This window comes from Streptomyces sp. NPDC002573 (genome assembly GCF_042889625.1).
Taxonomy (GTDB): Bacteria; Actinomycetota; Actinomycetes; order Streptomycetales; family Streptomycetaceae; genus Streptomyces; species Streptomyces gibsoniae.
Map to the genome: position 1 here is coordinate 1 of NZ_JBIARC010000026.1, position 55,161 is coordinate 55,161.

The 55,161-nt window shown below is 71.3% G+C and carries 55 protein-coding genes and 1 riboswitch (1 of these 56 only partly in view); of the genes, 27 read left to right on the forward strand and 28 right to left on the reverse strand.

The window, feature by feature from the left end:
• Positions 1-485: 485 nt before the first annotated feature.
• Positions 486-1,127, reverse strand: coding sequence for a DNA-3-methyladenine glycosylase (locus ACFYX0_RS23735; protein ID WP_355903165.1), 642 nt, complete (start codon positions 1,125-1,127; stop codon positions 486-488).
• 177 nt (positions 1,128-1,304) lie between these two features.
• Between ACFYX0_RS23735 and ACFYX0_RS23740 the strand changes: the two genes are divergently transcribed.
• From ACFYX0_RS23740 to ACFYX0_RS23750, 3 genes are all read left to right on the forward strand, one after another.
• The gene (locus ACFYX0_RS23740; protein ID WP_388972917.1) at positions 1,305-2,090 is read left to right on the forward strand and encodes a sporulation protein; all 786 of its coding nucleotides are present in this window, start codon (positions 1,305-1,307) and stop codon (positions 2,088-2,090) included.
• Between the two features lie 48 nt (positions 2,091-2,138).
• Positions 2,139-2,678 (forward strand): YbhB/YbcL family Raf kinase inhibitor-like protein, encoded by a 540-nt coding sequence (locus tag ACFYX0_RS23745; RefSeq protein WP_388972919.1) that lies wholly within the window; start codon positions 2,139-2,141, stop codon positions 2,676-2,678.
• A 163-nt stretch (positions 2,679-2,841) separates the two neighbouring features.
• A complete protein-coding gene (locus ACFYX0_RS23750; protein WP_311698192.1) occupies positions 2,842-3,348 on the forward strand; it encodes an HNH endonuclease in 507 nt (168 codons plus the stop codon).
• Positions 3,349-3,462: 114 nt separating this feature from the next.
• Here the strand turns inward: ACFYX0_RS23750 and ACFYX0_RS23755 are convergent, their stop codons facing one another.
• From ACFYX0_RS23755 to ACFYX0_RS23765, 3 genes are all read right to left on the reverse strand, one after another.
• Positions 3,463-4,434: an SPFH domain-containing protein gene (locus ACFYX0_RS23755; protein ID WP_311698191.1), complete on the reverse strand. Its 972-nt coding sequence runs from the start codon at positions 4,432-4,434 to the stop codon at positions 3,463-3,465.
• Between the two features lie 131 nt (positions 4,435-4,565).
• The gene (locus ACFYX0_RS23760; protein ID WP_388972920.1) at positions 4,566-4,994 is read right to left on the reverse strand and encodes an NfeD family protein; all 429 of its coding nucleotides are present in this window, start codon (positions 4,992-4,994) and stop codon (positions 4,566-4,568) included.
• 80 nt (positions 4,995-5,074) lie between these two features.
• Positions 5,075-5,872: an ABC transporter ATP-binding protein gene (locus tag ACFYX0_RS23765; RefSeq protein WP_311698189.1), complete on the reverse strand. Its 798-nt coding sequence runs from the start codon at positions 5,870-5,872 to the stop codon at positions 5,075-5,077.
• Between the two features lie 151 nt (positions 5,873-6,023).
• On the opposite strand from ACFYX0_RS23765, the gene ACFYX0_RS23770 reads away from it, so the two are divergent.
• Entirely contained in the window at positions 6,024-6,806 is a 783-nt protein-coding gene (locus tag ACFYX0_RS23770) for a hypothetical protein (protein WP_388972922.1), read from the forward strand.
• A 75-nt stretch (positions 6,807-6,881) separates the two neighbouring features.
• Here ACFYX0_RS23770 and ACFYX0_RS23775 read toward each other — a convergent pair whose 3' ends face one another.
• From ACFYX0_RS23775 to ACFYX0_RS23785, 3 genes are all read right to left on the reverse strand, one after another.
• A complete protein-coding gene (locus tag ACFYX0_RS23775; protein WP_311698187.1) occupies positions 6,882-7,127 on the reverse strand; it encodes a chaplin in 246 nt (81 codons plus the stop codon).
• Between the two features lie 119 nt (positions 7,128-7,246).
• Entirely contained in the window at positions 7,247-7,888 is a 642-nt protein-coding gene (locus ACFYX0_RS23780; protein WP_355903185.1) for a response regulator transcription factor, read from the reverse strand.
• Positions 7,881-9,026 (reverse strand): GAF domain-containing sensor histidine kinase, encoded by a 1,146-nt coding sequence (locus ACFYX0_RS23785; protein WP_388972924.1) that lies wholly within the window; start codon positions 9,024-9,026, stop codon positions 7,881-7,883. Before ACFYX0_RS23785 ends, ACFYX0_RS23780 begins: the two co-directional genes overlap by 8 nt.
• A gap of 629 nt (positions 9,027-9,655) precedes the next feature.
• On the opposite strand from ACFYX0_RS23785, the gene ACFYX0_RS23790 reads away from it, so the two are divergent.
• Positions 9,656-10,381, forward strand: a complete 726-nt coding sequence (locus tag ACFYX0_RS23790) for a transglycosylase SLT domain-containing protein (RefSeq protein WP_388972925.1) — start codon at positions 9,656-9,658, stop codon at positions 10,379-10,381.
• Between the two features lie 86 nt (positions 10,382-10,467).
• On the opposite strand, the gene ACFYX0_RS23795 is transcribed toward ACFYX0_RS23790, so the two are convergent.
• Positions 10,468-12,999 carry an FHA domain-containing protein gene (locus ACFYX0_RS23795; protein ID WP_388972927.1) on the reverse strand — a complete coding sequence of 844 codons (2,532 nt, stop codon included), beginning with the start codon at positions 12,997-12,999 and terminating at the stop codon, positions 10,468-10,470.
• 240 nt (positions 13,000-13,239) lie between these two features.
• Between ACFYX0_RS23795 and ACFYX0_RS23800 the strand changes: the two genes are divergently transcribed.
• Both ACFYX0_RS23800 and serB read left to right on the forward strand, forming a co-directional pair.
• A complete protein-coding gene (locus tag ACFYX0_RS23800) occupies positions 13,240-15,021 on the forward strand; it encodes a streptophobe family protein (protein ID WP_388972929.1) in 1,782 nt (593 codons plus the stop codon).
• A gap of 180 nt (positions 15,022-15,201) precedes the next feature.
• Positions 15,202-16,413: a phosphoserine phosphatase SerB gene (gene serB, locus ACFYX0_RS23805; RefSeq protein WP_388972930.1), complete on the forward strand. Its 1,212-nt coding sequence runs from the start codon at positions 15,202-15,204 to the stop codon at positions 16,411-16,413.
• Positions 16,414-16,508: 95 nt separating this feature from the next.
• Here the strand turns inward: serB and ACFYX0_RS23810 are convergent, their stop codons facing one another.
• The 4 genes from ACFYX0_RS23810 to ACFYX0_RS23825 form a co-directional block, all read right to left on the reverse strand.
• A complete protein-coding gene (locus ACFYX0_RS23810; RefSeq protein WP_311698180.1) occupies positions 16,509-17,027 on the reverse strand; it encodes a histidine phosphatase family protein in 519 nt (172 codons plus the stop codon).
• A gap of 142 nt (positions 17,028-17,169) precedes the next feature.
• Complete coding sequence (locus ACFYX0_RS23815) at positions 17,170-17,388, reverse strand: hypothetical protein (RefSeq protein ID WP_388972931.1); 219 nt, start codon at positions 17,386-17,388, stop codon at positions 17,170-17,172.
• A 173-nt stretch (positions 17,389-17,561) separates the two neighbouring features.
• On the reverse strand, positions 17,562-17,678 hold the full coding sequence (locus tag ACFYX0_RS23820; protein ID WP_269658448.1) for an SGM_5486 family transporter-associated protein: 117 nt from the start codon (positions 17,676-17,678) through the stop codon (positions 17,562-17,564).
• Between the two features lie 137 nt (positions 17,679-17,815).
• On the reverse strand, positions 17,816-19,141 hold the full coding sequence (locus ACFYX0_RS23825) for a CynX/NimT family MFS transporter (RefSeq protein ID WP_388972933.1): 1,326 nt from the start codon (positions 19,139-19,141) through the stop codon (positions 17,816-17,818).
• A 100-nt stretch (positions 19,142-19,241) separates the two neighbouring features.
• Here ACFYX0_RS23825 and ACFYX0_RS23830 point away from each other — a divergent pair, with 100 nt between their 5' ends.
• Positions 19,242-19,931 carry a FadR/GntR family transcriptional regulator gene (locus ACFYX0_RS23830; protein ID WP_388972935.1) on the forward strand — a complete coding sequence of 230 codons (690 nt, stop codon included), beginning with the start codon at positions 19,242-19,244 and terminating at the stop codon, positions 19,929-19,931.
• A 102-nt stretch (positions 19,932-20,033) separates the two neighbouring features.
• Here ACFYX0_RS23830 and fabI read toward each other — a convergent pair whose 3' ends face one another.
• Together fabI and fabG are read right to left on the reverse strand one after the other, a co-directional pair.
• The gene (gene fabI, locus ACFYX0_RS23835) at positions 20,034-20,801 is read right to left on the reverse strand and encodes an enoyl-ACP reductase FabI (RefSeq protein WP_311698175.1); all 768 of its coding nucleotides are present in this window, start codon (positions 20,799-20,801) and stop codon (positions 20,034-20,036) included.
• Between the two features lie 5 nt (positions 20,802-20,806).
• Positions 20,807-21,511 (reverse strand): 3-oxoacyl-[acyl-carrier-protein] reductase, encoded by a 705-nt coding sequence (gene fabG / locus ACFYX0_RS23840; RefSeq protein ID WP_311698174.1) that lies wholly within the window; start codon positions 21,509-21,511, stop codon positions 20,807-20,809.
• Positions 21,512-21,781: 270 nt separating this feature from the next.
• Here fabG and ACFYX0_RS23845 point away from each other — a divergent pair, with 270 nt between their 5' ends.
• The 3 genes from ACFYX0_RS23845 to tyrS all read left to right on the forward strand — a co-directional run bounded on the left by ACFYX0_RS23845 (position 21,782) and on the right by tyrS (position 26,076).
• Entirely contained in the window at positions 21,782-23,338 is a 1,557-nt protein-coding gene (locus ACFYX0_RS23845) for a TldD/PmbA family protein (RefSeq protein WP_388972937.1), read from the forward strand.
• The gene (locus ACFYX0_RS23850; protein WP_388972938.1) at positions 23,335-24,729 is read left to right on the forward strand and encodes a metallopeptidase TldD-related protein; all 1,395 of its coding nucleotides are present in this window, start codon (positions 23,335-23,337) and stop codon (positions 24,727-24,729) included. Before ACFYX0_RS23845 ends, ACFYX0_RS23850 begins: the two co-directional genes overlap by 4 nt.
• 78 nt (positions 24,730-24,807) lie before the next feature.
• Positions 24,808-26,076: a tyrosine--tRNA ligase gene (gene tyrS, locus ACFYX0_RS23855; protein WP_311698171.1), complete on the forward strand. Its 1,269-nt coding sequence runs from the start codon at positions 24,808-24,810 to the stop codon at positions 26,074-26,076.
• A gap of 88 nt (positions 26,077-26,164) precedes the next feature.
• Here the strand turns inward: tyrS and ACFYX0_RS23860 are convergent, their stop codons facing one another.
• The gene (locus ACFYX0_RS23860; RefSeq protein WP_355903223.1) at positions 26,165-26,443 is read right to left on the reverse strand and encodes a GlsB/YeaQ/YmgE family stress response membrane protein; all 279 of its coding nucleotides are present in this window, start codon (positions 26,441-26,443) and stop codon (positions 26,165-26,167) included.
• A 243-nt stretch (positions 26,444-26,686) separates the two neighbouring features.
• Between ACFYX0_RS23860 and ACFYX0_RS23865 the strand changes: the two genes are divergently transcribed.
• Positions 26,687-27,082, forward strand: coding sequence for a DUF3099 domain-containing protein (locus ACFYX0_RS23865; protein ID WP_355903226.1), 396 nt, complete (start codon positions 26,687-26,689; stop codon positions 27,080-27,082).
• 259 nt (positions 27,083-27,341) lie between these two features.
• On the forward strand, positions 27,342-27,578 hold the full coding sequence (locus ACFYX0_RS23870) for a hypothetical protein (protein ID WP_388972940.1): 237 nt from the start codon (positions 27,342-27,344) through the stop codon (positions 27,576-27,578).
• A 23-nt stretch (positions 27,579-27,601) separates the two neighbouring features.
• On the opposite strand, the gene moaA is transcribed toward ACFYX0_RS23870, so the two are convergent.
• The 3 genes from moaA to ACFYX0_RS23885 form a co-directional block, all read right to left on the reverse strand.
• Positions 27,602-28,591 carry a GTP 3',8-cyclase MoaA gene (moaA, locus tag ACFYX0_RS23875; protein ID WP_355903229.1) on the reverse strand — a complete coding sequence of 330 codons (990 nt, stop codon included), beginning with the start codon at positions 28,589-28,591 and terminating at the stop codon, positions 27,602-27,604.
• Between the two features lie 146 nt (positions 28,592-28,737).
• On the reverse strand, positions 28,738-30,357 hold the full coding sequence (locus tag ACFYX0_RS23880) for a cation acetate symporter (RefSeq protein WP_388972942.1): 1,620 nt from the start codon (positions 30,355-30,357) through the stop codon (positions 28,738-28,740).
• Positions 30,354-30,710 (reverse strand): DUF485 domain-containing protein, encoded by a 357-nt coding sequence (locus tag ACFYX0_RS23885; protein ID WP_311698166.1) that lies wholly within the window; start codon positions 30,708-30,710, stop codon positions 30,354-30,356. Before ACFYX0_RS23885 ends, ACFYX0_RS23880 begins: the two co-directional genes overlap by 4 nt.
• Positions 30,711-31,008: 298 nt before the next feature.
• On the opposite strand from ACFYX0_RS23885, the gene ACFYX0_RS23890 reads away from it, so the two are divergent.
• Both ACFYX0_RS23890 and ACFYX0_RS23895 read left to right on the forward strand, forming a co-directional pair.
• Complete coding sequence (locus tag ACFYX0_RS23890) at positions 31,009-32,541, forward strand: S8 family serine peptidase (RefSeq protein ID WP_355903235.1); 1,533 nt, start codon at positions 31,009-31,011, stop codon at positions 32,539-32,541.
• Between the two features lie 133 nt (positions 32,542-32,674).
• Positions 32,675-34,096 carry a CoA transferase gene (locus tag ACFYX0_RS23895; RefSeq protein WP_388972944.1) on the forward strand — a complete coding sequence of 474 codons (1,422 nt, stop codon included), beginning with the start codon at positions 32,675-32,677 and terminating at the stop codon, positions 34,094-34,096.
• Positions 34,097-34,298: 202 nt separating this feature from the next.
• Here the strand turns inward: ACFYX0_RS23895 and ACFYX0_RS23900 are convergent, their stop codons facing one another.
• From ACFYX0_RS23900 to ACFYX0_RS23910, 3 genes are all read right to left on the reverse strand, one after another.
• Positions 34,299-34,436, reverse strand: a complete 138-nt coding sequence (locus tag ACFYX0_RS23900) for a hypothetical protein (protein WP_388972946.1) — start codon at positions 34,434-34,436, stop codon at positions 34,299-34,301.
• Between the two features lie 145 nt (positions 34,437-34,581).
• Complete coding sequence (locus tag ACFYX0_RS23905; RefSeq protein WP_388972948.1) at positions 34,582-35,628, reverse strand: zinc-dependent alcohol dehydrogenase family protein; 1,047 nt, start codon at positions 35,626-35,628, stop codon at positions 34,582-34,584.
• Positions 35,629-35,784: 156 nt separating this feature from the next.
• Complete coding sequence (locus ACFYX0_RS23910; protein WP_388973060.1) at positions 35,785-36,495, reverse strand: VIT family protein; 711 nt, start codon at positions 36,493-36,495, stop codon at positions 35,785-35,787.
• Positions 36,496-36,834: 339 nt separating this feature from the next.
• Here ACFYX0_RS23910 and ACFYX0_RS23915 point away from each other — a divergent pair, with 339 nt between their 5' ends.
• From ACFYX0_RS23915 to ACFYX0_RS23935, 5 genes are all read left to right on the forward strand, one after another.
• The gene (locus tag ACFYX0_RS23915; RefSeq protein ID WP_388972949.1) at positions 36,835-37,863 is read left to right on the forward strand and encodes a DEDDh family exonuclease; all 1,029 of its coding nucleotides are present in this window, start codon (positions 36,835-36,837) and stop codon (positions 37,861-37,863) included.
• Positions 37,864-37,956: 93 nt separating this feature from the next.
• Positions 37,957-38,190, forward strand: a complete 234-nt coding sequence (locus ACFYX0_RS23920; RefSeq protein ID WP_311698160.1) for a hypothetical protein — start codon at positions 37,957-37,959, stop codon at positions 38,188-38,190.
• Between the two features lie 48 nt (positions 38,191-38,238).
• On the forward strand, positions 38,239-39,027 hold the full coding sequence (locus ACFYX0_RS23925) for an SURF1 family protein (RefSeq protein WP_355903244.1): 789 nt from the start codon (positions 38,239-38,241) through the stop codon (positions 39,025-39,027).
• Positions 39,028-39,156: 129 nt separating this feature from the next.
• Positions 39,157-40,941, forward strand: a complete 1,785-nt coding sequence (locus ACFYX0_RS23930; RefSeq protein WP_388972951.1) for a glycoside hydrolase family 15 protein — start codon at positions 39,157-39,159, stop codon at positions 40,939-40,941.
• Positions 40,942-40,946: 5 nt separating this feature from the next.
• Positions 40,947-41,702 carry an SDR family oxidoreductase gene (locus ACFYX0_RS23935; RefSeq protein WP_355903250.1) on the forward strand — a complete coding sequence of 252 codons (756 nt, stop codon included), beginning with the start codon at positions 40,947-40,949 and terminating at the stop codon, positions 41,700-41,702.
• A gap of 124 nt (positions 41,703-41,826) precedes the next feature.
• Here the strand turns inward: ACFYX0_RS23935 and ACFYX0_RS23940 are convergent, their stop codons facing one another.
• The 3 genes from ACFYX0_RS23940 to ACFYX0_RS23950 form a co-directional block, all read right to left on the reverse strand.
• Positions 41,827-42,639, reverse strand: a complete 813-nt coding sequence (locus ACFYX0_RS23940) for an enoyl-CoA hydratase/isomerase family protein (protein WP_355903253.1) — start codon at positions 42,637-42,639, stop codon at positions 41,827-41,829.
• Between the two features lie 137 nt (positions 42,640-42,776).
• A complete protein-coding gene (locus ACFYX0_RS23945; protein ID WP_010987827.1) occupies positions 42,777-42,998 on the reverse strand; it encodes a helix-turn-helix domain-containing protein in 222 nt (73 codons plus the stop codon).
• Between the two features lie 367 nt (positions 42,999-43,365).
• Positions 43,366-44,964: an ABC-F family ATP-binding cassette domain-containing protein gene (locus ACFYX0_RS23950; RefSeq protein WP_388972953.1), complete on the reverse strand. Its 1,599-nt coding sequence runs from the start codon at positions 44,962-44,964 to the stop codon at positions 43,366-43,368.
• 324 nt (positions 44,965-45,288) lie between these two features.
• On the opposite strand from ACFYX0_RS23950, the gene ACFYX0_RS23955 reads away from it, so the two are divergent.
• Positions 45,289-45,717, forward strand: a complete 429-nt coding sequence (locus ACFYX0_RS23955; protein WP_388972955.1) for a VOC family protein — start codon at positions 45,289-45,291, stop codon at positions 45,715-45,717.
• A gap of 7 nt (positions 45,718-45,724) precedes the next feature.
• On the opposite strand, the gene ACFYX0_RS23960 is transcribed toward ACFYX0_RS23955, so the two are convergent.
• The 3 genes from ACFYX0_RS23960 to ACFYX0_RS23970 form a co-directional block, all read right to left on the reverse strand.
• Positions 45,725-47,188, reverse strand: coding sequence for a hypothetical protein (locus ACFYX0_RS23960; protein ID WP_388972956.1), 1,464 nt, complete (start codon positions 47,186-47,188; stop codon positions 45,725-45,727).
• A 257-nt stretch (positions 47,189-47,445) separates the two neighbouring features.
• Positions 47,446-48,573, reverse strand: a complete 1,128-nt coding sequence (locus tag ACFYX0_RS23965) for an alpha/beta hydrolase family protein (protein WP_388972958.1) — start codon at positions 48,571-48,573, stop codon at positions 47,446-47,448.
• A 111-nt stretch (positions 48,574-48,684) separates the two neighbouring features.
• Positions 48,685-49,422: a class II aldolase/adducin family protein gene (locus ACFYX0_RS23970; RefSeq protein ID WP_355903265.1), complete on the reverse strand. Its 738-nt coding sequence runs from the start codon at positions 49,420-49,422 to the stop codon at positions 48,685-48,687.
• A gap of 480 nt (positions 49,423-49,902) precedes the next feature.
• Here ACFYX0_RS23970 and ACFYX0_RS23975 point away from each other — a divergent pair, with 480 nt between their 5' ends.
• The 4 genes from ACFYX0_RS23975 to ACFYX0_RS23990 all read left to right on the forward strand — a co-directional run bounded on the left by ACFYX0_RS23975 (position 49,903) and on the right by ACFYX0_RS23990 (position 53,052).
• A complete protein-coding gene (locus ACFYX0_RS23975; RefSeq protein ID WP_388972959.1) occupies positions 49,903-51,186 on the forward strand; it encodes an anion permease in 1,284 nt (427 codons plus the stop codon).
• 15 nt (positions 51,187-51,201) lie between these two features.
• Complete coding sequence (locus ACFYX0_RS23980) at positions 51,202-51,414, forward strand: hypothetical protein (RefSeq protein ID WP_311698149.1); 213 nt, start codon at positions 51,202-51,204, stop codon at positions 51,412-51,414.
• A 249-nt stretch (positions 51,415-51,663) separates the two neighbouring features.
• Positions 51,664-52,521, forward strand: a complete 858-nt coding sequence (locus ACFYX0_RS23985) for a helix-turn-helix transcriptional regulator (RefSeq protein WP_355903271.1) — start codon at positions 51,664-51,666, stop codon at positions 52,519-52,521.
• Between the two features lie 45 nt (positions 52,522-52,566).
• Positions 52,567-53,052 (forward strand): hypothetical protein, encoded by a 486-nt coding sequence (locus ACFYX0_RS23990; protein ID WP_388972961.1) that lies wholly within the window; start codon positions 52,567-52,569, stop codon positions 53,050-53,052.
• A gap of 265 nt (positions 53,053-53,317) precedes the next feature.
• Here ACFYX0_RS23990 and ACFYX0_RS23995 read toward each other — a convergent pair whose 3' ends face one another.
• Complete coding sequence (locus ACFYX0_RS23995; protein ID WP_388972963.1) at positions 53,318-53,554, reverse strand: DUF397 domain-containing protein; 237 nt, start codon at positions 53,552-53,554, stop codon at positions 53,318-53,320.
• 347 nt (positions 53,555-53,901) lie between these two features.
• A riboswitch (cobalamin riboswitch) is annotated at positions 53,902-53,977 on the forward strand.
• 120 nt (positions 53,978-54,097) lie between these two features.
• Here ACFYX0_RS23995 and ACFYX0_RS24000 point away from each other — a divergent pair.
• On the forward strand, positions 54,098-55,066 hold the full coding sequence (locus ACFYX0_RS24000) for a cobalamin biosynthesis protein (protein WP_388972965.1): 969 nt from the start codon (positions 54,098-54,100) through the stop codon (positions 55,064-55,066).
• Positions 55,063-55,161, forward strand: the beginning of a protein-coding gene (locus tag ACFYX0_RS24005; protein ID WP_388972967.1) for a cobyric acid synthase. Its footprint extends 1,410 nt past the window's final position; only the first 99 of its 1,509 coding nucleotides appear in the window; its start codon is at positions 55,063-55,065; the stop codon falls past the right edge of the window. Before ACFYX0_RS24000 ends, ACFYX0_RS24005 begins: the two co-directional genes overlap by 4 nt.

The following is a 55,161-nucleotide window of genomic DNA, read 5'->3' on the forward strand; positions in this document are numbered from 1 at the left end:
CGGGGTATCAACATATCTGGCGTTGACTTTTGGCACGCTGTTGAGTTCTCAAGGAACGGACGCTTCCTTCGTACTCACCCGAGAGACTCTCTCAGACTTTCCTCCGGGCGCTTCCCTTCGGTGTTTCCGACTCTATCAGATCTCTTCTCGACCCGATTTCCTCGGCGCTTTCCAGGTTCCCGCTCCCGCGTTTCCCTTTCCGGCTTTCCCGACTCTATCAAACCTTTTCGGATCCGATTCCCGGTCGGCGGGGTTCGCCTTGGGTCCGGGCTTTCGGCCCGACCTTTCGACATTCACTACGTTAGCCGATTCCCGTCGCGACTCATAATCGAGTTCCGCGGGTTTGAATTCGGACGTGCGGGCACACCGAATTCACCCTCTGCGAGGGAGGACGTAAGTAGTGGGTTCGTCGCTTCCGGCTGCTGGCGAGACGCCGTACCCGGTTCAAGCGGCTTGGGCTACATTACGCATCTCCCAGGGCCGCGTCAACTTCGGCGCCGGCGGGGCGTGTGGGCCCGATAGGGGCTCACCGTCGGGTCGTTGGCGATCCAGAAGCGCCAGGGGTGGACCCCTCCGTCCCCGGCGACACCGGTGCGCGGACCGCTGCGTACCTGTTCGGAGGGCACCGGCGTGCCCGTCAGCATGCGCAACGGGGTCTCGCCGACCGCGCACGCGTCCGTGCCGTCGAGCGCGCGGTCCACATCCAGGGCCGTGGCCAGGCGCGCGGGGCCTTTGGCCAGTTCCTTGTCGTTGCGGGCCGAGAGCCGACGCTTCCGGGCCAGCTCCGCGCCTTCGGTGATCTCCCCGGCACGGAGCAGCACGGCGCTGGCCCTGCCCTCCGGGCCGCACACCAGGTTCATGCAGTGCCACATGCCGTAGGTGAAGTAGACGTACACATGGCCGGGCGGACCGAACATCACCTCGTTGCGGGGTGTGGGGCCGCGATAGGCGTGGGAGCCGGGGTCGTTCTGGCCGTCGTAGGCCTCGACCTCCGTCAGGCGCAGTTCGATCGGGCCGTCCGGCGTGGTGCGGACGAGGATGCGGCCCAGCAGGTCGGGGGCGACCTGCAGGACGGGGCGGTCGAAGAAGTCCCTGGGCAGGGGCGTACGGTCGAGGGTCGCGATCACGCCGTACGAGCGTAGTCCAGATGGCTGCGTACCAAAGGGTGGTCAAGGCTCCTCGCCCTTGTAAGGGTGTGGCACGGAACCGGTCCGGGGCCGGATCGCGTTTGTAGGGATCAAGGATCCACGTACGCGTGCACGAAGTGGGGCGGCGGATCTGACGTCGTCCGGGAGGGAAGATTCATGGGGTTCAAGCGGCTGCTCGCGAGCCTGGGTGCCGGCGGGGCGTCGGTCGAGACGGTGCTGACCGAGGTCAATGTCGTACCGGGTGGTGTGGTCCAGGGTGAGGTGCGGATCCAGGGCGGGTCCGTGAGCCAGTCGATCGAGGGCCTGAACGTGGGTCTCCAGGCCAAGGTCGAGGTCGAGGGACACGACGACACGGAGTACAAGCAGAACATCGAGTTCACCAAGGTGCGACTCGGTGGTGCCTTCGAGCTCCAGGCGGGCGCCGTGCACAACGTGCCGTTCGGGCTGGAGATCCCCTGGGAGACGCCGGTCACCATGATCGACGGGCAGGCGCTGCGCGGGATGCACATCGGGGTGACCACGGAGCTGGAGATCGCGCGTGCCGTGGACTCCGGGGATCTGGACCCGATCAATGTGCATCCGCTGCCGGCGCAGAAGGCGATCCTGGACGCGTTCATCCAGCTGGGCTTCCGCTTCAAGAGCGCGGACATGGAGCGCGGTGTCATCCGGGGCACGCGGCAGCGGCTGCCGTTCTACCAGGAGATCGAGTTCTTCCCGCCGTCGCAGTACCGCGGGCTGAACCAGGTCGAGCTGAGCTTCGTCGCGGACGAGCGGGAGATGGACGTCATCCTGGAGATGGACAAGAAGCCGGGCCTGTTCAGCGAGGGCAGCGACTCCTATCGGGCCTTCACGGTCGGTCTGCACGACTTCCACGGCACGGACTGGGCCGGCTACCTCCACCAGTGGCTGTCGGAGGTCGGCAGCAAGCGCAGCTGGTTCTAGGCTCTGCACTGGAACCGGATGATCCACTGATTTCTTGGAGGTGCCGAGGTGACCGACCTGAAGAGGCCGCCACTGCCGCACGACTTCCTTCCGCCCGTGCCGTCGTTCACGGTGACGAGTGAGGACGTCGAGCCGGGGGCCACACTCAAGGACGCTCAGGTCTACGCGGCTGGGAACACCTCGCCGCAGCTCCGCTGGGAGGGCTTCCCGGCCGGGACCAAGAGCTTCGCCGTGACCTGCTACGACCCGGACGCCCCGACCGGCAGCGGGTTCTGGCACTGGGTCCTGTTCGACATCCCGGTGTCGGTCACCGAGCTGCCGGCGGGCGCCGGTACCGGGAAGTTCGAGGGGCTGCCCTCGGGTGTGCACCATGCGCGCAACGACTACGGGTCGAAGGACTTCGGCGGTGCCGCGCCGCCGCCCGGGGACGGGCCGCACCGGTACGTCTTCACCGTGTACGCCGTCGACCAGGAGAAGCTCGGTCCGGACTCGGACGCCTCTCCCGCGGTGGTCGGCTTCAATCTGCGCTTCCACACGCTGGGGCGCGCCCACCTCATCGGTGAGTACGAGAACCCCGCTGAGGGCTGACACACCCGTCGAAGACTGACGTTCATTGAACGTTTGCCCGCCTCCGGTCTTGGAAGTGATCGGAGGCGGGCATTTTTTATTGCGTTGTCCATCTCGGCGCGCCCGTCCAGAGTTGATCCAAGCCCGCCTGGGAGTGGGCCGGTGCACACGGGAGGTGGGCTGGATGCGTGACACGCTGGTGCTGAACGCGAGCTTCGAGCCGCTGTCGACGGTGACGCTGAACCGAGCCGTCGTGCTGGTGCTGCAGGACAAGGCCGTCGTCGAGCAGGCCCACCCCGAACTGCGAATGCGGGGCGCCGATGTGGATATACCGGCGCCCCGCGTCATCAGGCTCTGCCGATATGTACGAGTGCCTTTCCGAAGACAAGCTCCATGGTCGAGGCGGGGTGTCCTGGTGCGGGACCGGCACAGGTGCGCGTACTGCGGACGGCGGGCGACGACCGTGGACCACGTGGTGCCGCGGTCGCACGGTGGCGGCGACACCTGGCTGAACACGGTGGCCTCCTGCGCCGAGGACAACCACCGCAAGGCGAACCGCACCCCGGAGCAGGCGGGGATGCCGCTGCTGCGGCAGCCCTTCGAGCCGACGCCCGCGGACGCGATGCTGCTGGCGCTCGGGCACGACGAGTTCGAGGCGCTGCCGGAGTGGCTGGGACAGCCTGCGGCCTAGTGCCCCACAGGCGGCCCCGTGGCGGCCGCTCGCGGGGCCGTGAGGCCAGGGGATGTGCAGCGGGGCCTGCCTCCTTCGGGAGGCGGGCCCCGGTGTCGTAGGACCGCTGTCGGGTCAGTCGATGGACGGGCGCTCGCGGCGCTCGGTCGCGGTGCTCGAACCGCCGTTGCCGGACCCTCCGGAGGAGCCGCCGCTTCCCGAACCGCCGCCCAGGGGGCCGAAGTTGCCCATGGCGCCGGAGAGTCCCTTCAGGGCGTCGCCGATCTCGCTGGGCACGATCCAGAGCTTGTTGGCGTCGCCTTCGGCGATCTTCGGGAGCATCTGGAGGTACTGGTAGGAGAGCAGCTTCTGGTCCGGGTCGCCGGCGTGGATCGCCTCGAAGACCGTACGGACGGCCTGCGCCTCACCCTCGGCGCGCAGGGCGGCGGCCTTGGCCTCACCTTCGGCGCGCAGGATCTGGGACTGCTTCTCACCTTCGGCGGTGAGGATGGCGGCCTGTCGCGTACCTTCCGCGGTGAGGATCGCGGCGCGCTTGTCACGGTCGGCGCGCATCTGCTTCTCCATCGAGTCCTGGATGGAGGTCGGGGGCTCGATCGCCTTCAGCTCCACGCGGTTGACGCGGATGCCCCACTTGCCGGTGGCCTCGTCGAGGACGCCGCGCAGGGCCGCGTTGATCTCCTCACGGGAGGTCAGGGTGCGCTCCAGGTCCATGCCGCCGATGATGTTGCGGAGGGTGGTGACGGTGAGCTGCTCGATGGCCTGGATGTAGCTGGCGACCTCGTAGGTCGCGGCCCGGGCGTCGGTCACCTGGTAGTAGATGACGGTGTCGATGTTGACGACCAGGTTGTCCTGGGTGATCACCGGCTGCGGCGGGAACGGCACGACCTGTTCGCGCAGGTCGATGCGGTTGCGGATCGAGTCTATGAACGGGACCACGATGTTCAGGCCCGCGTTCAGGGTGCGTGTGTAGCGGCCGAAGCGCTCGACGATGGCGGCGCTCGCCTGTGGGATGACCTGGATCGTCTTGATCAGGGCGATGAAGACCAACACCACCAGAATGATCAGGACGATGATGATCGGTTCCATCGTGATTCCCCGTACCCTTCTCCGCCTCGGCGCCTGTGGAAGATCTTATGGTTGTTGAAGATCTTGCTGGTCGAGTCTGACAGACCGTCGCGTACCTCGTGGCCTGTTCGGTCGAGTTAAGTCCTACGAGGTCACATCACAATCGCCGTGGCTCCGTCGATGTCCACGACGTCCACTTCCTGGCCGACCTCGAAGGCGAGTTCGGCGTCGAGGGAGCGCGCCGACCAGACCTCTCCGGCGAGCTTGATCCGGCCGCCGTTGCCGTCGACGCGCTCCAGGACGAGGGCGTGCCTGCCCTTCAGCGCATCGATGCCGGTGGCGAATTGGGGCCGCTGGGCGCGGTGCCGTGCGGCGATGGGCCGGACCACGGCGATGAGTGCGACGGAGACGACGGCGAAGACCACGACCTGGAGGACGGCGTCGCCGCCCAGGGCGCCGACCGCGGCGGCCGCGACGGCGCCCGCCGCGAGCATCCCGAGCTCCGGCATCGCGGTGATCACGAGACCGATGCCGAGCCCCGCCGCGCCGATCAGCCACCACACCCACGCGTCGATGTTCACATGGTCATGGTAGGGCCGGGGCCCGGTCGCGGACAGGGCGCCTTCGGGGTTGTACGAGCCTGCGTCAGGGGCGTTCGGGGTCAGGACAGGGGCAGACCGTGAGCGGTCCAGCGCTCGCCGACCTGCTCCACCACGAGCGGGAGGCCGAAGCACAGGGAGAGGTTGCGCGAGGTCAGTTCCAGCTCCAGCGGACCCGCGGCGAGCACCTTGCCCTGACGGATCATCAGGACGTGGGAGAAGCCGGGGGCGATCTCCTCGACATGGTGCGTGACCATGATCATGGAGGGGGCGATCGGGTCGCGGGCGAGGCGGCCGAGACGGCGTACGAGGTCCTCGCGGCCGCCGAGGTCGAGACCGGCGGCGGGCTCGTCGAGCAGCAGCAGTTCGGGGTCGGACATCAGGGCGCGGGCGATGAGGGTGCGCTTGCGCTCGCCCTCGGAGAGGGTGCCGAACTTGCGGTCCAGGTACTCGCTCATGCCCAGGCGGTCGAGGAAGGCGCGGGCGCGCTGCTCGTCGACGTCCTCGTACTCCTCCTGCCAGCCGGCCGTCATGCCGTACGCGGCGGTCAGCACGGTCTGCAGGACCGTCTGGCGCTTGGGGAGCTTCTCGGTCATGGCGACACCGGCCACGCCGATGCGCGGACGCAGCTCGAAGACGTCGGTGCCGGGCCTGCCGAGGGTCTCGCCGAGGATGGTCGCGGTGCCCTTGGTCGGGTAGAGGTAGCTGGAGGCGACGTTCAGAAGGGTGGTCTTGCCGGCACCGTTGGGGCCGAGGATGACCCAGCGCTCGCCCTCCTTGACCGACCAGGAGACCTGGTCCACGAGAGCCCGGCCCTCGCGGACCACGGATACGTCCTCCAGCTCCAGAACATCGCTCATGAGCGCGTTGTCTCCCCTTGCAGTGTGGCCGGTGTCGGCTCTCGCGTACGCCTGTGGGCGTGGTCCGCCACGCCGGTGGGCGGGGCCCCCATGAAATCTACGCCACTGGTCGCCCGGTCGATTCCATAGGTCCGGTCCGTAGGGTGGAGGCATGCTCTCGGAACCACGCTCAGGTCGGTTGGCCGCATGGGGGAATGCCCTGTTGGCCGGATTTGTCTCGCCGGACGACGCCGCGTCCGCCATCGTCGGGGAGGACGCGGTGCACCGGGTGGAGGGGCTGCCGGGTGAGTCGGCGCCCGTCGGTCTGACCCTCGCCCTGGGGCGGCTGCGCACGCTCGGGGTGACCGGTCTGCGGGTGGCGCTGCCCGCGCCGGGGCATCCGCTGGGGCTGAGCGGCCCTCCGGAGTTCAACGCGCGGGCGCTGGAGGCCGAGGAGGCGGTGGTCTGTCACGGGGCCGCGTTCGGGCTGGTGCCGGAGGTCGACGAGGCGGGGCCGGCCGGCGATGTGCATGTCGAGGTCGTCTGGCACTGTCTGCCGGTGCGGGAGGCGCCGCCCGCAGACGTGCCCTCGCTCGGGGAGGCCGAGCGGGAGCTGGCGGAGGCCCTGCGCGAGGCGACGGAGGTGCTCTCGCGGCTGGACGTGGCGGGGTCGGGGCCGGTGGCGGAGGCGGCGATCGACGCGTACCGGGCGCGGGCCGAGCGGGGGCAGGAGGTCCTGGCACCGGGGTATCCGCCGCGGGCGGTGCGGGTGCTGGAGCTGGCCCGGCGTGTGGGGCTGCTGATCTCGGTCGCGTACGAGAACGGGCAGGGGGGCGCGGTGAGCGCCTCCGAGATGGCGGCCCGCACCCAAGCGCTGCGCCCGGTGGAGCGGACGGCCCGACGGGCGCAGGTGGCCGCGTACAACGCGATCGTGGAGCAGCGCGAGATGCGATGATCCGTTGCCACAGCCGAAACCGGCCTCCCGGGAGTCCCCGGGAGGCCGGTCAGGAAGAGTGGACCGTCGCCGGCGTCAGTGGTTGAGGCCCAGGTTGCCGAAGGCCGGGTTCAGGAGGCCGATCACGTTCACGGTGTTGCCGACCGCGTTGACGGGCACGTGCACCGGGACCTGGATGACGTTGCCCGACACGACGCCCGGGGAACCCACGGCCCGTCCGTCGGCGTGAGAGCCGTCGTGGGCCGAGGCGAGGCCGGCGCTGGCGGCGATCAGTCCCCCGGCCACCATGGTGACGGCAGCGGCCTTCTTCAGGTTCTTCACTTCTGAGCCCTCTCCTTGCGATCACTGCGGCAGGCGCCGCAGTACGCCTTGGAGAACGGCCGGGATCGATCGAGGATGCGCCACCCGGGGGACATACACCCGACGGTATGAAGATCCGCTCAGCCGTTAACGCCGTGGCGGACGGCCCAGAGCGCGGCCTGGGTGCGGTCGGCCAGGTCCAGCTTCATCAGGATGTTGGAGACATGGGTCTTCACCGTCTTCTCCGAGAGCACCAGCGCACGGGCGATCTCCCGGTTGGACCGCCCGTCCGCGATCAGGCCCAGCACCTCCCGCTCCCGCTCCGTGAGAGAGCCGCCCCGGCCCTGGCCGGCGTTGGTCTCCTCCTGGGACAGCAGCGCGCCCGCCACCTCCGGCTGGAGGAGGATGTGGCCCGCGTGCACCGACCGGATGGCTCCGGCCAGGGCATCGGGGTCCACGTCCTTGTACACGTAGCCGGCGGCGCCCGCGCGCAGGGCCGGCACCACCGTGCGCTGCTCGGTGAAGCTGGTGACGATCAGCACGCGCGCGGGGTGGTCCAGTTCGCGGAGCCTGCGGAGGGCGTCGATGCCGTCCATCCCCGGCATCTTGACGTCCATGAGGATGACGTCGGGGGTCAGCTCCTGGGCGAGGGCGACCCCTTCGGCGCCGTCGGAGGCCTCTCCGACGACCTCGATGTCGTCCTGCACCTCGAGGAAGGTGCGCAGCCCCCGGCGGACGACCTGGTGGTCGTCGACGAGCAGCACCTTGATTGTGTCAGCCACCAGGGACCTCCATCTCGATGGTGGTGCCCTTCCCGGGCGCCGATTCCACGGTCAGCGTGCCGCCGACCCCGCTCGCCCGGTCGCGCATGGAGACCAGCCCGAGGTGGCGTCCCGCCCGGCGCACCGCCTGGGGCTCGAATCCGCCGCCGTCGTCCGTGACGCGTAGGACGGCGCCCGGGCCGCGCTTCTCCAGGGTCACCTCGACGCGCTGGGCACCGGAGTGCCGCAGCGCGTTGTGCAGCGCCTCCTGGGCGACCCGCAGCAGCGCCTCCTCCTGGGCGGCCGGCAGGGCGCGGACGCCCAGGCCGACGAAGGTCACCCGTGCGGTGTGGGCGCGGTCGAGGACCTGGACCTGGGTGCGCAGGGTGTTGACGAGGCCGTCCTCGTCGAGCGCGGCGGGGCGCAGCTCGACCACGGCGGCCCGCAGTTCGTCGGCGGCCTCGGCGGCGAGCGAGGCCACCTGCTGCAGCTCGCCCTTGGCCCGCGCCGGGTCCCGGTGGACCAGGGCGGCCGCCGCCTGGGCGGTGAGCCGCAGGGAGAAGAGCTTCTGGCTGACCGCGTCGTGCAGCTCGTGGGCCAGACGGGAGCGCTCCTCGGCGATGGTCAGCTCGCGGCTGCGTTCGTAGAGCCGGGCGTTGGTGAGGGCGATCGCGGCGTGCTGGGCGAGGATCGAGAGCAGTTCCACGTCGTCCCCGGTGAAGCCGCAGCCGCCTTCCTGTCTCGGGCACCTCTTGTTGGCCAGGAACAGCGCGCCGATGGTCTCGTCTCCGTCGCGGATGGGCAGGCCGAGGAAGTCGGACATCTGCGGGTGGGCGCTCGGCCAGCCCTCGAAACGCGGGTCCTCGCGGACGTCGGCGAGCCGCTCCGTCTTCGCCTCGCGCAGCATCGCGGCGAGGATGCCGTGCTGGCGCGGGAGCGGACCGATGGCTTTCCACTGCTCCTCGGAGACACCGTCCACGACGAACTGGGCGAAGCCCCCGTGGTCGTCCGGGACGCCCAGCGCCGCGTACTCCGCGTCGAGCAGCTCGCGGGCCGAGGCGACGATCGTCTTGAGGACGTCGCGCACCTCCAGATGCCTGCTCATGGCCAGCAGCGCGGAGCTCACCGCGTACAGGCCCGACCGGGGTCCATGGCTCATGACCTCACCGTACCGGCGAGGTGTGACAGGGCGTATCCGCCCGCCGACCACCGTCCTCTACACCGGTGGGCCTAGGCCCGGCCTCGCGCGGGCCCGGGCCGAAGGACCCTGCTTCCTTGTGCCCTCAGCCGCCGCGGCCCGTCTCGGGCGGCGCCCCGAGTCCTCTATATGGGCCCGCACCGCTATATGGGCCCGCACCGCGTCCTCATGTACGGCTGCGGCCGCACGGCACAAACGACCCGCGCGGCCTCGGATCAGCGGCGCCGACCCCTAGCGATCCACTGTGGACCCGACCCCTCACACAGAGCGTTGCTTCAGCAACTGATGGTGAGACACACCCGGACTGCATGTGAGGCCGCGCATAGGACCCACATCACATACGAAGGCGCATAGGAGACAAAGAAGCCCGTGATGAACGGGGACGACAGGCGATTCTGTCCCGTTTTACCCTTCCTGTGTCCACTACCGGGGATCGTACGTCACACCTTTGCGGCAAATTTTTGCGACAGCTAAGAATTGCTCGCGTCGCTCGGCGCCGCAGGCTCTGCCCGCGGCGCTTGTGCTGGAAACATCCGTCTTCCGCCGGCACCAGAAGCGACCTCCGCGCTCAAACAAAGAGGTCCCTCCACATGCCCAAGAACATCACCGCTCTTCGTGCCCGCAGTCGTGAGCTCACCAAGGCCCACAAGATGTCCATCGCCGGTGTGGCCGCCCTCGGCTGCTGCGCCCTCGCGGTCACCGCCGCGCCCAGCGAGGCACAGAGCAAGACCCAGGCGGCCCCCGCCGCCTCCGTCCCGGTGAAGATCGGCAACCAGCCGGCCAAGGCGATCAAGGTCAGCGTCACCGACCAGATGGCTGCCCAGTCCCTCAAGGCCGAGACCATCGCCGCCAAGCAGACGGCCGCCGTCAAGCAGGCGCCCGTGCGGCAGCCCGCCGCGCAGCCGGTGCAGCAGCGTCCGGCCCAGCAGGCCGCGAGCCGGTCCGCGGCGCGCCCGCAGATCCAGCAGCAGGCCGCTCCCACCCCGAGGAGCTACACCAACAACCTCGACGGCTGGATCCGCCAGTCGCTCGACATCATGCACCAGAGGGGCATCCCGGGCTCGTACAACGGCCTGTACCGCAACATCATGCGGGAGTCCTCGGGCAACCCGATGGCCATCAACCTCTGGGACATCAACGCCCAGAACGGCATCCCTTCCAAGGGTCTGCTCCAGGTCATCCAGCCGACCTTCAACACGTACCACGTCGAAGGCACGTCCTGGAACATCTACGACCCGGTCGCGAACATCACCGCCGCCTGCAACTACGCGGCGCACCGGTACGGCTCGATGGACAACGTCAACAGCGCGTACTGAGGTCGGCGCGGGGCCTCTTCTCGCCTGAGAACGCACAAGGGCGGCACCCTCTGGGGGTGCCGCCCTTCCGCGCGTCTCGGGGACGGTTACTTCCGCATGACCTCCGGCTCGTGGCGGCGCAGGAAACGGGCCACCAGGAAGCCGCAGACCACGCCGAGCACGATCAGGGCGGCCATGTCCAGGGTCCAGGCCGACGCCGTGTGGTTCCACAGCGGGTCGGTGCTGGTCGGGTCGTCCGTGTTGGGGGCGATCTTGTTGAAGTCCAGCGTGGCGCCGGCGGCGGCGACCGCCCAGCGGGACGGCATCAGGTACGAGAACTGGTTGACGCCCATCGTGCCGTTCAGCGTGAACAGGCAGCCGGTGAACACGACCTGGATGATCGCGAACATGACCAGCAGCGGCATCGTCTTCTCGGCGGTCTTCACCAGCGAGGAGATGACCAGGCCGACCATCATCGAGGTGAAGCCGAGCGCCATGACCGGCAGACACAGCTCGAACAGCGTGGCATGGCCGAGGATCACGCCCTGGTCCGGGATCGTCCGGCTGGAGAAGCCGATCAGGCCGACCATCAGACCCTGCAGCACGGTGACCGCGCCGAGCACGGCCACCTTGGACATCAGATATGCCGAGCGGGACAGGCCGGTGGCGCGCTCCCGCTCGTAGATGACCCGTTCCTTGATCAGTTCGCGGACGGAGTTGGCGGCGCCCGCGAAGCACGCGCCGACCGCGAGGATCAGCAGGACCGTGGTGGCCGTGCCGTTCGGGACGGGCACACCGGTCTTCGGGTTGACCGGGTTGACCAGCAGTGTCTTGTCACTGTCGATGAGCAGGCTGACCGCGCCGAGCACCGCCGGCAGGATCACCGTCAGCGCCAGGAAGCCCTTGTCGGAGGCTATGACCGCGACATAGCGCCGGATCAGGGTGGCGAGCTGGGAGAACCAGCCCTGTGGCTTGGCCGGCTTGATCGCCTGGGGCGGCGGCATATGGACCGACTGCGGGGCCACGGCGTCGATCTCCGCGGCGTACATCTGGTAGTGCTGCGAGCCCTTCCAGCGACCCGACCAGTCGTAGTCGCGGTAGTTCTCGAAGGCGGAGAAGACATCGGCCCAGGATGCGTAGCCGAAGAAGTTCAGCGCTTCCTCCGGCGGGCCGAAGTAGGCGACGGCCCCGCCCGGTGCCATCACCAGGAGCTTGTCGCACAGGGCCAGCTCGGCCACGGAGTGGGTGACGACGAGGACCGTACGGCCGTCGTCGGCGAGACCCCGCAGCAGCTGCATGACGTCGCGGTCCATGCCCGGGTCGAGACCGGAGGTCGGCTCGTCCAGGAAGATCAGTGACGGCTTGGTGAGCAGTTCCAGAGCCACCGAGACACGCTTGCGCTGACCGCCGGAGAGGGAGGTGACCTTCTTCTCCTTGTGCACGTCCAGCTTCAGCTCGCGCAGCACCTCGTCGATGCGGGCCTCGCGCTCGGCGGCCGTGGTGTCGGCGGGGAAGCGCAGCTTGGCCGCGTACTTCAGGGCCTTCTTGACGGTCAGCTCCTTGTGCAGGATGTCGTCCTGCGGGACCAGACCGATGCGCTGGCGCAGCTCGGCGAACTGCTTGTACAGGTTCCGGTTGTCGTAGAGGACGTCGCCCTGGTTCGCGGGGCGGTAACCGGTGAGCGCCTTCAGCAGCGTCGACTTGCCGGAGCCGGACGGGCCGATGACCGCGATCAGCGACTTCTCCGGGACGCCGAAGGAGACGTCCTTGAGGATCTGCTTGCCGCCGTCGACCGTGACGGTCAGATGGCGCGCGGAGAAGGAGACCTCACCGGTGTCGACGAACTCCTCGAGCCGATCGCCGACCAGACGGAACGTCGAGTGGCCGACGCCGACGATGTCGTTCGGGCCGAGCAGCGCCGACCCGCCCTTGCCGATCGGCATGCCGTTGACGAACGTGCCGTTGTGCGAGCCCAGGTCGCGGATCTCGAAACGGCCGTCGGGCGTGGCGTGGAACTCGGCGTGGTGACGGGAGACCTGGAGGTCGGAGACGACCAGGTCGTTCTCCAGCGCACGGCCGATGCGCATCACCCGGCCGAGGGCGAGCTGGTGGAACGTGGTCGGGCTGCGGTCGCCGTAGACGGGGGACGCCCCCGCGTCGGCGCCGGCACCCTGCTGCTGCGGGACGCGGGCAGCGGACTGCTGCGGGCTTTGCGGAGGCGCCGGTTGCGGTGCCTGCTGCTGGGACGCCTGTTGCTGCGGGCCCGGCTGAGCCCAGCCGGCCCCCGCGCTCCGGGCCGCGTACGGCTGCTGCTGCGGCCCGGCCTGCGGGGCGGCCACCACGGCCGCGGCACCGGACAGACTCAGTCCGGGCCCGTCGGTCGCGTTGCCCAGGTGCACGGTCGTGCCCGCGCCGATCTCCAGCTGCTGGATGCGCCGGCCCCCGACGAACGTACCGTTGGTGCTCCCCCGGTCCTCGAGGATCCAACTGCGGCCGTTCCAGCTGATCGTGGCGTGGCGCCAGGAGACCCTGGCGTCCTCGAGCACGATGTCCCCCTCCGGATCACGTCCGAGGGCGTACGGCCTGGACGCGTCGAGCGTCCAGGTACGTCCATTGAATTCCACTACGAGTTCAGGCACTCCATGCCCCACTGAGTTGTCCCCCGAGTTACCCCCATCACGGGGAGTGTAGGGATGTCGAACATCGTGGGGAACTATTTCAGGCTGAGCGCTCTGACTGAAATTCGGGGCTTGTGACAGGCGTGAACGGGCGTTTCGGTGCGCGCCGTTGACGGAGCTGAAACCCGGCCGGAGAGTGGTGATCCGACGCGAGACGGACATCCGCGGTGGAACGCCGCGGGGCGGACCGGGGGGCTGGCGATGGGCGACAAGGCCGCGAAGGGCGGTGGGAGGCTGCCCTGGACGGATCTGCTGCTGTCCGCGATCGCCTCCGTGAGCTGGGCGTTGATCGGCATGGCCGGGACGGCGGGGCTCGGGCTGCATCTGCTCCGGGCGGATGCGGCCAGCTCGCTCGGGCCGATGACGGCGGCCCTGGTGACGCTGGGTGCGAACGGGTCGGTCCGGCCGTCCGGGGATGTGTCGGCGTTCGGTCTGAAGGGGGCCGAGACGACGACCGCCGTCGACATCACGCCACTGGGCGTCGGTCTGGTGGGTGCGCTGCTGCTGTCGTGGTTCTTCCTGCGTTCCCTGCGGGCGGTGGGAGCGGTCGTCGCCCCCTCGGAACTCCTCGCGCGCGTGAGTGCGGTGGTGGGGTTGTTCGTCGCGATGCTGGGCGGTCTCGCCTGGGTCGGCCACGACGTGGTCACCCTCGACGGGGGCTCGCTCGGGCTGGACAGACTGCCGGGCGGCGGGGGCGGGAGCGGGGGCGGCATCGACGTCCCGGGGCTCGGGAACATCGGGGGGCTGCTGCCGGACCGGATCGGGGACCTCGTCCGTGCGAAGGCCTCGGTCGGCTTCAGCGTCGACACGGTGCCCACGCTGCTCGGGGGCGCGGCATGGGCGGCGGGTGTTCTGGCGATCGCGCTGCTCGCGTCCCGGCGCACGCCCCTGCCCCGAGGCTGGGAGGCCGTGCACCGGGTCGTGCGCCCGGCCGCGTCGTCGCTGGTGACGGTGGCGCTGGTCTCCGTGGTCGCCGGTCTTGCAGCGGCGGCGTACGCGGCGGTCGGCGACGACCATCCGGCGCGGATCGCGGGGGCGGCGCTGCTCGGGGCGCCCAACGGGGTGTGGCTGGCGGTTCCGCTCGGCCTGTTCGTCCCGTGGGACGGCACGGCGTCGGGCGCGCTGGCGACCGTGCTGCCGCATCCGCTGGACCGGCTGCTCGGGGTACGGACGCAGCAACCCGTGACGCTGGACCGGCTGGCCGGACTGGACGGCAGGGTGTGGCTGCTGGCGGTGGCCGCGGCGCTCTTGATGTTGTTCGCCGGTGTGCTGACGGCGGTGCGTACGCCTCTCGTACGAGCCGGGGATGCCGCGGCCGTACCGGGTACGACCGCCTCTGTCGTACGGGCCACGGGTCCCCTCGGCTTCGCAGGGCGCTGTGCGCTTCTGCTCGGGATCGCGACGGCGGTGGTGCTGCCGTTCCTCGCCTGGCTGACGGATGTGTCGGTGGACGCCTCGCTGTCCGTGTTCGGATTCGACGCGTTCGGCGCCGGGATCGAACTGCACGGGCACCTCGGCACGGCGTTGTTGCTGGGCGCGGCGTGGGGCGCGGGGGCCGGGGCCGCCGGGGCGCTGCTCGCGTGGGCGACCGGGGCGGCGGGCAGCCGGGCGGCGCCCCTGGCACGGGGTGACACGACGTCGTGGGCGGCCGCCGCACCTCTGTTCGCACCACGCCCGGCCGGTCCCTACGCTCCGGGAAGCCCGTACCGTCCGCCGAACCCTGACACCAATCCCTATCTACGGCTGCCGGAGCAGCTCCGTGAGCCGCAGGACGCACGGCCCGAGCCGCCGGACGGGGGCGCACGGCCCGCCGGCGACGGCATGTACGGGGCGCCCACGGTGATCGGGCCGATCGAGCGACCCGCCCCGCCGCCCGGACGCCGTCCCCGGGGGACGCTGCCGCCCTCGGACCCGGGACCGCCCCCGCCGCCTCCACCGCCCCCTGCGTCTCCGCCACCCGAGCGGCCCCGTGGGCGCGGCTGACCGGCCTATGAGGGCCCGCGCTCCCGGGCGCCCTCCGCCCTCAGGCCCGCGCTCCCGCCCCGTCCTGCGTCTTCGTCGCCGGGCCAGCCGTTCGTCACCCGCCCGCCATCCACTGTTCCGTGTCCGCTAGACGGACCGGGCACGCGGTCGGCACTGGGTGCCGGATACGGTGGAAACACCATGAGCGCTTCGCAGACCACCGATGCCCCGACCCTCCTTGTCAAGATCTTCGGCAAGGACCGGCCCGGCCTGACGGCCGGACTGTTCGACACCCTGGCCGCTTACGGCGTCGACGTCGTCGACATCGAGCAGGTCGTCACCCGGGGCCGGATGGTGCTGTGTGCCCTCGTGACGATGCCCCCGTCCGGGCTGGAAGGTGATCTTCGGGCGACCGTCCACAGCTGGGCGGAGTCCATGAAGATGCAGGCGGAGATCATCTCCGGGATCGGCGACAACCGTCCGCGCGGCCTCGGACGTTCCCTGGTCACCGTGCTCGGCCATCCGCTGACCGCCGAGTCGACGGCCGCCATCGCCGCCCGTATCGCCGACACCGGCGGCAACATCGACCGCATCTTCCGGCTCGCCAAGTACCCGGTGACGGCCGTCGAGTTCGCCGTGTCCGGTGTGGAGACCGAGCCGCTGCGCACCGCCCTGGTTACCGACGCCGCGGCACTCGGTGTCGACGTCGCCGTCGTCGCGGCCGGTCTGCACCGGCGGGCCCAGCGGCTGGTCGTCATGGACGTCGACTCGACGCTCATCCAGGACGAGGTCATCGAGCTGTTCGCCGCGCACGCCGGGTGCGAGGCGGAGGTGGCCGAGGTGACGGCGGCCGCCATGCGCGGCGAGCTGGACTTCGAGCAGTCGCTGCACGCACGCGTGGCGCTGCTCAAGGGGCTGGACGCGTCGGTGGTCGACAAGGTGCGTGCCGAGGTGCGGCTCACTCCGGGCGCGCGCACCTTGATCCGCACGCTGAAACGACTCGGCTTCCAGGTGGGCGTCGTCTCCGGCGGCTTCACCCAGGTCACGGACGACCTCAAGGAGCGGCTCGGTCTGGACTTCGCGCAGGCCAACACGCTGGAGATCGTCGACGGGAAACTGACCGGCAAGGTCGTCGGCGAGATCGTGGACCGGGCGGGCAAGGCGCGGCTGCTGCGCCGGTTCGCCGCCGAGGCGGGTGTGCCGCTGGCGCAGACCGTGGCGATCGGGGACGGGGCCAACGACCTCGACATGCTGAACGCGGCCGGCCTGGGCGTCGCCTTCAACGCCAAGCCCGTGGTCCGCGAGGCCGCGCACACCGCCGTGAACTTCCCCTTCCTGGACACCGTCCTGTATCTGCTCGGTGTCACCCGGGAAGAGGTCGAGGCGGCGGACATACACGACGACATCCTCTGAGGGCCCTGAGCCGCACGGCGTCAGCGAGGGCCTCGGACTCCGCCGGGGGTCGGCACCGTCACCGGTGCCGGCCCCCGCTGCCGTCCGTGAGGGGGTTACTCGCTCGGCGCCCAGAAGTCGAGCAGGGTGGCCGTACCCGGCTCCAGTGACTTCCAGGAGCCGTCGAGGGAGAGCACGACGAAGCCTGCGGCGGGGAAGCCACGTCGGCCCATCCGCTCGGCGGCCTCGTCCTCGGCTGCTCCCGCGAGGACCTCTGCGAGACCGTGGATGCCCGGGTTGTGGCCGATCAGGACCATGTTCTGGACGTCGTCCGGGGTCTCGTTGACCACGGCGATCAGCTCGCCGGGCGAAGCGTCGTAGATCCGCTCCTCATAGATGGTTTTCGGCCGGTGCGGAAGCTCCTGGACCGCGAGCTTCCAGGTCTCCCGGGTCCGTGTCGCTGTGGAGCAGAGGGCCAAGTCGAGGGCGATGCCGGTGTCGGCCAGCTTGCGGCCGGCGACGGCCGCGTCCTTGCGGCCCCGGTCCGCGAGGGGCCGCTCATGGTCGGCCACCTGCGGCCAGTCGGCCTTCGCATGCCGGAAGAGGACAATCCTGCGAGGTTCTGCGGAGCTCATGGGTCCCAGCTTTGCATGAAAGAGGCCGAGGAGCGCAGGCAGTTGACCCCGTCGGAAGCACGCCCGCGTCCGGGCGTCCGACCAGGCCCTTCCGGGGCCCGCCTCGGCAGACGCGGGCCGTCACCGGCGGGCGCCCGAGGCGTCACCGCGCGTGGTGGGTGATCGTCTGCTGGATCCGCTCGACGAGATGGCCGAAAGCGGGGTCACCACCCGCCCGCGCGTCCGCCGGATTGAGTATCAGCGCCAGCAGCAGCACGAAGGCCAGTGTGGGCAGCGCGAGGGCCCACCAGGGCAGCCGCATGTCGATGCCGCCCGTGCCCGTGGGCGCCGGGTGGGGCCGAGGGTGCGCAGGGGCCGACATGGGTGCCTCCGTGGGTCTTCGAGCGGTCCGTGGTCCGCTGTTCGCGCCCACATCTCGAAGGTAGGGATTCGGAGGCCGTCAACCCATCCGGTGATCCACCCACTTGACCCTGACACTCACCCCCTAAGGGTTGCGGGGGACAACCCCCGGCCGGGGGCTGGAGGTACCCCCCGTCAGGGTGAGGCGATCGTGGCGATGACGGCGATGATCACGAAGATGGCGAAGAACGCGCCGAAGACGAGCAGCATCTTCTTCTGGCCGTTCTGGGGATTCGGGTCGAGCACGGGCATACGGTCAGTTTCGCACCCCTCCCCCGCCCGTCTTCCGGCGGGGTCGCCACCGGCCTGCGGACCGCACCCGGCCGGTCCGCGCCCGGCCGGGTGCACCCGGTCGACGTACTCAGGGATCCCGCAGGTCACCCCCTCCTTCAGCGCGCCGCCTCGTCCTCCACGGTCCGGTCGCGGCCCGCCAGGACGCCCACCGCGACCTGCGGGACCATCAGTCCGGCCATCAGGGCGAGCGGCAGGCCCCAACCGCCGCTGTGCTGGTAGAGGACGCCAACCAGGAGCGGCCCCGGGACCGACAGCAGATAGCCGGTGCTCTGCGCGAAGGCCGACAGCTTGGCCACGCCCGCGCTCGTCCGGGCCCGCATGCCCACCATGGTCAGGGCCAGGGGGAAGGAGCAGTTGGCGATCCCGAGCAGCAGCGCCCAGGCCCAGGCGCCGGCCGCCGGGGCCCAGTACAGGCCCGCGTACCCGGCCAGACCGCAGATGCCGAGCATGACCGCGATCGGCCCCTGGTGCGGCAGCCGGGTGGCCAGCCGCGGGATGACGAAGGCGAGGGGCACGCCCATCGCCATGGTGACGGCCAGCAGCACTCCGGCCGTGCCCGCGGACACCCCGGCGTCACGGAAGATCTGCGCCATCCAGCCCATCGTGATGTAGGCGGCCGTGGCCTGGAGGCCGAAGAAGACGGCCAGCGCCCATGCGGTGCGGCTCCGGGTGATCCGCAGCCCGTCGGGTTCGCCCCGGTCGGTGTCGGCGGCGGGGGTGCTCTGCGCGGAACGGGCACCGCGGGCGCGGACGAACGGGATCCACGGCAGCACGGCCGCCGCCGACAGCGCCGCCCAGAGCGCGAGACCCGACTGCCAGTGACCGCCCAGGGCGTCGGTCAGGGGGACCGTGGCCGCCGCCGCGGCGGACGTGCCCAGGGCGAGCGCCATCGAGTACAGGCCGGTCATCGACCCCACCCGGTCCGGGAACCAGCGCTTGACGATCACCGGCATCAGGACGTTGCTGACGGCGATACCCATCAGGGCGAGCGCGCTGGCGGCCAGGAAGCCCGCGGTGCTCCCGGTGTAGGGGCGGATCACGAGGCCGACGGTGATCGCGACCATTCCGGCGCAGACCACGGCGCCCGGGCCGAGGCGGCGGGCCAGCCGGGGGGCCATGACGCCGAAGACGGCGAAGCACAGCGGGGGGACGGAGGTCAGCAGTCCGGCGACGCTGCCGCTCATGCCGAGCCCGTCGCGCACCTCTTCGAGGAGGGCACCGAAGCTGGTGATGGCGGGCCGCAGGTTGAGCGCGGTGAGCACGATGCCGACGACCAGCACACGTGTGGTCCACGCGTGCGTGCCGGCCGCTCCGCCCCCGGGGCGCGCGCCCGCGCCGTCGTGTGCGGGGGCGGAGCCGGGGACCGGTGTGAACGTGGGGGCCGGTGCGGACGTTGCCGTCCCGGTCTCATCGAAAGCCATAGAGCACATCATAGAATCATGGGATGAATCAGGGTCCAATTCCCTTGCGTTACGCTCCGGATACCCCGGCCCCGCAACCAGGCCCGCACGAAGGACCGTCATGCCGCTGAGCCACCCCCGCCGATCCGCGTTGTCCGAACAGGTCATCGCCGAACTGCGGAACCAGATCACCTCGGGCGAATGGCCGGTGGGCTCCCGTATCCCGACCGAGACCGAGCTGGTCGACCAGCTCGGGGTCGCGCGCAACACGGTCCGTGAGGCCGTCCGCGCGCTCGCGCACAACGGTCTGCTGGACATCCGCCAGGGATCGGGCACCTATGTGGCGGCGACCAGCGAGCTGGCGGGCGTGATGCACCGGCGGTTCGCCGACGCCGACCCCACCCACGTCGCCGAGCTGCGCTCCACCCTGGAGTCGGGTGCCGCCCAGCTGGCCGCCGAGCGGCGCACCGAGCGCGACCTCAAGCAGCTGGACGCGCTTCTGCTGCGTCGTGAGGAGGCCTGGGAGTCCGGGGACGCGGAGGCCTTCGTGACCGCCGACGCCACGTTCCACATGGCCGTGGTGGCGGCGTCGCACAACGACGTCATGACGGCGATGTACGCGGACCTGGGCGAGGTGCTGCGGGACTGGCTGCGCGACGACGTCGGCGGGGAGCTCACGCCGGAGACGTACATGGACCACGCGGGGCTGGTGGACGCGATCCGCGCGGGCGACGCGGCCGCGGCGGCCGCGGAGGCGGCGAGCTATCCGTTCATGTGCCGCCCCGGCCGGTCACAGGCCGCGAAGGGCTGACCGAACGGGCGATGCCCCGCTCCCCGCGCGCAGCGGGAAACGGGGCATCGACCTCGTACGACGGGAGCCGGGGCCGCACGGGCGGCGTCGGCCCGTGACGGCTCAGGCGCCGATGGCGTGCAGACCACCGTCCACGTGGATGATCTCGCCGGTGGTCTTCGGGAACCAGTCGCTCAGCAGGGCGACGATGCCCCGGCCGGCCGGCTCCGGGTCCTTCAGGTCCCACTCCAGCGGAGAGCGGTTGTCCCACACGGAGGCCAGCTCGCCGAAGCCCGGGATGGACTTGGCGGCCATGGAGCCGAGCGGGCCCGCGGAGATCAGGTTGCAGCGGATGTTCTGCTTGCCCAGGTCACGCGCGATGTAGCGGCTGGTGGCCTCCAGGGCGGCCTTGGCCGGGCCCATCCAGTCGTACTGCGGCCAGGCGAACTGCGCGTCGAAGGTGAGGCCCACGACCGAGCCGCCGTTCTGCATCAGCGGCAGGCAGGCCATGGTCAGCGACTTCAGGGAGTACGCCGAGACGTGCATGGCGGTGGCCACGGACTCGAACGGCGTGTTCAGGAAGTTGCCGCCGAGCGCGTCCTGCGGCGCGAAGCCGATGGAGTGGACGACGCCGTCGAGGCCGCCCAGCTCCTCACCGACGATGTCGGCCAGCCGCCCGAGGTGCTCGTCGTTGGTGACGTCGAGCTCGATGACCTTGGTGGGCTTGGGGAGCTTCTTGGCGATGCGCTCGGTCAGCGTGGGCCGCGGGAAGGCGGTCAGGATGATCTCGGCGCCCTGCTCCTGGGCCAGCTTGGCGGCGTGGAAGGCGATGGAGGACTCCATCAGCACACCGGAGATCAGGACGCGCTTGCCCTCGAGAATTCCGCTCATGGTGATCAGTGACCCATTCCCAGTCCGCCGTCAACGGGGATGACGGCTCCAGTGATGTACGAGGCGTCGTCGGAGGCGAGGAACCGCACCGTCGCGGCGATCTCCTCCGGCCGCGCGTACCGGCCGAGCGGTACCTGCGACACGATGTTCTGGCGCTGCTCGTCGGTGAGCACCTTGGTCATGTCCGTGTCGACGAAGCCGGGGGCGACGACGTTGAAGGTGATGTTGCGCGAGCCCAGCTCACGGGCGAGGGAGCGCGCGAAGCCGACCAGGGCGGCCTTGGAGGCGGCGTAGTTCGCCTGCCCGGCGGACCCGAGCAGCCCCACGACCGACGAGATGAGGACGACGCGGCCCTTCTTGGCGCGCAGCATGCCGCGGTTGGCGCGCTTGACGACGCGGAAGGTGCCGGTGAGGTTGGTGTCGATGACCGAGGTGAAGTCCTCCTCGGACATCCGCATCAGAAGCTGGTCCTTGGTGACGCCGGCGTTGGCGACCAGGATCTCGACCGGGCCGTGCTCGGCCTCGATCTCCTTGTAGGCCTGCTCCACCTGCTCGGTGTCGGTGATGTCGCACTTGACCGCGAGGAAGCCGGCCGGCGGCTCGCCCGAGCGGTACGTGATCGCGACCTTGTCGCCGGCGTCGGCGAACGCGCGGGCGATGGCGAGGCCGATGCCCCGGTTGCCTCCAGTGACGAGAACCGAGCGGCTCAACGGATCACCCTTTCGATAGCGGTCTGGAACCCCTGCACAGACAGGCGCCTTCATCGAAAACCTATCGGTCCCGGCCGCCGCGCGGACAATCGGGCACCGACAGTGGCGCCGGGGGCACGCTGTCGGATCCCTACAGAATCGGCCGCCGCGGAGTGAGTCGGGACGGTCCCGGGAGGCGGAGGTCCGGTCGCCGGACGCAAAGGTGTGGTCCGTACGGTCACTCGCGAGACATGATCGGATCCGACAGGCCACGACAGCAGGGAGACCTCCGTGCCGCATTCCATCGACGAAGCCTTCACGGCACTGCCGTTGCGGGCCCTGGCCGACGCCGCGCTGGCACGCGCGCGTGCGCTGGGGGCCGAACACGCGGACTTCCGCTTCGAGCGGGTGCGCAGCGCCGCGTGGCGGTTGCGCGACGGCAAGACCGCCGGGTCGTCGGACACGACCGATCTGGGGTACGCGGTGCGGGTCGTGCACGGCGGGACCTGGGGGTTCGCCTCGGGTGTCGACATGACTCTCGACGCCGCCGCCAAGGTCGCGTCGCAGGCGGTGGCGATGGCCAGGCTGTCGGCGCAGGTGACCAAGGCGGCGGGGTCGGACGTGGGGGCACCTCCCGCGTCTTTCGGGCAGGGGGGGAGGGTGGAGCTGGCATCGGAGCCGGTGCACGCGGAGCGGACCTGGGTGTCCTCGTACGAGATCGATCCGTTCACCGTGCCCGACGAGCACAAGACGGGGCTGCTGGCCGACTGGTGCGCGCGGCTGCTCGCGGCCGACGGCGTCGATCATGTGGACGCCTCGCTGCTGACCGTCCACGAGAACAAGTTCTACGCCGACACCGCGGGCACCGTGACCACCCAGCAGCGCGTACGGCTGCACCCGGAGCTGACCGCGGTCTCGGTCGACGAGTCCACCGGTGAGTTCGACTCGATGCGCACGCTCGCGCCGCCAGCCGGCCGCGGCTGGGAGTATCTGACGGGCACCGGCTGGGACTGGGACGCGGAGCTGGAGCAGATGCCGGAGCTGCTCGCCGAGAAGATGCGCGCGCCGAGTGTGCAGGCGGGCGTGTACGACCTGGTCGTCGACCCGTCCAACCTGTGGCTGACCATTCACGAGTCCATCGGTCACGCCACCGAGCTGGACCGGGCGCTCGGCTACGAGGCCGCGTACGCCGGTACCTCCTTCGCCACCTTCGACCGGCTCGGCAAGCTGCGGTACGGCTCCGAGCTGATGAACGTCACCGGCGACCGCACCGCCGAGCACGGCCTCGCGACGATCGGCTACGACGACGAGGGCGTCGAGGCCCAGTCCTGGGACCTGGTCAAGGACGGCACGCTGGTCGGCTACCAGCTGGACCGGCGCATGGCCCGGCTGACCGGGTTCGAGCGGTCCAACGGATGTGCCTATGCCGACTCGCCCGGGCACGTTCCCGTGCAGCGCATGGCGAATGTGTCGCTCCAACCGGATCCGGCCGGGCTGTCGACCGAGGACCTGATCGGCAGCGTGGACCGCGGCATCTATGTCGTCGGGGACCGCTCCTGGTCCATCGACATGCAGCGCTACAACTTCCAGTTCACGGGCCAGCGGTTCTTCCGGATCGAGAACGGGCGGATCACCGGCCAGCTCCGCGATGTCGCCTACCAGGCCACGACCACGGACTTCTGGGGTTCGATGTCGGCCGTCGGCGGTCCGCAGACGTATGTCCTGGGCGGCGCCTTCAACTGCGGCAAGGCCCAGCCGGGCCAGGTCGCCGCGGTCTCGCACGGCTGCCCGTCCGCCCTGTTCAGGGGCGTCAACATTCTCAACACCACGCAGGAGGCCGGTCGATGAGCGCCCGTACGAACAAGCCGCACGAGATCGTCGAGCGCGCCCTCGCGATGTCCCGCGCGGACGGGTGCGTCGTCATCGCCGACGAGCACTCCACGGCCAACCTCCGCTGGGCGGGCAACGCGCTGACCACGAACGGGGTCACGCGCGGGCGCACCCTCACCGTCGTGGCGACCGTCGACGGCGCGCAGGGCACGGCGTCCGGGGTGGTCTCCCGCTCAGCCGTCACCGCGGACGAGCTGGAGCCGCTGGTCCGGGCCGCGGAGGCCGCCGCACGCGGCGCGGGCCCCGCCGAGGACGCGCAACCGCTGGTGACGGGGGTGGCGCAGTCCCCGGACTTCACGGAGCCGCCCGTGGAGACCTCCTCCGCCGTGTTCACGGACTTCGCGCCGGCGCTCGGCGAGTCCTTCGCACGCGCGCGTGCGGGCGGCCGCGAGCTGTACGGCTTCGCCAACCACGAACTCGTCTCGACGTATGTCGGTACGTCGACCGGGCTGCGGCTGCGCCACGACCAGCCGAGCGGCACCCTGGAGCTCAACGCCAAGTCCCCGGACCGCCTGCGCTCGGCATGGGCGGGATGTTCGACGCGGGATTTCAAGGACGTCGACCCGGCGGCGCTGGACGCCGAGCTGGCGCAGCGGCTGGCCTGGGCGAAGCGCAAGGTCGAGCTGCCCGCGGGCCGGTACGAGACGCTGCTGCCGCCGACCGCGGTCGCGGACCTGCTGATCTACCAGATGTGGTCGTCGACGGCCCGGAACGCGGCCGAGGGCCGCACGGTCTTCAGCAAGCCCGGTGGCGGCACGCGGGTCGGCGAGCGGCTCTCCCGTCTGCCGCTGACCCTGCGCAGCGACCCGAACGAGCCCGGCCTGGAGACGGCGCCCTTCGTGATCTCGCACTCCTCCGGCGACGCCGCGTCGGTCTTCGACAACGGGCTGCCGCTGACGGCCACCGAGTGGATCGGCGACGGAGAGCTGCGGCATCTGACGACCACCCGGCACAGCGCGGCCCTCACCGGCCTCCCGCTCGCCCCGGCGATCGGGAACCTGATCCTGGACGGCGGCTCCGACCGCTCCCGGGAGGAGATGGTCGCGGACACCGAGCGTGGGCTGCTGCTGACCTGCCTCTGGTACATCCGCGAGGTCGACCCGGCGACGCTGCTGCTGACCGGACTGACCCGGGACGGCGTCTACCTCGTGGAGAACGGCGAGGTCACCGGAGAGGTCAACAACTTCCGGTTCAACGAGTCCCCGGTCGACCTGCTCGGGCGGGCCGCGGAGGCCGGGCGCACGGAAAAGACGCTGCCGAGGGAGTGGAGCGACTGGTTCACCAGGGCTGCGATGCCGGCCCTGAGGGTGCCGGACTTCAATATGAGCTCTGTCAGCCAGGGCGTATAACCTCGTAGCCGGTGGTCGTTCGACCGCCGCCGACGTCATCCAGGGCCATCCAAGGTCATCCAAGGAGATACGAGAACCGTGACGGACATCGTCGACGAGCTGAAGTGGCGCGGGCTGATCGCCCTCTCCACGGACGAGGACGCATTGCGCAAGGCGTTCGCGGACGGTCCCGTCACGTTCTATTGCGGCTTCGACCCGACCGCGCCCAGCCTGCACCTCGGCAACCTCGTGCAGATCCTGACGATGCGCCGCATCCAGCAGGCGGGCAACCGTCCGCTGGGCCTGGTCGGGGGTGCCACGGGCCTGATCGGCGACCCCAAGCCGACCGCGGAGCGCACGCTGAACGACCCCGAGGTCGTGGCCGGCTGGGTGGCGCGGCTGCGCGGCCAGATCGAGAAGTTCCTCGACTTCGAGGGACCGAACGCCGCGACCATGGTCAACAACCTGGACTGGACCCAGGGCCTGTCGGCCATCGACTTCCTGCGGGACATCGGCAAGCACTTCCGGGTCAACAAGATGATCGCGAAGGAGGCCGTCTCCCGGCGGCTGAACTCGGACGCGGGCATCAGCTACACCGAGTTCAGCTACCAGATCCTTCAGGGCATGGACTTCCTGGAGCTGTTCCGCAGGTACGGCTGCACGCTCCAGACCGGTGGCAGCGACCAGTGGGGCAACCTCACGGCGGGCGCGGACCTGATCCACAAGGTGGAGCCGCATGTCCCGGTGCACGCGCTGGCCACGCCGCTGATCACCAAGGCGGACGGCACCAAGTTCGGCAAGACGGAGTCCGGCACGGTCTGGCTCGACCCGGAGCTGACCACGCCGTACGCCTTCTACCAGTTCTGGCTGAACGCCGACGACCGTGACATCTCGAAGTTCCTGCGCATCTTCAGCTTCAGGTCCCGTGAGGAGATCGAGGAGCTGGAGCAGCAGACCGAGGAGCGTCCGCAGGCCCGTGCCGCGCAGCGCGCACTCGCCGAGGAGCTGACGACGCTGGTGCACGGCGCCGACCAGACGGCCGCCGTGACCGCCGCGTCCAAGGCCCTCTTCGGCCAGGGCGAGCTGACGGACCTCGACGCGACGACGCTGGCCGCGGCCCTCTCCGAGGTGCCGAACGTCCAGGTCTCCGAGCTGCCGACGGTCGTGGACCTGTTCGCCGAGGTCGGCCTTGTGGCCAGCAAGTCGGCCGCGCGTCGCACGGTGAAGGAGGGCGGCGCCTACGTGAACAACGCGAAGGTCACCTCCGAGGACGCGGTGCCCTCCCAGGAGGACCTGCTGCACGGGCGCTGGCTGGTGCTGCGCCGTGGCAAGAAGAACCTGGCCGCGGTCGAGGTCACGGGCGCCTGAGGCGCTCTCGCGCACAAGGGCCGGGATGTGGTCCCGGCCGCGCAAGAGGGGCGTTCCCGTCGGGGAACGCCCCTCTTCTCTCGGTGCTTCAGGCCCTCTCCCGGCGTCTGCCCTTCGTCGACATGTACGCCATCTCGCCCAGGAAGACGAGGACGACCGCGGCGGCGAGTTGCAGCCCGTGGCGGCCCCAGTCGATCCCCCGGGTCTCGGCGATCCCGATGGTGCGGGCCACGGCGTTGCCGACGATGCCGCCGATCATGCCCATGATGGTGGTCAGCCAGAGCGGGCTGTGCTGTCTGCCCGGCAGGATGAGCTTGGCCAGCAGCCCCAGGATGAATCCGACGATGATCGCCCACAACCAGCCCATGGCTGCCTCCTCGTACGGCTCGACGCGAGCGGTACGCCCAGTCTCGGGGTGTCCGCCATACGGCGCATGTCGGGTGCAGCCGTACGCGCGAGTGCGCAGCGCGTACGCCCAGGCAGGCTGCCCCCGGTCTCGTGGCCGACGCAGGCGCGGCGTAACGTGGTGAGTGTTCGGGCTCGGCCCCTGACCGGGTACGGACCAGGTGCGGGCCGGGGAGAGTCCGATGCAGGCGGGTGGTGGAATGTGATGCGGAAGCTGCACAGCGGTGAGCACGCCCAGGTGTACCGGATCACCGGCGCCCGGCAGGGACTGGCGGCGGACGTACGCGGCCGGCAGCGTCGCTATGTCATCTCCATGAGCATCCGCACGGTCGCGGTGATCCTCGCCGCCACGCTCTGGAACGTGGAGCGGCCGTTCGCCGTCGTCGCGCTGGTCCTGGGAGCGGTCCTGCCCTATGTCGCGGTGGTCATCGCGAACGCGGGCCGGGAGAACGTGCCGTCGCTGCCGTCGTCGTTCCTCAACGTCCCGGTGCGACCGATGATCACGCCGCCCGATGCGGACAAGCACACGGAATCCGTCCCGGAGGACGAGCCGGCCGAACCCTCGGCCCACGTACGGGAAGAGCCGCGCGAGCGGGCCTGAGCACGGCGGGCGCCGGATACGGGATTCCGCCCTTCGCGAAGCTCAAGAAAAGCTCAGGACAATCATGTTGTTCCGGTGCCGGGCAGCGGGTCACCCGTGACATACTTCGTACGCGCTCCGCATCCCCCGTCGGAGCGAAAGACCGACGCCGGGCAGCTCCCCCCGTGGCTGCTCGGCGTCGCCTTTCGGTGCCGTCGCGCTGTCACGTGTCGACCGGCTCATGGAGCGCGCGCGGGGGCACGTTAGGGTCGGGCATGTGATGCTCCCTGATCCCGACTCCCCCATCTGCTCCGCCAAGGGCTGCCGAGCCGCCGCCGTGTGGGTGCTCGCCTGGAACAACCCGAAGCTGCACACGCCGGAGCGCCGCAAGACCTGGCTGGCGTGCGAGGAGCACCGCGAGCATCTGTCGAAGTTCCTGAGCGTACGAGGGTTCCTCAAGGACGTCGTGGCGCTCGCGGAGTGGGAGTCCCCCGAGAGCGGCCCGCCGGCGGGCTGAGCATCCGTTCCGTTCGGGGCTTCTCAGCCGCCGATCGCGGACATCGGCCGCTTCGGCTGCAGGAACGAGGGGTCGTCCAGTCCCGAGCCCGCCTTCTTGCCCCACATCGCGAGGCGCCAGATGCGGGCGATCTCCTCGTCGGGGGCGCCCGAGCGCAGTGCCGCGCGCAGATCGGTCTCCTCGGTGGCGAACAGACAGGTGCGTATCTGGCCGTCGGCCGTCAGCCGGGTGCGGTCGCAGGCCGCGCAGAAGGGCCGGGTGACCGAGGCGATCACGCCCACGCGATGCGGGCCCCCGTCGACGATCCAGCGCTCGGCCGGAGCGGAGCCCCGCTCCTCGGCATCCTCGGCGGTCAGCTCGAAGCGGGTGCGCAGGGAGGCGAGGATGTCCCCCGCGGTGACCATGCCCTCGCGCTTCCAGCCGTGCTGGGCGTCCAGCGGCATCTGCTCGATGAAGCGCAGCTCGTACCCCTCGCGGACCGCCCAGGCGAGGAGGTCCGGGGCCTCGTCGTCGTTGAGCCCGGGCATCAGGACGGTGTTGACCTTGATCGGGACGAGGTCCGCCTCGTGCGCGGCCCGCAGGCCGTCGATGACGTCCCGGTGGCGGTCCCGGCGGGTGAGCGCCTTGAAGACGTCGGGGCGCAGGGTGTCCAGGGAGACGTTCACCCGGTCCAGGCCCGCCGCCTTCAGGGCCGCGGCCGTGCGCTTGAGGCCGATGCCGTTGGTGGTGAGGGACATCTGGGGCCGGGGGTCCAGCGCGGCGACCCGCTCCACGATGCCGACCAGGCCGGGGCGCAGCAGCGGCTCCCCGCCGGTGAAGCGGACCTCTTCGATCCCGAGGGTGGTGACCGCGATGTCGATCAGGCGGACGATCTCGTCGTCCGTCAGCAGATCCGGCTTGGCGAGCCACTGCAGACCCTCCTCGGGCATGCAGTACGTGCACCGCAGATTGCACCGGTCGGTCAGGGAGACCCTCAGGTCGGTGGCCACCCGGCCATAGGTATCGATGAGCACGGGGCCCCCTCCCTCGTCGCGGATCACTCTTCCGTCATCCGCGAGCCTACGTGACGGCGCTGACAACGGCAGCGGCCCGATCCCATGCGGTGCGCGACGGCCGCGCCGCGGATGGCGTTCTCCGCGACGCGGCCGTCGGCGGGCGGTCAGTGCGCGCCGGTACCGGTCAGGGACCGTACCTCCAGCTCCGCGTACTTGCCGGGGTCCGGCTGCTCCTTGGACAGGAGCGTGCCGAGCCAGCCCAGCAGGAAGCCGACCGGGATGGAGATGATCCCGGGGTTCTCCAGCGGGAACCACTGGAAGTCGGCGTGCGGGAACATCGACGTCTCCTTTCCGGAGACCACCGGCGAGAACAGCACCAGGCCGACGGCGGTCACCAGGCCGCCGTAGATCGACCACAGGGCGCCCGCGGTGGTGAACCGCTTCCAGAAGAGGCTGTAGAGGATCGTCGGCAGATTGGCGGAGGCGGCGACCGCGAAGGCGAGGGCGACCAGGCCCGCCACGTTCAGGTCGCGGGCGAGGGCACCGAGGGCGATGGAGACGGCGCCGATGCCGACCGTCGCCCAGCGGGCCGCGTTCACCTCCTGCTTCTCGCTCGCCTGCCCCCGCTTGATGACGTTCGCGTAGATGTCGTGCGCGAACGAGGAGGACGAGGCGAGGGTCAGTCCCGCGACCACCGCGAGGATCGTGGCGAAGGCGACCGCGGAGATGGAGGCGAGCAGGATCGCCCCCCAGTCCGAGTGCGTGCCTCCCAGGTGCAGGGCGAGCAGGGGCGCCGCCGTGTTGCCCGCCTTGTTGGAGGCGATGATCTCGTCGGGCTTGATCAGGGCGGCGGCGCCGAAGCCGAGGGCGAGGGTCATCAGATAGAAGGCGCCGATGAGGCCGATGGCCCAGTTCACCGACTTCCGGGCGGCCTTGGCGGTGGGCACCGTGTAGAAGCGGATCAGGATGTGGGGCAGTCCCGCGGTGCCGAGGACCAGGGCGATGCCCAGGGAGAGGAAGTCCAGCTTGCTGGTGCCGGTGGCGCCGTACTTCAGTCCGGGCTCCAGGAAGGCCGACCCCTTGCCGCTGTTGCTCGCCGCCTTGCCGAGCAGGTCCGAGAGGTTGAAGTGGAACTTCAGCAGCACCAGGAAGGTCAGCAGCAGGGCGCCCAGGATCAGCAGGACGGCCTTGACCATCTGCACCCAGGTGGTGCCCTTCATGCCGCCGACGGTGACGTAGACGATCATCAGGACGCCGACCAGGGCGACGATGCCGATCTTGCCGCCGTCGCTGGTGATGCCGAGGAGCAGGGAGACCAGGACGCCCGCTCCCGCCATCTGGGCGAGCAGGTAGAAGATCGACACCACGATCGTGGAGGTGCCGGCCGCGGTGCGGACCGGACGCTGGCGCATGCGGTACGCGAGGACGTCGCCCATGGTGTACCGGCCGGAGTTGCGCAGCGGCTCGGCGACCAGCAGCAGGGCCACCAGCCAGGCGACCAGGAAGCCGATGGAGTACAGGAAGCCGTCGTAGCCGAAGAGGGCGATGGCGCCCGCGATCCCGAGGAAGGACGCGGCGGACATGTAGTCGCCGGAGACCGCGAGTCCGTTCTGGAAGGCGGTGAACTGGCGGCCGCCCGCGTAGAAGTCGGCGGCGCTGCGGGTCTGGCGGCCCGCCCAGACGGTGATGACGAGGGTCGCCAGAACGAAGACCGCGAACAGCGTGATGATCAGCGTCCGGTGCTCGCTCGCCTCACCGGCGGCCAGGACGAGGGCCGGGCTCATGCGCCGCCCTCCATCCGGGACTTGATGGCCTCGGCCTTGGGGTCGAGCTGGGCGGCGGCGTGGCGCGAGTACCACCACGCGATCAGGAACGTGGTGAGGAACTGGGCGAGGCCGAGCACCAGGGCGACGTTGACGTTGCCGAAGAGCTTGGTGCCCATGAACCCGTCCGCGTAGTTCGACAGGAGCACATAGGCCAGGTACCAGGCGATGAACGCCACGGTCAGCGGAAAGGCGAACGAGCGGTGGGAGCGGCGCAGTTCACCGAACTCGGCGCTCTCCTGGACCGCGATGAACGCGTCGGTGGACGGAAGACCTGTTCCGGTCTTGGACGGGGGAGGTGCGTCGGTGGCCACGATGTCTCCTCGCATTGCGGACCTGACAGTGACATGGGTCACATCACCGACTGCGACCGTAACGCTCCGGTGTGTGATCCGACAGGGGGCGGTGACCGCCGGGATGCCCCCTGCCCGAGGTCACGGCGCGACTCGTGGGCCGGTTCAACTCTCTTGGTTTCTTTTTTACGTGGTCTCCGCAATCTCATTGCCCACCGGTCGGGAGCCGGATAGCGTCGCCCTGGACCACCCGTCATGTACCTGCCGGAATGCCACCGCGTTCCGGCACGTTCACGCTTCCGGATGATGTGGAGATCCCATGGCTCATCTGCGTTCCAGACGCCGGCTCGCCCTCGCCGTGCCGGTCGTGCTGTCGCTCACCGCCTCCCTGGGCTTCCTGCCGAGCGCCGCGTCGGCCGCCGCCCCGCGCACCGACGCCGTGGCACGGACCGCCGACGGGCCCGAACTCGCCTACGTCGTCAACACCCGGACGGACCGTCACACGCTCACCTCGGTGCAGCGGGCGATCACCGCGGCGGGAGGCACGATCGTGGTGACGTACGACAGGATCGGTGTGTTCGTCGTCCACTCCGCGAACCCCGACTTCGCCAGCACGCTGCGCGGCGTGCGCGGGGTGCAGTCCGCGGGCGCGACCCGGACCGCCCCGCTGACCGCGGCGGGCACGACGGACGAGGGCGCGGCGCAGTACCTGACGAAGGCGCAGGCGGCGAAGGCCGCGAGCGCCTCGGCGAGCGCGGACGAGAGCGAGCCCCTCGAAGCCGACCAGTGGGACCTGCGCGCCATCGGCGCCGACAAGGCCGCGAAGATCAACCCCGGCAGCCGCAAGGTCACAGTCGCCGTCATCGACACCGGGGTCGACGACACCCACCCGGACCTCGCCCCCAACTTCTCCGCGTCGCAGTCCGCGAACTGCGTCGGCGGCAAGGCGGACACCTCCTACGGCGCCTGGCGGCCCGCGAAGCCCGATCACTACCACGGCACGCATGTCGCGGGCGAGATCGCGGCGGCCCGCAACGGCATCGGCGTCGCCGGTGTGGCGCCGAACGTCGAGGTCTCCGCGATCAAGGTGGCCGACCCGGTCAACGAGCTGTTCTACCCCGAGAGCGTCGTCTGCGCGTTCGTGTTCGCCGCCGACCACGGTGTGGAGATCACGAACAACAGCTACTACGTGGACCCGTGGCTCTACAACTGCATGGACGACCCGGACCAGCGGGCCATCGTGGACGCGGTCGACCGGGCCCAGCGGTACGCCCAGCACAAGGGCACCCTCAGCATCGCCTCCGCGGGCAACTCCAACGACGACCTCGACTCCCACTCCCTGGTCGACGCGTCCAGCCCGGACGACTCCACCACGACGACCCGCACAGTCGACCCGCACGAGTGCTTCGACGTGCCGACCCAGCTGCCGGGTGTGGTCACGGTCAGCGCGACGGGTGTCACGAAGGCCAAGTCGTACTACTCCAGTTACGGCGACGGCGTGATCGACGTGGCGGGGCCCGGCGGTGACAAGTACCAGATCCCGGACACCCCGTCGAAGAACGGCCGCATCCTCTCCACCATGCCGGGCGGCCAGTACGCCTATCTGCAGGGCACCTCGATGGCGTCGCCGCACGTCGCGGGCGTGGCCGCGCTGCTGAAGTCGGCGCATCCGCGGGCGACTCCGGCCGAGCTCCAGGCGCTGCTCAAGGCGCAGGCCGACAACCCGGGCTGCCCGGCCGGTCCCTACGACGGCAACGGCGACGGGGTCGTGGACGCCACCTGCGTGGGCGGCAAGCGTGTGAACGGGTTCTACGGCTTCGGCATCGTCAACGCGCTGCGCGCGGTCGAGTAGCCCCTCAGCGGCCCGAGTTCGCCGAAGGTCGCGGGCGTTCCGCGCCGTCGACGGCAGGCCCCGGTGAAGCCGCCGCCCCGGGGCCTGTCCCGGCCCTCTGGCCGTGATCCAGTACACGGGGCATAGTCCGTCCATGACCGATACGGACGTGGCATGGGCGGCACTGGGCGGGGACCCCGCACTGGTGCAGAGGATCTCGAACGTCGCACGCGAGGGGACGCTGACCTCGCCGCTGCCGGTACGCGAGGTGGCGCGGGCCTGTGTCGGGGCCTGCGCGCTGGCCGCCGCCGAGTGGGGCGCCAGGCGGGCCGGGCTGCCGGACGTGCCCGAGGTCCGGGTGGACGACGGGGCCGTGGCCACCGCCTTCCACAGCGAGCGGCAGCTGCGGGTCGACGGCCGCGCCCCGGTCAACTTCGCGCCCCTGTCCCGGTTCTGGCGCGCGACGGACGGCTGGGTGCGCACGCACGCCAACTATCCCCATCACCGCGCGCGGCTGCTCGGCGCCCTCGGACTGGCGGCGGACGCGTCCGTGGACACCGTCGCCGCCGCGATCGCCGAGCGGTCGGCCGTCGAGGTGGAGGACGGCGTCTACGCGGCCGGTGGGCTCGCGGTCGCGTTGCGCACGCCTGGGGAGTGGGCAGCGCACGAGCAGGGGCGCGTCGTGGCCGCGCAACCGCTGGTGGGCCGTGAGCGGCTCGACAAGGCATCTGCACGCCCCCTCGTCCCGCTCGTGCGCTCCGCCGGCGAGCCGCTGCTGCCCGCCGCGGGTCTGCGGGTGCTGGACCTCACCCGGGTCATCGCCGGCCCGGTGGCCACCCGCACGCTCGCGCTGCTCGGCGCGGACGTGCTGCGGATCGACAGCCCGCAGCTTCCCGAACTAGCGGACCACCACGCCGACATGAACTTCGGGAAGCGCTCCGCCGCCCTCGACCTGGCGGCGCCCGGTGACCGGCGGGCCTTCGAGGAGCTGCTGGCGGAGGCGGACGTGGTCGTGACGGGCTACCGGCCCGGCGCGCTCGACCGCTGGGGGCTCACCCCCGAGCGGCTGGCCGAGCGGCGGCCCGGACTCGTCGTGGCGCAGCTGTCGGCGTGGGGGGCGTACGGGCCCTGGGGCGGGCGACGGGGCTTCGACAGCCTGGTGCAGGCCGCCACTGGGATCGCGGTGACCGAGGGGTCGGTGGAGGAGCCGGGGGCCCTGCCCGCCCAGGCGCTGGACCACGGCTCGGGGTATCTGCTGGCCGCGGCGGTCCTGCGGTCGCTCACCGAGCAGACGGAGGAGGGCGGCACCCGGGTCGTACGGCTGGCGCTGGCACGGACGGCGGCCTGGCTGACGGACGGCACGGACCGGGCGGCCGAGCGCACCGGGGCCGGGTACGACGGCCCGGCGGCGTACGACGGCCCGGAGCCCTGGCTCGCGGAGACCGACAGCGCCCTGGGACGGCTGCGGTACTCCCTGCCGCCGGTGCACTTCACGGACGGACCGTCCGACTGGACACGGCCGCCCGGGCGGTGGGGGCAGGATCCGGTCCGGTGGTCCACGGCGGCGGCGGGCTGAACGGGCCGGAGACGGGACCGGGCGCCCACCCTCCGGCGGAGCGGAGCCCGCTGCTCGGCTCCGGACCGACGCTCGTCCACCTCGGGTGCGCGTCCCTGTGGGCGGGCGGTCTGCCGCATGTGCGGTACCCGCATCCCGGCGCATGCCCCGGGATGCGGACGCCGCGCTTCTGGGCGCTACGCGCGCGTGGCGGCCGTCCTGCTCAGACCACCGCAACGGGGGTCTGTGGTTCGCTGCGCCGGATGCCGCCGGAGACGGTCCTCGACCAGCTGACGTCCACGGCGTACGGCCGCGCCCTGCTCGCCGAGGTGCTGCCGGTGGCCGTGGTCGCCGTACTCACCCCGCATGCGCGGCGGCGGCCGCGGCGCGCGCCCGACACGCTCGGCGCCGCCACCCCCGCGCGTGCGGTGGTGGCGGCGCCGGGTCTGGTCCTCGCGGTGTCCGGACTGCTGACGGCGCTGCCGCTGCCGGTCCGCCGGCCATGGTCAGCCGGCCGTGACGAGCACCTTCAGGGCCGTGCGCTGGTCCATCGCCTGGTAGCCCTCGGGCACGCCTTCCAGGCCGACCGTCCGGTCGAAGACCGGCGAGGGGTCGATGGTGCCGTTGAGGATGTCCGGGAGCAGTTCGGGGATGTACGCGCGCACCGGCGCGACACCGCCGCGCAGGGCTAGGTTCCGGTCGAACATGATGCTCAGGTCGAGTCCGGTGCCGCTTCCGTGCGGGACGCCGACGAAGCCGATGGCGCCGCCGTCACGGGCGATGTTCACGGCGGTCCGCATCGACTGCTCGGTGCCGACGGCCTCGACGACGGCGTGCGAGCCCTGACCGCGCGTCAGTTCCCGGACGGCTTCCACGGCTTCGTCGCCGCGCTCGGCGACGACGTCGGTGGCGCCGAAGCGGCGGGCGATGTCCGTACGGACCTGGTGGCGGCCCAGTGCGATGATCCGCTCGGCGCCGAGCCGCTTGGCGGCCAGCACCGCGCACAGGCCGACGGCCCCGTCACCGACCACGGCGACCGTGGCACCCGGGCGGGCGCCCGCGCCGAGGGCGGCGTGGTGGCCGGTGCCCATGACGTCGGAGAGCGTCAGCAGCGCGGACAGCAGACGGTCGTCGGAGGCGGCCTCCCTGGGCAGCCGGACGAGGGTGCCGTCGGCGTAGGGCACGCGCACGGCCTCGCCCTGGCCGCCGTCGTAGCCGACGGAGCCCCAGAAGCCGCCGTGCTCGCAGGAGGTGTTGAGTCCCTCGCGGCAGTAGTCGCAGACGCCGTCGGACCACATGAAGGGCGCGACGACGAGGTCACCCCGCCGGACGCCCGTGACGTCGGAGCCGGTCTCCTCCACGAAACCGAGGAACTCGTGCCCGATCCGCTGTCCCGGCTGCCGGGCCGCCTCACCGCGGTAGGCCCACAGGTCGCTGCCGCAGATACAGGCCCGCAGCACACGGACGACCGCGTCGGTGGGCTGCTGCACCACGGGCTCGGGCACGTCCTCCACTCGCATGTCGAAGGGGGCGTGAATGGTGGTGGCGCGCATGGCGAGGATCCTTCTCGTGCGATCGTTCGGGGTGCGCTCAGGGGGTGGTCGAGCGCACTTCACGGTACGCCGTGAGGGTCTTCGGTCGCGCGTCGAGGGAGCCTCGGACCAGCGCCGCCGCACGGCGGAGGCGTCCGGTGCGGGGTGCGGCTTCCCTCACACTCCCGCGGCGCCCAGCAGCGCCCCCGCCGCATAGGTGACCCCCATCGCCAGCGCCCCGCCCGCCACGTTCCGCAGCACGGCGCGGCCCGGCCTCGCCGCGCCGAGGCGGGCGCTGATCCAGCCGGTGACCACCAGGGCAGCCAGGACGGACAGGACCGTCACCGGGAGCCGCCAGGCCATGGGCGGCAGCACGATGGCGAGCAGCGGCAGCAGCGCGCCCACCGTGAAGGCGAGGAAACTGGCCCATGCCGCGTGCCACGGGTTCGCCAGTTCGTCGGGGTCGATGCCGAGCTCCACGCGCGCGTGGGCGCGCAGCGCGTCCCGTGCCGTCAACTGGGCGGCGGCCTCACGGGCCACCTCCCGCGTGAGGCCCCGGCGCTCCAGCAGTTCGGTGAGCTCCGCCAGCTCCGCCTCCGGCTGCTCCGTCAGCTCCCGCCGCTCCAGGGCCAGCGCCGCCTTCTCCGAGTCCCGCTGCGTGGAGACGGACACGTACTCGCCCGCGGCCATCGACATGGACCCGGCGAGCAGACCCGCGAGCCCGGCCGTCAGCAGCGCCCCGCGGTCGGTGGTGGCGCCCGCGACGCCGACCACGAGTCCCGCGGTGGAGACGATGCCGTCGTTGGCCCCGAGCACCGCGGCCCGCAGCCAGTTCAGCCGCGAGCCGAGCGCGCCCGCATGGGCCTCGTCATGTGCCGGGCCGCCCACGGGCGCTCCACCGGGTACTGCATCGCTCACGCCCGGAGGGTCTCATTCCGGGCGGGGAGGGACAGCGGGCCACGCCGACGGGCGCGAGGAGGATTCCGGTGCCGTCGTCCGTACCGGCCCGAAGGCACGGCGAAACGGGCGGCGGCGCACCGTAGTTCAGGGAGATTTGTGTGAAGCCCCCCGGCCCACGACACGCCCTGTCGACGCCTTGTCGGCCGGGAGCGAACTCCGAGGAGGGGCAGCGGGGTTGTGCGCACCCCCGCGCGCAGGGTGCGCGAAGGGCCTCGCCGAGCCGGGCAGGGGCGCTGGTGCCGGCTGCGGCCCGTATCCTCAATGACCATGCTCGAAGACCGGACGACCGCAGCGTCCTCCCCCACACCGTGGCCGGCCGCGTATCCGAAGGGATACGCGGTCGTTGACGTGGAGACCACCGGCCTGGCCCGGGACGACCGGATAATCTCCGCGGCCGTCTACCGCCTGGACGCGCGCGGCGAGGTCGAGGACCGCTGGTACACGATGGTCAACCCGGAGCGCGACCCGGGCCCGGTGTGGATCCACGGTCTGACGAGCGAGATGCTCGAAGGCGCCCCGCTCTTCGGGGACATCGCCGAGGAGTTCGCCTCCCGGCTCGCGGACCGGGTGCTCGTCGCGCACAACGCCGTCTTCGACTGGCAGATGATCGCGCGGGAGTACGCGCGTGCGCGCAGCGAGGCGCCGGTGCGTCAGCGGCTGTGCACCATCGCGCTCTCCAAGGAACTGGGCCTTCCGTTGCCCAACCACAAGCTGGAGTCACTGGCCGCGCACTTCGGCGTGGTCCAGCAGCGCGCCCACCACGCGCTCGACGACGCCCGGGTGCTGGCGGAGGCGTTCCGGCCCAGTCTGCGGGCCGCCGCGGCGGACGATCTGCGGCTGCCGTTGCAGGAGTGCCGGGCGCTGACCGAATGGGCGGACCGGCCCGCGCCGCTCATCGGACAGCAGCCGGGCGGCTACGGCGGCTACGGGCCGAGCAGCTGGCGTCCCTCCCGTAAAAGGCCCGCATGCCCCTATCCCAACCCCGGGCGGTACGAAGAGGGCAAACCCCTCAAGCAGGGCATGCGCGTCGCCTTCTCCGGGGACACCTCGGTCGACCGGGAACTGCTGGAGGACCGCGCGACGGAGGCCGGTCTGCATGTCTCGACGAGCCTGTCCCGGCTGACGAGCCTGCTCGTCACGAACGATCCGGACTCGGCCACGTCCAAGGTGGTCAAGGCACGGCAGTACGGCACGCCTGTGCTGGACGAGGCGGCGTTCGGCCAGTTGCTGCGAGACGTCGAGCCGGTGGCGGACAGAGCGGCGTCCGCCACGGGGCGTGGCTCGGGCGACCGCTGACGGACGGACGGGCGGTCGGCGTACGGGTGATTACCGTACGACTCGCCCGCCGCCCGCTCGCCCGCGCCCCGGCGACGGCCCACCCTGTGGCGCATGGCGAGATGCGAAGTATGCGGCAATGACTATGGAATGACCTTCGAGGTGCACGCGCAGGGCGAGGTGCACGTCTTCGACTGTTTCTCCTGTGCGATCCACCGGATGGCGCCGATCTGCGAGCACTGCCGGGTGCAGATCATCGGTCAGGGTGTCGAGGCGGAGGGCCACTGGTACTGCGGAGCCCACTGCGCCCGCGCCGAGGGGAGGGTGGGGATCGTCGACCGGGTCTGAGGACACCCCCCTGAGGGCGCCCCACGTACCGAGATGTACGGTCGTGGGGTGTACCGCTTCCTGTTGTCCCGGCAATGGGTGATCCTCACCCTTGTCTCCATCGCGCTCATCCCGACGATGATCGATCTGGGCTTCTGGCAGCTGCACCGCCACGAGCACAAGGTCGCCCTGAACAAGGTGATCACCGACTCGCTGGCGGCGACGCCCGTGCCGGCCGAATCGCTGACCTCGCCCGGGGCCAGGATCCCGCACGACGACCTGTACCGACGGATCACGGGCAAGGGCACCTTCGACACCGCCCACGAGGTCGTGGTGCGCCGCCGCACCAATGCCGACGGCGAGGTCGGCTACCACGTCCTGACCCCCTTCGTCCTGGACGACGGGAAGGTCCTGATGGTCAACCGGGGCTGGATCCCGGCGGACGGCGCGCAGACCGCCTTCCCCAAGATCCCCGCGCCCGCGCAGGGCGAGACCACCGTCACGGGCCGGCTGATGCCGGACGAGACGACGGCGGAGAGCGGCATCAAGAACGTCCAGGGCCTGCCGGAGCGCCAGGTCATGCTGATCAGCAGCGGACAGCAGGCGCAGAGCCTGGGCAAGCAGGTCCTCGGCGGCTATATCGAGCTGACCTCGCCCGCCCCGAAGGGCGGCAGCCCCGAGCTGCTGCCTGACCCCGAGCACAGCGACATCGGCCCGCACATGGCCTACGCCATCCAGTGGTGGCTGTTCTCGGCGGGCGTGCCCTTCGGCTGGTTCGTCCTGGTCCGACGTGAGGTCCGCGACCGCACCGAGGCGGCCGAGCAGCCGGTGGAGGAACCCGAACCGGCCACGGCCTGACCGCCGCACCGGCCACGGCATCTCCGGGCTCCCCGGCTCGACCGCCGGAGCCTCAAGGACGGTAGGCCGACCGGGCCCCCGGCACGACCAGGCTGATTTGAGGCGCGATGTGCCGGGAACCCGCACCCCGTGCACCCCCGGATCGAGGATTACGCGCTCATCGGTGACGAGCAGACCGCCGCCCTGGTCGGCCGCGACGGCTCCGTCGACTGGCTGTGTCTGCCCCGTTTCGACTCGCCGGCCTGCTTCGCCCGACTGATCGGCGACGAGGAGAACGGCCACTGGACCATCGCCCCCGAGGGCGCCGGCCCCTGCACCCGCCGCGCCTACCGCCATGACACCCTCGTCCTCGACTCCGAGTGGGACACCCCCGACGGCTCGGTCCGCCTCACCGACTTCATGCCCCAGCGCGACCGCGCCCCCGACCTCGTCCGCGTGGTCGAGGGGCTCGAAGGCCGCGTCACCCTGCGCGGCCGGCTCCGGCTGCGCTTCGACTACGGATCGATCGTGCCGTGGGTGCGCCGGACCGACAGCGACCGTCTGGCCATCGCGGGACCCGACGCGGTGTGGCTGCGCAGCCACCCGTCGGTGCACACCTGGGGCCAGGACTTCGCCACCCACTCCGAGTTCACCGTCGGCAAGGGCGAGAAGGTGGTCTTCGTCCTCACCTGGCATCCCTCGCACCACCCCCGCCCCCCGCTCATCGACCCGTTCGAGGCGCTGGAGAACACCGTCGACGACTGGCGTGCCTGGGCGGCCCGGTGCCGTTACCAGGGCCCGCACCGGGACGCGGTGGTCCGCTCCCTGATCACCCTCAAGGCCCTCACCCACGAACCCACCGGCGGTATCGTCGCAGCCCCCACCACCTCGCTGCCGGAGGCGCTGGGCGGCGTCCGCAACTGGGACTACCGCTACAGCTGGCTGCGTGACTCCACGCTCACCCTGGAGGCCCTGCTGAAGGCCGGCTACCACGAGGAGGCCGAGGCCTGGCGCGACTGGCTGCTGCGCGCGGTGGCCGGCGACCCGGCGGATCTGCAGATCATGTACGGGCTGTCGGGCGAGCGGCGCATGCACGAGTACGAGCTGCCCTGGCTGACCGGCTTCGATGGTTCGGCACCGGTCCGGGTCGGCAACGACGCGGTGCAACAGCTCCAGCTGGACGTGTACGGCGAGGTCATCGACTCGCTGTCGCTGGCCCGGAGCGCAGGCCTGCCGGTCAGGCCGCACATGTGGCGGGTGCAGTGCGCGCTGATGGAGTTTCTGCGCACGGCGTGGCGCGAGCCGGACGCCGGGCTGTGGGAGGTGCGCGGCAAGCGCCGCCACTTCGTGTACTCGAAGGTCATGGCCTGGGTGGCCGCCGACCGGGCCGTCAGCGCCCTGGAGTCCGATCCCGGGCTCGAAGGCGATCTGGAGGGCTGGCGGGCCATGCGGGACGAGGTGCACGAGGAGGTGTGCGCACGCGGGTTCGACCCCGAGCGCAACACGTTCACGCAGTACTACGGCTCGCGCGCGCTCGACGCCTCGCTGCTGCTGCTCCCGCGCGTGGGCTTTCTGCCCGGGGACGATCCCCGGATCGTCGGCACCATCGACGCGGTGCGCGCGGAGCTGGCGGTCGACGGCCTCCTGCGCCGGTACAGCACGGAGAACTCCGATGTGGACCCGCTGCCCGGCGGCGAGGGCGCCTTCATCGTCTGCTCGTTCTGGCTGGCCCAGGCCCTGCACCGCGCAGGCCGCACCGAAGAGGCCGGCGAACTGTTCGACCGGCTGGTGGGGCTCTGCAACGACGTCGGGCTGCTCTCCGAGGAGTACGACCCGGCGGCCGGCCGCCAGCTCGGGAACTTCCCGCAGGCGTTCAGCCACCTCGGTCTGGTGGGGACCGCCCTCGCTCTCTACGGGGACCGGACGGCAGGATAGGGGCCATGGATCTTGGACTGAAAGACCGGGTGTACGTCGTCACCGGCGCCACTCGCGGGCTGGGCAACGCGGCCGCGAGAGAGCTCGTCGCCGACGGGGCGAAGGTGGTCGTCACGGGCCGTGACGAGCAGCGGGCCGCCGAGGCGGCGGCCGAGCTGGGTGCGAACGCGGTGGGGGTGGCCGTCGACAACGCCGATCCGGCGGCGCCCGCCCGGCTGATCTCCGCCGCGCGCGAGCACTTCGGCGGCTTCGACGGCATCCTCATCAGCGTCGGCGGACCGCCGCCCGGCTATCTCGCCGACAACACCGACGAGCAGTGGACAACGGCCTTCGAGTCGGTGTTCCTGGGCGCGGTACGGCTGGCCCGCGCGGCCGCCGAGGAGCTGACCGAGGGCGGTGTCATCGGATTCGTGCTGTCCGGTTCCGTGCACGAGCCGATCCCGGGACTGACCATCTCCAACGGTCTGCGCCCCGGACTCGCGGGCTTCACCAAGTCCATCTCGGACGAGCTGGGCCCGCGCGGCATTCGTGCGGTCGCCCTGCTTCCGGCCCGCATCGACACCGACCGGGTGCGCGAGCTGGACGCGCTCTCGGCGGACCCGGAGGCGACACGGGCGGCCAACGAGGCCCGGATCCCGCTGCGCCGCTACGGCAGCCCGGACGAGTTCGGCCGCGCCGCCGCGTTCCTGCTGTCACCGGCGGCCTCGTATCTGACGGGCATCATGCTCCCGGTCGACGGCGGCTTCCGGCACGGTTTCTAGGACGTCGCCGAACTCCCGTCGGGCGCGCGGGCACGCCGCAGGACGCCACGACGCGTCACGCTTCCGCGCCCGCCGCGTCGACCGGTCCGGTCGACGCGGCGGGCGCGGAAGCGGCCGTCGTGCGTCAGTCGCCGCTGCCGGCCAGGTCCCGCAGGCGTCGGGCCTGCGCGGCCCGCTCGGCGGCGCGCTGCTCCTCGTAGGTCCGCTCCTGGGCCCCGCGCAGCAGTGTCTTGGTCTCGATGACCGCGTTCCGGTCCGCGGCGAGCAGGGCGGACGCCAGGTCGCGCACGGTGCCGTCGAGTTCCTCCCGCGGCACGGAGATGTTCGCGAGCCCGCTGGCCACGGCCTCCTCGGCCAGAACGAAGCGGCCCGTCACACAGATCTCCAGTGCGCGGGCGTACCCGACCAGGCTCACCAGCGGATGCGTGCCGGTGAGGTCCGGGACGAGGCCCAGGCTGGTCTCGCGCATGGCGAACTGCACATCGTCCGCGACGACCCGCAGATCACAGGCCAGCGCGAGCTGGAACCCCGCACCGATGGCGTGTCCCTGCACGGCGGCGATGGACACGATGTCGTTGCGGCGCCACCAGGTGAACGCCTCCTGGAACCCGGCGATGGCCGCGTCCAGCTCGGCGTCACTGCTGCGCGCGAGGTCGATGAAGTTCGGCTCGCCGGGCAGCCCTTCGGGCGTGAACATCTGGCGGTCCAGCCCCGCCGAGAACGACTTGCCCTCGCCGCGCAGCACCACCACACGAACGGAACCGGGCAGCGCACGGCCGGCTTCCGCCAGCGCCCGCCACAGAGCGGGGCTCTGCGCGTTGCGCTTGTCGGGGTTGGTCAGCGTCACCGTGGCGATCGCGCCGTCGACGGTGAGCCGTACGCCGTCCGTGTCGAGGACCGGGCCGTCCTTGTCGAATTCCGGGTCGAGCGAAGCCATGCGGCGCCTCCGATGGGTGCGGTCAGGGGAGGATGTCGTACGAGGACATCACATCCGTAAGTGACTGCACAGTAACCACCCGGCCGGTCACCCGACCGACCGGGTGGCCACCGTCGAAGCCGATGAGCCGCCCGGCGTCAGGCCGTCGTGGCCTTCTTGCCCCTTGTCGCCCCGCCACGCCCGCGCAGCGTGACGCCCGACTCGCTGAGCATCCGGTGGACGAAGCCATACGAGCGGCCGGTTTCCTCGGCCAGCGCCCGGATGCTCGCACCGGAGTCGTACTTCTTCTTCAGGTCTGCCGCGAGCTTGTCGCGCGCGGCGCCGGTCACCCGGCTGCCCTTCTTCAGAGTCTCGGCCACCCGTGCCTCCTCATGGGAAGTGCGCTCTGGTCTCCTCATGATCACCCCTCGGGGGCGCGATGGCCACCCATTCGGCAAGGTCCGTGCCACAAGGTTGTGACGACAGGAGCGCGTCCCCACGAGCGGAATCAGGGATTCCGTCCGGTCGCGTCCGTACGCCCGAACGGGTTCATCCGGGAACTGCCAGGTCAGCGACGCACCACGGCCGAGCCCTTGGGACAAAAGGGCTCGGCCCCGAAATGCGTGTAGGACACACCCCGGTACGAGGAGATCTCACACAGATGATGGATCACGGATCGGCCGAATGATCCATACGCAGGGGATCATCCGTGCGGTCAACCGGGGCTGACGCCCGCGGGCGCGGGCGTCAGGCGAGGGTGACGAGGTCGGCGTAGTCGGCGCCCCACAGGTCCTCGACGCCGTCGGGCAGCAGGATGATCCGCTCCGGCTGGAGCGCCTCGACCGCACCCTCGTCGTGGGTGACCAGGACGACGGCGCCCTTGTAGGTGCGCAGCGCGCCGAGGATCTCCTCGCGGCTGGCCGGGTCGAGGTTGTTGGTGGGCTCGTCGAGCAGCAGCACGTTCGCCGACGACACCACGAGGGTGGCGAGGGCGAGACGGGTCTTCTCGCCGCCGGAGAGCACCCCGGCCGGCTTGTCGACGTCGTCGCCGGAGAACAGGAAGGAGCCGAGCACCTTGCGGACCTCGACGAGGTCCATGTCGGGGGCGGCGGAGCGCATGTTCTCCAGGACCGTGCGCTCCGGGTCGAGGGTCTCGTGCTCCTGGGCGTAGTAGCCGAGCTTGAGGCCGTGACCGGGCACGACGGCACCCGTGTCCGGCTGCTCCACACCGCCGAGCAGACGCAGCAGGGTGGTCTTGCCGGCGCCGTTGAGGCCGAGGATGACGACCCGGGAGCCCTTGTCGATGGCCAGGTCGACGTCGGTGAAGATCTCCAGCGAGCCGTACGACTTCGACAGGCCCTCGGCCATCAGCGGGGTCTTGCCGCAGGGCGCGGGCTCCGGGAAACGGAGCTTGGCGACCTTGTCGGACACGCGGGCGGCTTCCAGGCCGGCCAGCAGCTTGTCCGCGCGGCGGGCCATGTTCTGCGCGGCGACCGTCTTGGTGGCCTTGGCACGCATCTTGTCCGCCTGCGCGTTCAGCGCGGCGGCCTTCTTCTCGGCGTTCTGCCGCTCGCGCCTGCGGCGCTTCTCGTCGGCCTCGCGCTGCTGCTGGTAGAGCTTCCAGCCCATGTTGTAGATGTCGATCGCGGAGCGGTTGGCGTCCAGGTAGAACACCTTGTTGACGACCGTGTCGACCAGGTCCACGTCGTGCGAGATCACGATGAAGCCGCCGCGGTAGGTCTTCAGGTAGTCGCGCAGCCAGACGATGGAGTCGGCGTCGAGGTGGTTGGTCGGCTCGTCGAGCAGCAGGGTGTCCGCGTCGGAGAACAGGATGCGGGCCAGCTCGATACGGCGGCGCTGACCGCCGGAGAGCGTGTGCAGCGGCTGGCCCAACACACGGTCGGGCAGATTGAGCGCGGCGGCGATGGTGGCGGCCTCGGCCTCGGCGGCGTACCCGCCCTTGGTGAGGAACTCGGTCTCCTGGCGCTCGTACTGCTTCATCGCCTTGTCGCGGGTGGAGCCCTTGCCGGTGGCGATGCGCTGTTCGTTCTCGCGCATCTTGCGGATCAGCACGTCGAGGCCGCGCGCGGAGAGGATGCGGTCGCGGGCCAGCACGTCCAGGTCGCCGGTGCGCGGGTCCTGGGGCAGATAGCCGACCTCACCGGAGCGGGTGACGGTGCCCGCGGCGGGCATGCCCTCGCCGGCGAGGACCTTGGTGAGGGTGGTCTTGCCCGCGCCGTTGCGGCCGACCAGGCCGATGCGGTCGCCCTTGGCGACACGGAAGCTGGCGTTCTCGATGAGGATGCGGGCACCGGCGCGCAGCTCGATACCGGAGGCGGAGATCACGGACAGACTCCAGGGCTCGGAATCCCCCTGCTCGCAGCACGGGCGGCGGGGGAGGGTGGCGGGATGGACGGCTGAGGACGTTCCCGCCGTCTAATGCGCGAGGAGAATGGCCATGGGCCCCAGTCTAACGGTGGCGTGCAAGCGCATTTTCAGTACGCGGCCCTTCGGCACTGTGATGCTCATTGCTGTCCGGTCGCCGTCCGGGGCCGGGGCGTCGGCCCGGCCGGGCGGTCCCCCGTCGCACGGCGGGGCGCTGTCGGTGGCCGGTGCCAGACTGGGTGACGGGCCGGGTCCCCGGCCGGTACTGCGGGAGGGGTGAGCGGGATGGCGGGCATGGACGGCAGGCGTCCGAGCATCTACCCGACGCTGCTGTACGCGGACGCGAAGGCGGCGATCAGACAGCTCACGGAGGCGTTCGGCTTCACGGAGCTGTCGGTCTACGAGACCGACGAACAGGACGGACAGCCCGGCGCGGTGCTGCACGCCGAGCTGGTGCAGGGCAACGGCGCGGTGATGCTCGGCTCGAAGGGCCGCGGCGGCCTCTTCGACCAGGCCATGAAGGGAGCGGGCCCGAGCGCGGTGTACGTCGTCGTGGACGATGTCGACGCCCACCACCAGCGGGCCGCGGAGCACGGCGCGGAGATCCTGATGCCCCCGACGGACCAGGAGTACGGCTCACGGGAGTACCTGGCCCGCGACGCCGAGGGCAACATCTGGAGCTTCGGCACCTACGCCCCGGACACGACTGTCTGAGCGGCGGTCAGCTGCCCCCGGTGTGCACCTGGAACGCGGCGCGGCGGACGGCCTTGGCGAGCGCCGGGTCCGGGTGCGCGGCGGCGAGCGCCACCAGGACCTGCACGGTGCGGGGGTGCCCGACCGCCCGGACCTCGTCGAGGAGCGCGGGCACGGTGGCCTGCACCGCGGACTCCAGGTGGCGTACCAGGAGCGGGGCCTCGCCGTGGTCGGCGACGGCCGCGGCGGTGTCGACCCACAGCCAGGTGGCCTCCTCCCGGGTGAGCACCTCATGGGCGTCCTCCGGGTCGGTGCCCTCCTGCTCGGCGAGCCAGATCAGGGCGTAGGGGCGCAGCGTGGTCTCGTCGGCGGCGCTGCGTACATCGGGCTCGGCCGGCGCCCCGACCACGCGCAGCGCCTCGAAGGCCAGGCCGCGCAGCAGGGCGTCCTCGCCTCGGGCGGCGTCCAGCAGTTCGGTGACGGCGCTGCCGACGGGCCGGGCGGCGAGCCAGGCGCGGTACTCGGCGCGGGCCGCGTTCGGGCGGAGCCCGGCGCAGCCGCGCAGCATGCCCTCCGCGTTCTGCTCGATGTTCCCGGCGGGGCTCTGCGCGGCGACGCAGATCTGCTCCAGCTTGACCCAGACCGCCCAGCTGCCGAGCGGGGTCAGGGTGGCCTGCCCGTCTGCACAGGTCAGGGCTCCGACGGAGGCGAGCGCGTCGAGCGCCCAGTCGAGCAGCGGGGCGAGCGGGGTGCCCTCGGCCGGCTCCTGGGCGAGGCTCTGGGCCACTGCCGTCCCGGCGGCCACGGGAGTGGCGCGGAGCTGCTCCTCGTAGGGGCGCGGGGCGACGGGCGGCACGTACTCGATCTCGCACCGTTCGGTGCGCAGCTCGGTGACCCGCTGGTCGAGGAGGTCGAGGAGCTGCTCGACGGGGACGGGCCCCGCGGACAGCTGCAGGAAGGAGAGCACCTGGGGCATGGCCGAGACGACCTCGGCGACGGCCGCGTGCTCGCGGTCCGCGGGCTCGGGGTAGGCGAGCGACCAGGCGTCGAAGAGGGCGACCCAGCCGCGCAGCACCGCCGAGTCGTCGCGGTTCCAGGCGCGCAGCCGCCAGCCGGGGCGGGCGATGTCGCCGTGCACCTCGACGAGACCGGACAGGCGCGCGGTGTCCCAGTCGGCACGCACCTGAGCGTCGGTCAGGCCGAGGTCGGCGGCGGCGCGTTCGGCGGTCGTGACGGAGAGGGTGCCCTTGCCGTCGGAGGTCGCGCCATCACGGCCCGGCCCGAGTGAGCTGTCGGCCCAGCGGGCGACACGGGCCGCGCCGGCCAGACGGGCACGGGCCATTCCGGCCAGCTCCGCGGGTGGGGGTGTGCCCTCGGGGGGCCGAGGGGCGGGGCGGCGGGAGCGGCCCTGGGCCACCGCTCGGGGAGCGGCGGCCAGCGGCCGCGGGCGTACGAGTCGGAGCCTGGAGTCGCGCGGGGTACGGGACGTCACAGGTGCAGTCTTCCGGTTGACGGTCCGAAAACCCAAACGGAATGTCACGGGGGGCGACAGGGCTGGCCAACGCACTGGGTCCGAAAACCGTGTGTGACCGGGCAGTGGCGCCTCAGGAGGGGCTAAGCGGAAGGACCCCGACCGGGGCGGGGCGGGGGTTTGGGGGCGGGGCGGGGTGCCGTCGCGGGCCGTGCGGCGGCGCGGTGGGCACGGGGTCACGCCGGCGAGGTCACGGCGGCGAGGTCACGGCGGCGAGGTCACATCAGCGGGGTCAGGAAGCGCCGCAGGGCCTCTTCGTAGGTCTTGGGGTCGGCGTTCCACATCGCGGCGTGCGGGGCGTCCCGCACGGTGTGCAGGGTGACGAGGTCGGGACGGCGTTCCGCGAGACGGCGTGAGGGCGCCCAGGGCGCGACGGCGTCGTCGGGGCCGTGGAAGATCAGGGTCGGCACCGAGAGCTGGTGCGGGTCCGCGGGCCCGTGGACGTGGTCGCCGTACAGACCGGTGCGGCCCTGGGCGGCACGGACGGCCAGCGGCAGCAGTGCGCCCGGGGTCCGGCGGGCCGCGGCGAGGGCACGCAGCGTGGCCTCCCAGTTCAGCACCGGCGAGTCCAGGACCAGCCCGGAGATCCGCCCGCGCAGCTCGGAGTACGCGGCGGCACGCAGGGCCATGGTGGCGCCGGTGGACCAGCCGTGCAGGACCACGCGCTCGGCGCCCTGGTGCACGGCGTGGCGGACGGCGGCCTCCACGTCGCGCCACTCGGTCTCGCCGAGGTGGTTCAGGCCGTCCAGGGGGCGCGGTGCCCCGGGGTCGCCGCGGTAGGCGAGGTCGAGCACCGGGAACTGGTGCCGGTTGAGGAAGTCCATGACGTTCATCGGGTGTTCCCGGGTGGCACCGAGCCCGTGCACGGTGATCACCCAGGTGTCGCGGGCGCCGCGCACGAACCAGGCGGGCAGTGCCCCGAGTTCGCCGGGCACCTCGATGTCGGTGTGACGGAGGCCGAGGGCGGCACCCGGGTCGCCGACATAGAGGTTCGGGGTGAGCCATGCCCGGTCGCCGGGTTCCAGCGTGCCCTTGAGCACACGTTCGAGACGGCGTACGACGGTGTCGGCCGAGCGGGGGGCGCTGTTCAGCACCGGGCCGACGATGGCGTGGGAGCCGTCGCCGGACAGGCCGTAGACGCCGGGCCGCTGGGAGGCCAGGGCGCGGGTGAGCGTGATCTGCCCGGCCGCTGTGGAGTGCACGGTGAGCCGCGGTTCGGTGGGCAGCGGGCGGCCCGGCGGCGCCTTGAGTGCGGCGTTGCTGGCGAAGCGACCGGCGGCGACGCCGGCCGCGCCCGCGGCTATGGCTACGGTGGCGGCTGCGGCCGCCGCTTTCACGGTGCGCACTTGTCCAGTCTCCCGTCGGAGGTCGCCCCCGGCCAGCCGGAGGACCGCACCGCCGTGCGGGGCGCGCGGCGGTGCGGCCCCGGCAGCGGCCTCCCCGACGCGGCCTTCCTGCTACTGCTGCCCGTACCCCCGCAAGCGCTCCTCAGCCTCCGCCAGCTGTGCCCGGGTGAGGAGGGACGGGGTGAGGCCCGGCACCGACGACGCCGTCAGCCACACCCGGCACATCCACTCCAGCTGTGCCGTGCGGTCGTACGCCTGGCCGAGCGAGGACCCGTAGGCGATCGTGCCGTGGTTCTGCAGCAGGCACGCGGTGCGGTCCGTGAGGGCGCCGAGCATGTTCTCGGCCAACCCCTCGGTGCCGTAGGTCGCGTAGGGAGCCACCCGGACCGCGCCGCCGAGCGCCCCCGCCATGTAGTGGATCAGCGGCAGCTCCGGTACCAGCGTGGAGACGGCCGTCGCGTGCACGGCGTGGGTGTGGACGACGGCCAGCGCCCCGGTGGCGCGGTAGACGGCGAGGTGCATCGGCAGCTCGCTCGTCGGCCGCAGGGAGCCGAGCACCTGCCGGCCGTCGAGGCCGACACCCACGACATCGCCGGGCGTCAGCCGCTCGTACGGCACTCCGGTGGGGGTGACCAGGACGGTGTCGCCGACGCGCACGGAGACGTTGCCGGACGTGCCGACGACCAGTCCGTCGGCCACGGTCCGGCGGGCCGTCGCGACCAGTTCGTCCCAGGCACGTGCCACCGCGTCACCCGGGTCCTCCGCCCCAGGCGCCACCACCCCCGCTCCCCCGCGTCCGTCCTCCCGCGCGTCCCGCGCGTCCTGTGCGTCGCGTCGCTGTTCCGCCATGCCGCGATCCTCCCAGGCGGACGTCCGGCCCACCTGTGCCCGGACGGACCTGCCCGGACGGACCGCAGGCCGCGAGCCGTACGTCCGCAGGGGGTGCATCCACGGGTGTACGCCGCACCCCCGGAGACCGGTGAGGCGAAACCGGTGAGGCGGCCGGCTTGCGAAGATCGCCCAACATCTCCTGGGTGACTTGTCCGACATGTCGGTATTTCTACATCGACCATCTGACGGGTGACCAACGTCTCCCCAACGGCCCCCGAACCCAGTGGAGAACGTCCACCAGGGGTGAATCAGAAGCCCATCAAGGCTTCCGGAGGCTGAAATTCCGGCTTTGTTCGACAACGTGACCGTCGCCACTACGCCCAAACGGAAGAATGGGGCCTGGCTTGATACACCCTCAAGCATCCCTCAGTTCATCTTCCGTTCACCCAGGTTGCCTACGGTCAACCAGCCACTGACCTCCCACAGAAGCCTGGGTAAATGGAACACATCACGCTCCTCCTCGGAATCGTGATCGTCACCGCTCTCGTGTTCGATTTCACGAACGGTTTCCACGACACTGCCAACGCGATGGCGACGACCATCTCGACCGGCGCCCTGAGGCCCAAGACGGCGGTGGCGATGTCCGCCACGCTGAACCTCGTCGGCGCCTTCCTCTCCGTCGAGGTCGCCAAGACGATCTCCGGCGGCATCATCAACGAACAGGGCATACGCGTCGAAGTGATCTTCGCGGCCCTGGTGGGTGCCATCCTCTGGAACCTGCTGACCTGGCTTCTGGGTCTGCCCTCCAGCTCCTCCCACGCTCTCTTCGGAGGTCTGATCGGCGCGGCCGTCGCCTCGGCGGGCTGGTCCGCGGTCAACGGCTCGACCATCGTCACCAAGGTCCTGATCCCCGCGGTCGCCGCACCGATCGTGGCGGGCCTCGCCGCGCTGCTGGCGACGCGCCTCTCCTACGCCATCGGCAACCGCGCCGACGAGAAGGCGACCGCCAAGGGCTACCGCGCCGGCTCGATCGCCTCCGCCGCCCTGGTCTCTTTGGCGCACGGCACCAACGACGCCCAGAAGACGATGGGCATCATCACCCTCGCGCTCGTCACCGGCGGTGTCATCGCCCCCGGTTCGAACCCTCCCACCTGGGTGATCGTCTCCGCCGGTCTCGCCATCGCGCTCGGCACCTACCTGGGCGGCTGGCGCATCATCCGCACCCTGGGCAAGGGCCTGACCGACCTGGCCCCGCAGCAGGGCTTCGCCGCCCAGACCAGCGCGGCGACCGCCATCCTCGCCTCCTCGCACATCGGCTTCTCGCTCTCCACCACCCAGGTCTGCTCCGGCGCCGTCATGGGCGCGGGCGTCGGCCGCAAGGGCGGTGTGGTGCGCTGGTCCACCGCGACCCGGATGCTGGTCGCCTGGGTCATGACCCTCCCGGCCGCCGGTCTGGTCGGCGCGGGCGCCGAACTGCTCACCAAGCAGGGCACCTGGGGCACGGTCGCCACCGGCGTGCTGCTGGTCGCCGGTGCCGGTGTCATCTGGACCCTGGCCCGCCGGGCCCCGATCACGATCGACAACGTCAACGACGTCGAGACGGAGCCCGCGGGCGTCGTCACGACGGCCATCGCCGCGGTGATCCCGCCGCCGGCGGGCCCGCTCACGGCGGACGCCGTGACGGCCCCGGCGGCCGACGCGACCGGCCCGAGGATCACCATCCCCGCCCAGTCCACCGGCTCTTCCACGGAGGCGGAGCCGACCCGCCCCGCGACGGTTTAAGGAAGCACACCCCTCATGAAGATCGACTGGGCAGCACTCGGCTCCGTCTTCGGCGTCAGCCTCGTGGTCACGGTGGCCCTGGTGAGCCTGTTCACCCTGGGCGTCGTGGGCCTCACGAAGAAGGAGTCGCCCCGGGGCGGCGGCGCCCTCGCGGTCACCGGCGCGTACGCCTGCTTCGCGGCGTGCGCGGCGGCGGTGGCGTACGGGATCTATCTGATCGTGTCCTGACCGCGCACCACGGCGCCCGCCCGGGCCCCTACTTCGAGCCCCGCGGCGATCCCCGCTGCGGGGCTTGGTCTTTGGTGGGAGATGTTCCGGTTTGCTACGTTCTACCCGGCATCGCGACCACGTCGAAAAGGCAGGTGGCGGAACGCAGGTGTCTGGCCGCCCACGCCCAACTCACCTAGTCTAGGGGGCGAGTTGCTGTTCGACGTCGGCCGCCCGACCACACGAAGACGACGTGTAGCAGGGAGCGACATGGCCAGGGACATCGATCCGAGCCTGAACCGACGCAGGCTCCGTATCGAACTGCGCAAGGCACGCGAGGGAGCCGGTCTCACCCAGCGGGAGGCCGCCGACGCGCTGGAGTGGTCCCTGTCCAAGCTGATCCGGCTGGAGGCCGGGACGGTCAGCCTGAGCGTCACCGATCTGCGCGCACTGCTCCAGCTGTACGACGTGACCGACCCCCGGCTGGTGGCCGAACTCGAAGGGGCCGCCCGCGGGTCGAAGGGTCCGTCCTGGTGGGCACCGTACAACGACATGGTGCGGGCGCAGTTCGCCCAGTACCTGGGCTACGAGAGCGCGGCGACCTCGATCCGCTTCTACCACCCCTCCGTCGTCTGCCCGCTGCTGCAGATCGAGGACTACACACTGGCCCAGCTCGCGCCCCGGGAGAACGGGGAGCTGGCCCGTCGCTCGGCGGAGCTGCGCACCACACGGCAGGAACGGATCTTCGACGGGGACAGCGGCCCGGACGTGCACATCGTCCTGGACGAGGCGGTCGTCCGGCGGGTCATCGGCGGGCCGGGGGTGATGCGCAGGCAGCTGGAGCACCTCAAGACGATGGCCCGGCACCCCCGGGTCAGCCTGCGCCTGCTGCCGTTCGCGGCCGGCGCGCACTACAGCATGGGCGCCTCCTTCACCCTGCTCGGCTTCACGGACGGCGACGACCTGCTCTACCTCGAAGGCGCCACCGGCAGCGTGGCCAACCGTGACGACCTCGGCCTCACGGCCCGCTACCAGGAGTGCTTCGAGGACATCAGCACCAAGGCGTACGACGGCGACCGGATGATCGAACTGATCGACGCGGTCAAGGAGAGTCTCGGCAGCAGCTGAAGCCCGGGAGGGACGGCCCGGGCGGACAACGGGGAGGAATGGCCCATGGCGGTCCTCGGGTTCCTTGAGTGGTGGAGGCAGCTGCGCGCGTGCCGCTTCCCGGCCGCGGACGACCCGCCCGGCTCCCCCGCGGGATCCGCCGCCCCGCCCGGGGCGGGCCCCCTTATAGAGGAGGCACACCTCATGGAGGAGCCGCACTCCCCCGGCGAGCTCGGGACACGCCCGCCCACGACCCGTCTGCTGCTCGGCACGACGTGCGGCAGCGCGCTGTTGCTCAGCATCGCCGTGTCGGCCCGGGTGGCGCCCGGGCTCGGCCCGGACACGCTGACACCCCTGACCGAGACGGTGCTGGCAGCGCTCGGCGCGGCCGTCGTCACCGCCCTCGCCGCACGGGTCGGCCGGGTGCTGCGCGGCCGCTCGGGAGCGGCGCGCGAACCGGGAGTCAGCGGGTCCCCGAGCCCCGTGGACGAACCGTCGCCGCAGCCCGGCCGCGAACGCCCAGAGCGCCGAGAACACGGCGACGTTCCATGACCGGGGTGAGGCCCCACCACAGACCGGCACAGGCCGCCGCGACGATCGTCACCACCAGCCAGACGAGGGCCCGTGCCGTCGACCCCGGCACGAGCAGTGCGGCCAGCGCGCCGAGACCAACAGCGAACACCCCTGTGGTCAGGGAGAAGAGCGTCAGCGGGACCGCCGCCGCCAGTGCGGATCGTGGAGTGTGGGATCCTCCCGCACGCGCCGAGACCTTCTTGGCATCCCCCATGCCGGCTCCTCCCGCCCTCTGGACGGACTTTCAGAAACCGTCCGCTGCCCGGACTTCCTGAACTGCCTGAACTGCCTGGTCATCGAGTCCAGCCAGCAAACCACACCACGCGGTACGGCGAAAGACGAGCATCGGGCCGGTGCGCCGTTTCGAGTCACGCACCAGTACGTGCGCCCCCTCGACGGCCACTTCGACACAGTCGGTGTTGTCACCTTCCGAATGACTGCTCTTCCGCCACACACGCCCCGACGCCACCCTGCCGACCACACCGACCTCCGTCTCACCAGTCAGCGCACCGACCAGGCGTCCTCACCACGACGCTCCCGAGCGCCGTGCCCCACCGCTGCCGGGGCAGCGAAGGCCGGCCACACCAGGGTCGTCTCCCCGCAACGAATCACCCAGTGCCGCTCGTCGGCGCTCTCGCGTTCGTCCTGCCGCTGTTCTTTGAGTCTTCCCAGGTTCCGCGTCCGGAAAGAGAACAGAAAGCGCCGATTCGAGCGGCTGACGACATTTCAGCGATGTGGGGCTCGGCACACCGCTGCGTCGCAGGTCAAGAGCAAGTTGACGGGTGTTCGGGGAGCGTGGTGGACTGCCGGGGCCAATACGGCGGCAGGAGAGGAAGCCGGTGCGATTCCGGCGCGGTCCCGCCACTGTCACCGGGGCACCACACGCCCCGGGAGCCAGGAACTCTCACCGCCGGTCTCGTCGAGCCAGGGCGTGGACACCCTGAGTGAGGACATATCGCCATGCGCGGCTGCCGATTGAGGTCCCGTACCCGGATCCTGCCCTCTCCCACGCTCGGCTGAGCCGATGGGTGCCGATCGCGTCTTCGCGTACGGCGCCGCCGCCGGCCTCCTCGGCGACCTGCTGCTCGGCGATCCACGCCGGGGGCATCCGGTCGCCGCGTTCGGGCGGGCCGCCGGTGCCGTGGAGCGGGTGCTGTGGCGGGACCATCGCGGGTGGGGTGCGCTGCACACCGCCGTGTGCGTGGGCGGCGCGGTGTCGTCCGCGGCGCTCGCCGCTACGGCCGTCCGTGGCTCCCGTACCGCGTCCGTCGCCCTGACGGCCACCGCCACCTGGGCCGTCGTCGGCGGGACTTCGCTGGCGCGCGAGGCCCGGACGATCGGGCACGCCCTCGCGTCCGGGGATGTCGAGGGTGCCCGTGCGCGGCTGCCGCATCTGTGCGGGCGGGATCCGCAGGCGCTCGACGCCGACGGGATCGCCCGGGCCGTGGTCGAGTCCGTCGCCGAGAACACCTCGGACGCCGTGGTGGGCGCGCTGGTGTGGGGGGCCGTGGGCGGGGTGCCCGGGTTCGTGGGCTTCCGGGCCGTCAACACCCTTGACGCCATGGTCGGGCACAAGTCGCCGCGCTATCGGCGCTACGGCTGGGCCTCGGCGCGTCTGGACGACCTCGCGGGCTGGCCCGGGGCCCGGCTGACCGCGCTCCTCGCGGCGGCGACGGGACCGGACCGGCGGGGGGCTCTGCGTGCCTGGCGGGCGGACGCCCGACGGCATCCGAGCCCCAACGCCGGTCCCGTGGAGGCCTCGTTCGCGGGGGCGCTCGGGGTGCGGCTGGGCGGCACGTTGTCGTACGGGGGGCGCCTGGAGCACCGGCCGCTGCTCAATGCGCCGGGGCGCGCCGTGCGCACCGACGACATCGAACGCGCGGTGCGGCTCTCCCGCCGTGTGACCGCGCTCGCGCTGGGTGCCACCGTCGCCGGCCGCCTCGTCGCCCGGCGGTTCACCCGAGGACTTCTCGCGAAGGGACGTACGTCATGAACGGTGGTCTCCTCGTCGCCGGCACCACCTCCGACGCGGGCAAGAGCGTCGTCACCGCCGGGATCTGCCGGTGGCTGGTGCGGCAGGGCGTGAAG

What these genes read in the sequence shown, in the direction of transcription:
- ACFYX0_RS23740 (WP_388972917.1), top strand. Translation starts at nt 1,305, where the DNA reads ATGGGGTTCAAGCGGCTGCTCGCGAGCCTGGGTGCCGGCGGGGCGTCG.
- ACFYX0_RS23820 (WP_269658448.1), bottom strand. Translation starts at nt 17,678, where the DNA reads ATGCCCGTGCTCGACCCGAATCCCCAGAACGGCCAGAAGAAGATGCTG.
- ACFYX0_RS23830 (WP_388972935.1), top strand. Translation starts at nt 19,242, where the DNA reads ATGCCGCTGAGCCACCCCCGCCGATCCGCGTTGTCCGAACAGGTCATC.
- ACFYX0_RS23800 (WP_388972929.1), top strand. Translation starts at nt 13,240, where the DNA reads ATGGGCGACAAGGCCGCGAAGGGCGGTGGGAGGCTGCCCTGGACGGAT.
- ACFYX0_RS23990 (WP_388972961.1), top strand. Translation starts at nt 52,567, where the DNA reads ATGGCGGTCCTCGGGTTCCTTGAGTGGTGGAGGCAGCTGCGCGCGTGC.
- ACFYX0_RS23955 (WP_388972955.1), top strand. Translation starts at nt 45,289, where the DNA reads ATGGCGGGCATGGACGGCAGGCGTCCGAGCATCTACCCGACGCTGCTG.
- ACFYX0_RS23890 (WP_355903235.1), top strand. Translation starts at nt 31,009, where the DNA reads ATGGCTCATCTGCGTTCCAGACGCCGGCTCGCCCTCGCCGTGCCGGTC.
- ACFYX0_RS23915 (WP_388972949.1), top strand. Translation starts at nt 36,835, where the DNA reads ATGCTCGAAGACCGGACGACCGCAGCGTCCTCCCCCACACCGTGGCCG.
- serB (WP_388972930.1), top strand. Translation starts at nt 15,202, where the DNA reads ATGAGCGCTTCGCAGACCACCGATGCCCCGACCCTCCTTGTCAAGATC.
- ACFYX0_RS23790 (WP_388972925.1), top strand. Translation starts at nt 9,656, where the DNA reads ATGCCCAAGAACATCACCGCTCTTCGTGCCCGCAGTCGTGAGCTCACC.
- ACFYX0_RS24000 (WP_388972965.1), top strand. Translation starts at nt 54,098, where the DNA reads ATGGGTGCCGATCGCGTCTTCGCGTACGGCGCCGCCGCCGGCCTCCTC.
- ACFYX0_RS23770 (WP_388972922.1), top strand. Translation starts at nt 6,024, where the DNA reads ATGCTCTCGGAACCACGCTCAGGTCGGTTGGCCGCATGGGGGAATGCC.
- ACFYX0_RS23895 (WP_388972944.1), top strand. Translation starts at nt 32,675, where the DNA reads ATGACCGATACGGACGTGGCATGGGCGGCACTGGGCGGGGACCCCGCA.
- ACFYX0_RS23880 (WP_388972942.1), bottom strand. Translation starts at nt 30,357, where the DNA reads ATGAGCCCGGCCCTCGTCCTGGCCGCCGGTGAGGCGAGCGAGCACCGG.
- ACFYX0_RS23980 (WP_311698149.1), top strand. Translation starts at nt 51,202, where the DNA reads ATGAAGATCGACTGGGCAGCACTCGGCTCCGTCTTCGGCGTCAGCCTC.
- ACFYX0_RS23815 (WP_388972931.1), bottom strand. Translation starts at nt 17,388, where the DNA reads ATGTCGGCCCCTGCGCACCCTCGGCCCCACCCGGCGCCCACGGGCACG.
- ACFYX0_RS23985 (WP_355903271.1), top strand. Translation starts at nt 51,664, where the DNA reads ATGGCCAGGGACATCGATCCGAGCCTGAACCGACGCAGGCTCCGTATC.
- ACFYX0_RS23810 (WP_311698180.1), bottom strand. Translation starts at nt 17,027, where the DNA reads ATGAGCTCCGCAGAACCTCGCAGGATTGTCCTCTTCCGGCATGCGAAG.
- ACFYX0_RS23755 (WP_311698191.1), bottom strand. Translation starts at nt 4,434, where the DNA reads ATGGAACCGATCATCATCGTCCTGATCATTCTGGTGGTGTTGGTCTTC.
- ACFYX0_RS23905 (WP_388972948.1), bottom strand. Translation starts at nt 35,628, where the DNA reads ATGCGCGCCACCACCATTCACGCCCCCTTCGACATGCGAGTGGAGGAC.
- ACFYX0_RS23750 (WP_311698192.1), top strand. Translation starts at nt 2,842, where the DNA reads ATGCGTGACACGCTGGTGCTGAACGCGAGCTTCGAGCCGCTGTCGACG.
- ACFYX0_RS23850 (WP_388972938.1), top strand. Translation starts at nt 23,335, where the DNA reads ATGAGCGCCCGTACGAACAAGCCGCACGAGATCGTCGAGCGCGCCCTC.
- ACFYX0_RS23975 (WP_388972959.1), top strand. Translation starts at nt 49,903, where the DNA reads ATGGAACACATCACGCTCCTCCTCGGAATCGTGATCGTCACCGCTCTC.
- ACFYX0_RS23920 (WP_311698160.1), top strand. Translation starts at nt 37,957, where the DNA reads ATGGCGAGATGCGAAGTATGCGGCAATGACTATGGAATGACCTTCGAG.
- ACFYX0_RS23865 (WP_355903226.1), top strand. Translation starts at nt 26,687, where the DNA reads ATGCGGAAGCTGCACAGCGGTGAGCACGCCCAGGTGTACCGGATCACC.
- ACFYX0_RS23860 (WP_355903223.1), bottom strand. Translation starts at nt 26,443, where the DNA reads ATGGGCTGGTTGTGGGCGATCATCGTCGGATTCATCCTGGGGCTGCTG.
- ACFYX0_RS23935 (WP_355903250.1), top strand. Translation starts at nt 40,947, where the DNA reads ATGGATCTTGGACTGAAAGACCGGGTGTACGTCGTCACCGGCGCCACT.
- fabI (WP_311698175.1), bottom strand. Translation starts at nt 20,801, where the DNA reads ATGAGCGGAATTCTCGAGGGCAAGCGCGTCCTGATCTCCGGTGTGCTG.
- ACFYX0_RS23825 (WP_388972933.1), bottom strand. Translation starts at nt 19,141, where the DNA reads ATGGCTTTCGATGAGACCGGGACGGCAACGTCCGCACCGGCCCCCACG.
- ACFYX0_RS23765 (WP_311698189.1), bottom strand. Translation starts at nt 5,872, where the DNA reads ATGAGCGATGTTCTGGAGCTGGAGGACGTATCCGTGGTCCGCGAGGGC.
- ACFYX0_RS23940 (WP_355903253.1), bottom strand. Translation starts at nt 42,639, where the DNA reads ATGGCTTCGCTCGACCCGGAATTCGACAAGGACGGCCCGGTCCTCGAC.
- ACFYX0_RS23785 (WP_388972924.1), bottom strand. Translation starts at nt 9,026, where the DNA reads ATGAGCCATGGACCCCGGTCGGGCCTGTACGCGGTGAGCTCCGCGCTG.
- ACFYX0_RS23870 (WP_388972940.1), top strand. Translation starts at nt 27,342, where the DNA reads ATGCTCCCTGATCCCGACTCCCCCATCTGCTCCGCCAAGGGCTGCCGA.
- ACFYX0_RS23970 (WP_355903265.1), bottom strand. Translation starts at nt 49,422, where the DNA reads ATGGCGGAACAGCGACGCGACGCACAGGACGCGCGGGACGCGCGGGAG.